Source organism: Streptomyces sp. NPDC040405, from assembly GCF_055595765.1.
On the sequence record NZ_JBVIVI010000003.1, the window covers coordinates 875,250 to 931,445 of the forward strand.

Annotated in this window: 50 protein-coding genes and 1 pseudogene (2 of these 51 running past the window's edge); 33 read left to right on the top strand and 18 right to left on the bottom strand. The window is 72.6% G+C overall.

Going from position 1 to position 56,196, the window contains the following annotated elements; translation table 11 throughout:
• Positions 1 to 710 carry the 3' portion of a LysR family transcriptional regulator gene (locus ACZ59A_RS17435; protein WP_470959511.1) on the top strand. Its footprint begins 226 nt before the window's first position, so only the last 710 of its 936 coding nucleotides appear in the window; its start codon lies beyond the left edge, outside the window; it ends in the stop codon at positions 708 to 710.
• Between the two features lie 37 nt (positions 711 to 747).
• Here the strand turns inward: ACZ59A_RS17435 and ACZ59A_RS17440 are convergent, their stop codons facing one another.
• Positions 748 to 3,444, bottom strand: a complete 2,697-nt coding sequence (locus ACZ59A_RS17440; RefSeq protein WP_470959513.1) for a carbohydrate-binding protein — start codon at positions 3,442 to 3,444, stop codon at positions 748 to 750.
• A 205-nt stretch (positions 3,445 to 3,649) separates the two neighbouring features.
• Positions 3,650 to 4,393 carry an IclR family transcriptional regulator gene (locus ACZ59A_RS17445; RefSeq protein ID WP_470959707.1) on the bottom strand — a complete coding sequence of 248 codons (744 nt, stop codon included), beginning with the start codon at positions 4,391 to 4,393 and terminating at the stop codon, positions 3,650 to 3,652.
• A 161-nt stretch (positions 4,394 to 4,554) separates the two neighbouring features.
• Between ACZ59A_RS17445 and solA the strand changes: the two genes are divergently transcribed.
• The 12 genes from solA (at position 4,555) to ACZ59A_RS17505 (ending at position 17,734) form a co-directional block, all read left to right on the top strand.
• Positions 4,555 to 5,688 carry an N-methyl-L-tryptophan oxidase gene (solA, locus tag ACZ59A_RS17450; RefSeq protein WP_468045748.1) on the top strand — a complete coding sequence of 378 codons (1,134 nt, stop codon included), beginning with the start codon at positions 4,555 to 4,557 and terminating at the stop codon, positions 5,686 to 5,688.
• Between the two features lie 20 nt (positions 5,689 to 5,708).
• Positions 5,709 to 6,734, top strand: a complete 1,026-nt coding sequence (locus ACZ59A_RS17455) for a succinylglutamate desuccinylase/aspartoacylase family protein (RefSeq protein ID WP_470959516.1) — start codon at positions 5,709 to 5,711, stop codon at positions 6,732 to 6,734.
• Positions 6,734 to 7,828 carry an ABC transporter substrate-binding protein gene (locus ACZ59A_RS17460; RefSeq protein ID WP_470959518.1) on the top strand — a complete coding sequence of 365 codons (1,095 nt, stop codon included), beginning with the start codon at positions 6,734 to 6,736 and terminating at the stop codon, positions 7,826 to 7,828. The genes ACZ59A_RS17455 and ACZ59A_RS17460 overlap by 1 nt, the downstream gene beginning before the upstream one ends.
• Positions 7,829 to 7,856: 28 nt before the next feature.
• Positions 7,857 to 8,957 carry an ABC transporter ATP-binding protein gene (locus ACZ59A_RS17465; protein ID WP_470959708.1) on the top strand — a complete coding sequence of 367 codons (1,101 nt, stop codon included), beginning with the start codon at positions 7,857 to 7,859 and terminating at the stop codon, positions 8,955 to 8,957.
• Between the two features lie 3 nt (positions 8,958 to 8,960).
• A complete protein-coding gene (locus ACZ59A_RS17470) occupies positions 8,961 to 9,899 on the top strand; it encodes an ABC transporter permease (RefSeq protein ID WP_470959520.1) in 939 nt (312 codons plus the stop codon).
• Positions 9,896 to 10,759, top strand: coding sequence for an ABC transporter permease (locus ACZ59A_RS17475; protein WP_470959522.1), 864 nt, complete (start codon positions 9,896 to 9,898; stop codon positions 10,757 to 10,759). The genes ACZ59A_RS17470 and ACZ59A_RS17475 overlap by 4 nt, the downstream gene beginning before the upstream one ends.
• On the top strand, positions 10,756 to 12,150 hold the full coding sequence (locus ACZ59A_RS17480; RefSeq protein WP_470959524.1) for an aminotransferase class III-fold pyridoxal phosphate-dependent enzyme: 1,395 nt from the start codon (positions 10,756 to 10,758) through the stop codon (positions 12,148 to 12,150). Before ACZ59A_RS17475 ends, ACZ59A_RS17480 begins: the two co-directional genes overlap by 4 nt.
• Before the next feature lie 31 nt (positions 12,151 to 12,181).
• Positions 12,182 to 13,156, top strand: coding sequence for a succinylglutamate desuccinylase/aspartoacylase family protein (locus ACZ59A_RS17485; RefSeq protein ID WP_470959526.1), 975 nt, complete (start codon positions 12,182 to 12,184; stop codon positions 13,154 to 13,156).
• Positions 13,153 to 14,622, top strand: coding sequence for an aldehyde dehydrogenase family protein (locus ACZ59A_RS17490; protein ID WP_470959528.1), 1,470 nt, complete (start codon positions 13,153 to 13,155; stop codon positions 14,620 to 14,622). The genes ACZ59A_RS17485 and ACZ59A_RS17490 overlap by 4 nt, the downstream gene beginning before the upstream one ends.
• Positions 14,622 to 15,557, top strand: a complete 936-nt coding sequence (locus ACZ59A_RS17495) for an aldo/keto reductase (protein WP_470959530.1) — start codon at positions 14,622 to 14,624, stop codon at positions 15,555 to 15,557. The genes ACZ59A_RS17490 and ACZ59A_RS17495 overlap by 1 nt, the downstream gene beginning before the upstream one ends.
• Positions 15,558 to 15,586: 29 nt before the next feature.
• Positions 15,587 to 16,252 carry a haloacid dehalogenase type II gene (locus ACZ59A_RS17500; protein WP_470959532.1) on the top strand — a complete coding sequence of 222 codons (666 nt, stop codon included), beginning with the start codon at positions 15,587 to 15,589 and terminating at the stop codon, positions 16,250 to 16,252.
• Positions 16,253 to 16,450: 198 nt separating this feature from the next.
• Positions 16,451 to 17,734, top strand: coding sequence for an NAD(P)/FAD-dependent oxidoreductase (locus ACZ59A_RS17505; protein ID WP_470959534.1), 1,284 nt, complete (start codon positions 16,451 to 16,453; stop codon positions 17,732 to 17,734).
• 56 nt (positions 17,735 to 17,790) lie between these two features.
• On the opposite strand, the gene ACZ59A_RS17510 is transcribed toward ACZ59A_RS17505, so the two are convergent.
• The gene (locus tag ACZ59A_RS17510; protein WP_470959536.1) at positions 17,791 to 18,600 is read right to left on the bottom strand and encodes a DeoR/GlpR family DNA-binding transcription regulator; all 810 of its coding nucleotides are present in this window, start codon (positions 18,598 to 18,600) and stop codon (positions 17,791 to 17,793) included.
• 212 nt (positions 18,601 to 18,812) lie between these two features.
• On the opposite strand from ACZ59A_RS17510, the gene ACZ59A_RS17515 reads away from it, so the two are divergent.
• The 9 genes from ACZ59A_RS17515 to ACZ59A_RS17555 all read left to right on the top strand — a co-directional run bounded on the left by ACZ59A_RS17515 (position 18,813) and on the right by ACZ59A_RS17555 (position 27,972).
• A complete protein-coding gene (locus tag ACZ59A_RS17515) occupies positions 18,813 to 20,150 on the top strand; it encodes an ABC transporter substrate-binding protein (protein WP_470959538.1) in 1,338 nt (445 codons plus the stop codon).
• Positions 20,150 to 21,169: a carbohydrate ABC transporter permease gene (locus ACZ59A_RS17520; RefSeq protein WP_470959541.1), complete on the top strand. Its 1,020-nt coding sequence runs from the start codon at positions 20,150 to 20,152 to the stop codon at positions 21,167 to 21,169. Before ACZ59A_RS17515 ends, ACZ59A_RS17520 begins: the two co-directional genes overlap by 1 nt.
• Positions 21,170 to 21,172: 3 nt before the next feature.
• Complete coding sequence (locus ACZ59A_RS17525; protein WP_470959543.1) at positions 21,173 to 22,054, top strand: carbohydrate ABC transporter permease; 882 nt, start codon at positions 21,173 to 21,175, stop codon at positions 22,052 to 22,054.
• A complete protein-coding gene (locus ACZ59A_RS17530) occupies positions 22,051 to 23,391 on the top strand; it encodes an ADP-dependent glucokinase/phosphofructokinase (protein ID WP_470959545.1) in 1,341 nt (446 codons plus the stop codon). Before ACZ59A_RS17525 ends, ACZ59A_RS17530 begins: the two co-directional genes overlap by 4 nt.
• Complete coding sequence (locus ACZ59A_RS17535) at positions 23,378 to 24,391, top strand: tagatose 1,6-diphosphate aldolase (RefSeq protein WP_470959547.1); 1,014 nt, start codon at positions 23,378 to 23,380, stop codon at positions 24,389 to 24,391. Before ACZ59A_RS17530 ends, ACZ59A_RS17535 begins: the two co-directional genes overlap by 14 nt.
• A 294-nt stretch (positions 24,392 to 24,685) precedes the next feature.
• On the top strand, positions 24,686 to 25,717 hold the full coding sequence (locus tag ACZ59A_RS17540) for a class I mannose-6-phosphate isomerase (RefSeq protein WP_470959549.1): 1,032 nt from the start codon (positions 24,686 to 24,688) through the stop codon (positions 25,715 to 25,717).
• A 111-nt stretch (positions 25,718 to 25,828) separates the two neighbouring features.
• The gene (locus tag ACZ59A_RS17545; RefSeq protein WP_470959551.1) at positions 25,829 to 26,479 is read left to right on the top strand and encodes a TetR/AcrR family transcriptional regulator; all 651 of its coding nucleotides are present in this window, start codon (positions 25,829 to 25,831) and stop codon (positions 26,477 to 26,479) included.
• A complete protein-coding gene (locus ACZ59A_RS17550) occupies positions 26,476 to 26,676 on the top strand; it encodes a ferredoxin (RefSeq protein WP_470959553.1) in 201 nt (66 codons plus the stop codon). The genes ACZ59A_RS17545 and ACZ59A_RS17550 overlap by 4 nt, the downstream gene beginning before the upstream one ends.
• A 60-nt stretch (positions 26,677 to 26,736) precedes the next feature.
• Positions 26,737 to 27,972 (top strand): cytochrome P450, encoded by a 1,236-nt coding sequence (locus tag ACZ59A_RS17555; RefSeq protein WP_470959555.1) that lies wholly within the window; start codon positions 26,737 to 26,739, stop codon positions 27,970 to 27,972.
• Between the two features lie 10 nt (positions 27,973 to 27,982).
• Here ACZ59A_RS17555 and ACZ59A_RS17560 read toward each other — a convergent pair whose 3' ends face one another.
• From ACZ59A_RS17560 to ACZ59A_RS17570, 3 genes are read right to left on the bottom strand one after another with little or no spacing between them, the layout of a single operon-like run.
• Positions 27,983 to 28,225 (bottom strand): non-oxidative hydroxyarylic acid decarboxylases subunit D, encoded by a 243-nt coding sequence (locus ACZ59A_RS17560; RefSeq protein WP_470959557.1) that lies wholly within the window; start codon positions 28,223 to 28,225, stop codon positions 27,983 to 27,985.
• A gap of 29 nt (positions 28,226 to 28,254) precedes the next feature.
• Positions 28,255 to 29,679: a non-oxidative hydroxyarylic acid decarboxylases subunit C gene (locus ACZ59A_RS17565; RefSeq protein ID WP_470959559.1), complete on the bottom strand. Its 1,425-nt coding sequence runs from the start codon at positions 29,677 to 29,679 to the stop codon at positions 28,255 to 28,257.
• Positions 29,680 to 29,691: 12 nt separating this feature from the next.
• Positions 29,692 to 30,273: a non-oxidative hydroxyarylic acid decarboxylases subunit B gene (locus ACZ59A_RS17570; protein WP_470959561.1), complete on the bottom strand. Its 582-nt coding sequence runs from the start codon at positions 30,271 to 30,273 to the stop codon at positions 29,692 to 29,694.
• A gap of 144 nt (positions 30,274 to 30,417) precedes the next feature.
• Here ACZ59A_RS17570 and ACZ59A_RS17575 point away from each other — a divergent pair, with 144 nt between their 5' ends.
• Complete coding sequence (locus ACZ59A_RS17575; RefSeq protein WP_470959563.1) at positions 30,418 to 31,332, top strand: helix-turn-helix transcriptional regulator; 915 nt, start codon at positions 30,418 to 30,420, stop codon at positions 31,330 to 31,332.
• Positions 31,333 to 31,351: 19 nt separating this feature from the next.
• On the opposite strand, the gene ACZ59A_RS17580 is transcribed toward ACZ59A_RS17575, so the two are convergent.
• Positions 31,352 to 33,403, bottom strand: a complete 2,052-nt coding sequence (locus ACZ59A_RS17580; protein ID WP_470959565.1) for a phosphocholine-specific phospholipase C — start codon at positions 33,401 to 33,403, stop codon at positions 31,352 to 31,354.
• A gap of 153 nt (positions 33,404 to 33,556) precedes the next feature.
• Between ACZ59A_RS17580 and ACZ59A_RS17585 the strand changes: the two genes are divergently transcribed.
• A complete protein-coding gene (locus ACZ59A_RS17585) occupies positions 33,557 to 34,675 on the top strand; it encodes a CapA family protein (protein WP_470959567.1) in 1,119 nt (372 codons plus the stop codon).
• 13 nt (positions 34,676 to 34,688) lie between these two features.
• Here the strand turns inward: ACZ59A_RS17585 and ACZ59A_RS17590 are convergent, their stop codons facing one another.
• From ACZ59A_RS17590 to ACZ59A_RS17605, 4 genes and pseudogenes are all read right to left on the bottom strand, one after another.
• On the bottom strand, positions 34,689 to 35,654 hold the full coding sequence (locus tag ACZ59A_RS17590; RefSeq protein WP_470959709.1) for a lysylphosphatidylglycerol synthase transmembrane domain-containing protein: 966 nt from the start codon (positions 35,652 to 35,654) through the stop codon (positions 34,689 to 34,691).
• A gap of 426 nt (positions 35,655 to 36,080) precedes the next feature.
• Positions 36,081 to 36,932, bottom strand: a pseudogene (locus tag ACZ59A_RS17595) (glycosyltransferase family 87 protein); the annotation flags it as partial.
• Complete coding sequence (gene mptB / locus ACZ59A_RS17600; RefSeq protein WP_470959569.1) at positions 36,929 to 38,395, bottom strand: polyprenol phosphomannose-dependent alpha 1,6 mannosyltransferase MptB; 1,467 nt, start codon at positions 38,393 to 38,395, stop codon at positions 36,929 to 36,931. The gene mptB and the pseudogene ACZ59A_RS17595, both read right to left, overlap by 4 nt.
• Before the next feature lie 79 nt (positions 38,396 to 38,474).
• A complete protein-coding gene (locus ACZ59A_RS17605) occupies positions 38,475 to 39,710 on the bottom strand; it encodes an NAD(P)/FAD-dependent oxidoreductase (RefSeq protein ID WP_470959571.1) in 1,236 nt (411 codons plus the stop codon).
• A 498-nt stretch (positions 39,711 to 40,208) separates the two neighbouring features.
• Here ACZ59A_RS17605 and ACZ59A_RS17610 point away from each other — a divergent pair, with 498 nt between their 5' ends.
• From ACZ59A_RS17610 to ACZ59A_RS17620, 3 genes are all read left to right on the top strand, one after another.
• Complete coding sequence (locus ACZ59A_RS17610; protein ID WP_470959573.1) at positions 40,209 to 42,143, top strand: FUSC family protein; 1,935 nt, start codon at positions 40,209 to 40,211, stop codon at positions 42,141 to 42,143.
• Between the two features lie 127 nt (positions 42,144 to 42,270).
• The gene (locus ACZ59A_RS17615) at positions 42,271 to 42,741 is read left to right on the top strand and encodes a hypothetical protein (RefSeq protein WP_470959575.1); all 471 of its coding nucleotides are present in this window, start codon (positions 42,271 to 42,273) and stop codon (positions 42,739 to 42,741) included.
• A 60-nt stretch (positions 42,742 to 42,801) separates the two neighbouring features.
• Complete coding sequence (locus ACZ59A_RS17620) at positions 42,802 to 43,191, top strand: tautomerase family protein (RefSeq protein ID WP_470959577.1); 390 nt, start codon at positions 42,802 to 42,804, stop codon at positions 43,189 to 43,191.
• Between the two features lie 3 nt (positions 43,192 to 43,194).
• Here the strand turns inward: ACZ59A_RS17620 and ACZ59A_RS17625 are convergent, their stop codons facing one another.
• Positions 43,195 to 44,685 carry an AlkA N-terminal domain-containing protein gene (locus ACZ59A_RS17625; RefSeq protein WP_470959579.1) on the bottom strand — a complete coding sequence of 497 codons (1,491 nt, stop codon included), beginning with the start codon at positions 44,683 to 44,685 and terminating at the stop codon, positions 43,195 to 43,197.
• 104 nt (positions 44,686 to 44,789) lie between these two features.
• Here ACZ59A_RS17625 and ACZ59A_RS17630 point away from each other — a divergent pair, with 104 nt between their 5' ends.
• Positions 44,790 to 46,007 carry a DUF4032 domain-containing protein gene (locus ACZ59A_RS17630; RefSeq protein WP_470959581.1) on the top strand — a complete coding sequence of 406 codons (1,218 nt, stop codon included), beginning with the start codon at positions 44,790 to 44,792 and terminating at the stop codon, positions 46,005 to 46,007.
• 40 nt (positions 46,008 to 46,047) lie between these two features.
• Here ACZ59A_RS17630 and ACZ59A_RS17635 read toward each other — a convergent pair whose 3' ends face one another.
• The 3 genes from ACZ59A_RS17635 to ACZ59A_RS17645 form a co-directional block, all read right to left on the bottom strand.
• Positions 46,048 to 46,806: a thioesterase II family protein gene (locus ACZ59A_RS17635; protein WP_470959583.1), complete on the bottom strand. Its 759-nt coding sequence runs from the start codon at positions 46,804 to 46,806 to the stop codon at positions 46,048 to 46,050.
• A gap of 138 nt (positions 46,807 to 46,944) precedes the next feature.
• Positions 46,945 to 47,769, bottom strand: a complete 825-nt coding sequence (locus tag ACZ59A_RS17640; protein ID WP_470959585.1) for an ATP-grasp domain-containing protein — start codon at positions 47,767 to 47,769, stop codon at positions 46,945 to 46,947.
• Positions 47,766 to 48,665, bottom strand: coding sequence for an ATP-grasp domain-containing protein (locus tag ACZ59A_RS17645; protein WP_470959587.1), 900 nt, complete (start codon positions 48,663 to 48,665; stop codon positions 47,766 to 47,768). Before ACZ59A_RS17645 ends, ACZ59A_RS17640 begins: the two co-directional genes overlap by 4 nt.
• Positions 48,666 to 48,825: 160 nt before the next feature.
• Between ACZ59A_RS17645 and ACZ59A_RS17650 the strand changes: the two genes are divergently transcribed.
• Positions 48,826 to 49,962: a PfkB family carbohydrate kinase gene (locus ACZ59A_RS17650; RefSeq protein WP_470959589.1), complete on the top strand. Its 1,137-nt coding sequence runs from the start codon at positions 48,826 to 48,828 to the stop codon at positions 49,960 to 49,962.
• Positions 49,959 to 50,888 carry a pseudouridine-5'-phosphate glycosidase gene (locus ACZ59A_RS17655; protein WP_470959591.1) on the top strand — a complete coding sequence of 310 codons (930 nt, stop codon included), beginning with the start codon at positions 49,959 to 49,961 and terminating at the stop codon, positions 50,886 to 50,888. The genes ACZ59A_RS17650 and ACZ59A_RS17655 overlap by 4 nt, the downstream gene beginning before the upstream one ends.
• On the opposite strand, the gene ACZ59A_RS17660 is transcribed toward ACZ59A_RS17655, so the two are convergent.
• The gene (locus ACZ59A_RS17660; RefSeq protein WP_470959592.1) at positions 50,860 to 51,690 is read right to left on the bottom strand and encodes a methyltransferase domain-containing protein; all 831 of its coding nucleotides are present in this window, start codon (positions 51,688 to 51,690) and stop codon (positions 50,860 to 50,862) included. The genes ACZ59A_RS17655 and ACZ59A_RS17660 overlap by 29 nt on opposite strands.
• 68 nt (positions 51,691 to 51,758) lie before the next feature.
• Between ACZ59A_RS17660 and pdxR the strand changes: the two genes are divergently transcribed.
• Positions 51,759 to 53,270, top strand: a complete 1,512-nt coding sequence (pdxR, locus tag ACZ59A_RS17665; RefSeq protein ID WP_470959593.1) for a MocR-like pyridoxine biosynthesis transcription factor PdxR — start codon at positions 51,759 to 51,761, stop codon at positions 53,268 to 53,270.
• Positions 53,271 to 53,377: 107 nt separating this feature from the next.
• Positions 53,378 to 54,871, top strand: a complete 1,494-nt coding sequence (locus tag ACZ59A_RS17670) for a glycosyltransferase family 39 protein (protein ID WP_470959595.1) — start codon at positions 53,378 to 53,380, stop codon at positions 54,869 to 54,871.
• A 12-nt stretch (positions 54,872 to 54,883) separates the two neighbouring features.
• Here ACZ59A_RS17670 and ACZ59A_RS17675 read toward each other — a convergent pair whose 3' ends face one another.
• Both ACZ59A_RS17675 and ACZ59A_RS17680 read right to left on the bottom strand, forming a co-directional pair.
• Positions 54,884 to 55,543 carry a PhzF family phenazine biosynthesis protein gene (locus tag ACZ59A_RS17675; protein WP_470959597.1) on the bottom strand — a complete coding sequence of 220 codons (660 nt, stop codon included), beginning with the start codon at positions 55,541 to 55,543 and terminating at the stop codon, positions 54,884 to 54,886.
• 10 nt (positions 55,544 to 55,553) lie between these two features.
• On the bottom strand, positions 55,554 to 55,919 hold the full coding sequence (locus ACZ59A_RS17680; protein WP_468045833.1) for a hypothetical protein: 366 nt from the start codon (positions 55,917 to 55,919) through the stop codon (positions 55,554 to 55,556).
• A gap of 163 nt (positions 55,920 to 56,082) precedes the next feature.
• Between ACZ59A_RS17680 and ACZ59A_RS17685 the strand changes: the two genes are divergently transcribed.
• Positions 56,083 to 56,196, top strand: the 5' end (the start) of a protein-coding gene (locus ACZ59A_RS17685; RefSeq protein ID WP_470959599.1) for a hypothetical protein. Its footprint extends 246 nt past the window's final position; only the first 114 of its 360 coding nucleotides appear in the window; it begins with the start codon at positions 56,083 to 56,085; its stop codon lies off the right edge, out of view.

Genomic DNA, 56,196 nt, shown 5'->3' on the forward strand with positions numbered 1-56,196 from the left:
CGGCCGCCGTGTCCGACGCGGGCCGGGCCGCCCGGGGCGAGACCGGCAGGCTGCGGCTCGGCTTCATCGGCTCGGCGCTGCTGGAACTGCTGCCGTCCCTCCTCGGCCGGTTCACCCGGGAGCGCCCCGAGGTGCGCTTGGGGCTGCACGAGATGTCGACCTGCCGGTCGGCGGCGGCCCTGCTCGACGGCGAGCTGGACATCAGCATCGGGCGTGGCGCGCCCCGGGGCGCCGGTGCCGAGGAGCTGGTGTCGGTCTCGGTCGGCCGGGACCAGCTGGTCGCGGTGGTCGGAGCCGCCCATCCGCTCGCCGGGCAGCCGAAGGTGGGTGTCGAACAGCTCAGAGGGCAGCATCTGATCGTGGCGCCCGAGGACGAGGAGCCGGTGGTCGCCCGCTGGCTCGACGCGCTGCTGGACGACGGATCCGGGGCGGCCGTCCCGCGTGGCGGCGTCACCGACGCCCGCGATGTGCACACCATCATCGGGCTGGCCGCGTGCGGGGTCGGGGTGGGGCTCGGCCCCGCGTGTCTGCGGGTGGCGGCGCGGCCGGGCACCTGGGTGTGCGAGGTGCGGCCGCGCGTGGAACTGCCGGATCTGGTGATGTCCTTCCGCGCCCGGGACCGCTCTCCCGCCCTGGCGGCCTTCCTGGACACCGCCCGGGAACTGTGTCCCGGGGTGGACGAGCGGCTGGAGCGCCTCGGCCGCCGGTGACGGTCGAGGCGCTCCAGGGGGTGACGGGGCTCCGGCCTCAGCGCATCGTCAGCCAGTCCACCGCGGCGACCTTCCGCGCTCCCGTCGCGACGAGGTACACGTCATGCGTGCCGGTGATCCCTCGCGCGAGCCGCACCGACCGCTCCCGCCACCGGTCCGCGCCGCCCGTGTCCCGCACCGGCAGCGTCGCCACCACCGGGCCCTTCGGCTCGTCCAGCCGCAGTCGCAGCGCACAGCCGCCGCCGCAGTCCGCCGACGCCATCCGCACCGTCAGCCGGTCGGGGGCGTCCGCGCCGAACGAGACCTGACGGAAGCCGACCAGGCCGCCGGAGCCCAGCACGCCGGTCGCCGCGTCGCCGCGCTCGCCACCGCGCACCACCTGGGCCCGCTCGGCCTGCAGCGTACCGGCCGCGTCCGGCCCGTCCGCGTACAGCCGGATCTCGTTCACGGCCCACGGGACGTCTCCGGCCGCGGTCAGCTCGATCCGCACGTACCGCGCCGTGCGCGGCGCGAAGACCGCGTCCTGGGTGAAGGAGCGGCCCGCGACGCGGGCGACGGGGGTGCCCCAGTCGTGGCCGTCGCGGCTGACGGACACCGCGAAGCCGTAGGGGTGGCCCGTGGCGTCCAGTCCGGCGTCGACCGCCAGCCGGGAGAAGGTCTTCGCCGCGCCCAGGTCCAGGGTCAGGGACTGCCCGGCGGCCTGGGCGGCGTCCGGCCTCCACTGGGTGGTCTGCACACCGTCGACGGCGGCCGACGCGTCACCGCCGCCGGAGAACGTGGCCTTCCACCCGTCGTTGCGCACCCGCGACTCGCATCCGGGCAGATCGCACCCGGCCGACCAGATCGGCGCCCCGTACTCGTACGCGCCCTGGTCGGGCCCGTCACCGCGTACCCCGCCGGTCACCCCGTCGACCGTCTCGCCCGCGTCGATGGCGGGGGACCCGGCGCGGGGCCACAGCTCACCATTGCGGGTGTCGGTGTAGCGGGGATCATCCGGTGGGGTCAAGTTGTTCCGTACGACAGGGGCCGGATCGCCCGGTCCGGAGATCTCCATCGGGGCGAGCGCCACGTCGTTGCTGACGAACGTACCGGTGGCGTCCGTGGCGCCGCTGAGCCGCACGGCGGTGGAGACCCCCGCCCCGTACGTCGAGTTGTGGTCCCGGTTGCCCAGGCTGACCCCGCTGTGGCCGTTGAAGAAGGTACCGCGGGTGCCGGTGTTGTACGCCACGTTGTGGTGCAGCAGGAACTGGCTGGAGGAGTTGTCGATGTAGTAGCCGACCTGGCCGTCCGCGTCGTGGACGGTGTTGTGGTCGACGCTCGTACCGGTCGCGTCCAGGTTGCAGCACACGTAGAAGGGGCTGCCGTCGCGGGAGGTGCGCATCGCCTCGGACAGGTCGTTGTAGGCGATGCGGTTGTTGTGGAACGGCACGCCGTTCAGCTGCCAGGAGGTGTCGATGCTCGCCCGGCCGGTGCGCCGGACGGTGTTGCGGGTGACGGTCTGGTCGTTGCCGTTGATCTCGATGCCGGGGGTGTAGCTGCCCATCCACCCGACGTCGTGGAGGTAGTTGTTGGTGACGGTGTTGCCACTGCCGCGCAGCAGCACACCGGTGCCCGCGGAGTAGCCGATGTCGCTGTCCCGCAGGGTGTTGCCGGTGCCGAGGATCTGGACGCCGGAGTCGAGCACCCGGGAGGCGACGATATGGCCCTCGCCCGGCGGGATGGCCAGCTCGTCGTCGCGTGGCATGGGCAGGGTGGAGAACTCGGAGATGTAGCGCGCCCGCAACCCCTCGACCAGCACACCGGTGCTCTTCGTCCCGGTGCGCAGTGAGGTGCCCCACAGACCGAGCCCGCGGACGGTGACATGGGAGCTGCCGGCAAGGTCCAGACCCCACTTCTCGTATTTCGCGGTGACCGTGTGGCCCGCCATTCCGCCCTTGGGCGGGACCAGGTAGAGGCGCTTTTCGCCCGTGTCGTAATACCACTCACCGGGCTGGTCGAGGGTGGCTTTCGCGCCCACCAGGTAATAGTTGCGGTAGGTCTGGTCACCCATGCACAGCGGCGTACAGCGGTAATTGCCGCCCTTGAAATCGAGGGCGCCGCCGGAGGCCGCGGTCACGGTGCCGGTCTGCTGGCTCCACGGGTTGGATCCGGCCCACAGATGGACGGTGGCGCCGGTGAAGTCACCGCCCGGCAGGTCGGGGTCGTCGATGTGCTGGTCGGTGGAGGTGCGCTCGGCGACCGCCCAGGACGGATTGAGCGGATCGGGGCCGGAGTTGGGCCAGCGGCCCTCCATGGCCCGGCCGCCGTCGAGGAACAGCGCGTTCTCGTCGCGGGCGAGCGGAAGGGAGACATCTGCGGCCACGAGACCGCCGCCCGCGTCCTTCCAGCCGGTCACGGTCCGCGTCCCGTCGACGGTGACCGGCCCGTCCCCGTACGCGGCGAGGGTGACCGGTGCGCCCGCGCGCCCCGAGGGCGGGGCGACCCGCTCGCGGTAGGTCCCGCGGTGGATCAGACAGGTGTCCCCGGGCCGGACCAGGCCGGTGCACCGGCCGATGGTGCGCAGGGGATGGCGCGCGCTGCCGCCGTCCCGGTCGGAGCCCCAGGTGGCGACGTGGTACGTACGCCCCTGCTGCCCCTGTCCTCCCTGCGCCGTCGCGGTGCCCGGCAGTGCCGCGGTGAGGACGGCCATGGCCGCGACGGCGGCCACGGATATGCGCCTGAGCGTGGATCTCATCTACCGCCTCCAGGGTTCAGGGTCGACCGAAACCTAGGAGAAACATCGGATGAGGTCAACGGAAGGAGGCGAATTAGAGGCGGGGAGAGCAAAAATACCCGCCACAGGTCGGATGTCTCTTCCAGTAAATCGACTTATTGACAAAGAGGTATTCGCTCGCTGAATATGGCCCGGATATCTACTGACATCACTGACATCAAAGGCATCACTCGAAGCGACGGGCGCTGATCTCCGCCGCGGTGTCGGCCACCAGCCGCCCCCACCGGTCCGCCTCCCGCGGGTCGTAGCGGGAGTCCGGCATGGAGATGGCGACGGTGGCCACCGGGACTCCGCCCTTCGCGACGATCGGCGCGGCGATGGCGCAGACGTCGGGCAGGTACTGGTTGCGATTGACGGCGTAGCCGTCCCGCCGGACCCGCTCCAGCTCCTCGCGCAGCTCCTGCGGGTCGGTGATGGTGGCATCGCCGTAGCGGTCCAGGCCGTCCGCGATGACCTCGGCGACCTCGTCGGCGGGGAGAAGGGCGAGGACCGCGTGGCCGGTGGCCGTGGCGTGCATCGGCGAGGTGTCGCCGACTTGATGGTAGGTGCGCACCGCCTGGGTGCAGTCGACCCGGTCGACCATGACCATGCAGCGCAGTCCGTCCGGGACGGACAGATGGATGGTCTCGTCGACCGCGTCGCGCAGTCGGCACATCGGCTCGCGCGCCGCCGCGAACAGGCTCGACCCCTGGTGCGCCGCCGGGCGGACCGCGAGCACCCGGGCGCCGACCTCCCACCGCGTGGTGTCGCCCCGGCTGGCGCGCAGCCAGCCCGCCTCGCTGAGCGTCACCAGGGTGCGCTGCACCGTCGACTTGGGAAGTCCGAAGATCTTCGTCAGCTCGCCGACGGTCACCGGCTGGTGCTGGGCGACCGCTTCGAGGATGCGAAGACTGCGGATCACGCTCTTCATTTCCATCTGGTTTCCGCCATTAACTTCTCGAGTTTTCGCTGCCGATCCCTTGACCGGTCCCTGGAGCGCTGCGACATTGATGCTGCAATCTAGCACGGCATGCCACATTGTGGAACGGGCGGCCGTCTGGGACACCTCGCCACCCACCCCAGGAGGCATCCGTGGCAACGAGGAAGCGGGTAGCGGTCATCGGCACCGGGACCATGGGCAGTCAGGCCATGTGGCGGCTGGCCTCCCGGGGCGCGGAGGTGACCGGCTACGACCGGTACGCCCCCGGCCACGACCGGAGTGCGGCGGGCGGCGAGACCAGGATCTTCCGCAGCGCCCACTTCGAGGACTCCCGCTACGTACCGCTGCTGCGCCACGCCGACGCGCTGTGGAAGGAACTCCAGCGGGAGACGGGACGCGAGCTGCGACGGCTCACCGGATGTCTGCTCATGGGCCCCACCGACCACCAGCAGATGAGCACGGTCCTTCAGTCCATCGCCGAACACGGCCTCGACCACGAGGTGCTGGACACGGACGCGCTGGCCAAGCGCTTCCCCCAGTTCCGCGTCGAGGACGGCGACGCCGCCGTACTGGACCGCAACGCGGGTTTTCTCCGCCCCGAGCTGAGCGTGCACACCGCGGCCGCCCGCGCCGAGCAGCTGGGCGCCCGGCTGCACCGCTACACCCCGGTGCGGGAGGTGGCGCCCGCGGGCGGCGGAGTGGCCGTGACCACCGACCAGGGCACCGAGACGTACGACTCCGTCGTGGTCACCGTCGGCCCCTGGGTCAACGAACTCCTGCCCGACCTGGAGTGGGAGGTGGACATCAGGCGGCTGATCAACGCCTGGTTCCTGCCCACCGCCCACGACTGGCACGGCGCCGAGTCGCCCGCCTTCATCCGCACCGCGCCCACCCACTGCTACGGGCTGCCCTCACCCGACGGCCTCTCGGTCAAGCTCGGCCTGTCCCGGGCCCTGCACCGCGCGGTGCCCGACCCGCAGCGGCTGGACCGCACCGTGGAACCGGAGGAGCTGGCGGTCTTCACCGAGCTGACCCGCCGCTTCATGCCCGATCTGCACCCCGACCCGGTGCGGCTCTCGGTCTTCATGGAGGGCTACACCGAGAGCAGCCGCCCGCTGGTCGGCCCGCTGCCCGCCTGCGAGGACATCGTGCTGCTGGCCGGATTCTCCGGGCACGGCTTCAAGCTCTCGCCCGCCATGGGCGACATCGCGGCCGACCTCGCGCTCGACGGCGACACGCTCCAGCCCATCGACTTCCTGTCCACGCGCGGCCGCACCGCGGCCTGACCCTTCACGGAAGGCAAGAGATGACACTGACCGTCGGTCCGCTGACCGCCGATACCGGCCGCAAGGTCCGGGGCACCGTCCCGGTGGACCTCGGCCCGGTCACGGTCGACCTCCCGGTCACGCTGGTGAGCGGGGCCCGACCCGGCCCCCGCGTCGTGCTCACCGGCGGGGTGCACGGCGGCGAGTTCGCGGGTGTGGACGCCGCCGCGCGGCTGGCCGAGCTGCTGACCCCCGAGGACGTGCGCGGAGAGGTCGTGCTCTGCCCCGTCGCCAACCCTCCGGCCGTCTACCAGGGCCGCCTGGGCACCTCCCCGCTGGACGGCGTCAACATCAACCGGGTCTTCCCCGGCGACCCGGACGGCGGGCCCACCGAGCGGCTGGCCGCCTGGCTCTTCGCCCATCTGCTGCCCGGCGCGGACGCCTACGCCGACCTGCACAGCGGCGGCATCGACGAGACCCTGACCGACTTCGTCGGCTACCGCCTCACCGGTGACGCCGCACTGGACGCCGCCACCCGCTCCATGGCCCACGCCGTCGGCTACCCGGACGTCATCTTCGGCACCGGCGCCACCGGCGGCAACAGCCACGCCGCCGCCGCCCGCCAGGGCGTGCCCGCCATCCTCGTCGAGACCGGCCAGCTCGGCGACCGTGACCCCGCCACGACGCGCACCCTGCTCGACGGCCTCTTCCGGCTGCTGCGCCACCTCGGCACCCTCGACCCGCGGCCGGACACCGAACCGCTCCCCGCCGTCCGCGAGTGGCTGTGGGCCGCGTCCGTGACCTCCCCGGCCACCGGGCTGTGGTACCCGGAGACGGGCCGCGGCGGGGAAGTGGCCGAAGGCCAGAGCCTCGGCCGCGTCGTCGACCCCGCCGACGGCCGGGAGCACAAGGTCACCGCGCCCGCCGCCGGCCGCCTCTTCTACGGGATGCAGGGCCTCACCGTCGCCACCGGCGCCGAACTCGCCGCCCTCGCCACCCCGTACACACCCGACCCCTCGACCACCCCGCTCGACCCGCCCGACCCGCACAACCCGGAGGTGCAGTGATGAGAGATCCCCTGATCGGACGCAGAGCCCTGCTGCGCGGGGCCGGTGGCCTCGCCGCCGTCACCGCCCTGCCGTCGCTGGCCGCCTGTGGCAGCGGCACCAGCCGCGCCGCCAGCGGCGGCGGGAAGAAGACCCTCACCGTCCGCAACAGCGGCGGCACCTACGGAGATGCCAACAAGCAGGCGCTGTACGACGCCTTCACCAAGGAGACCGGCATCTCCATCCAGGTCGTCAACATCCAGTACGCCCAGATGCTGGCCCAGATCAAGCAGGGCAGGCCGCAGTTCGACGTCATCGACGACTCGATGGCCGACTTCATGAAACTCGGTGCGAAGGGCGCCCTCCAGAAGCTCGACCACGACCGGCTGAAGAACTTCAAGAAGGCCCGGGTCGCGAGCAAGCTTGTCACCGACTACGCGATCGGCAAGAACTACTGGGCCAGCGTCATGGCCTATCGCACCGATGTCTTCGGCAGCCGCAAGCCCGAGTCCTGGGCGGACTTCTGGGACACGAAGAAGTTCCCCGGCAGCCGGTCCCTCCAGACCCAGGACGCCGACCTGCCCGAGCTGGAATTCGCCCTGCTCGCCGACGGTGTGCCCATGGACAAGCTCTACCCGCTCGACGTGGACCGCGCGTTCAAGTCCATGGACCGGATCAAGGGGTCGGTGAAGAAGTACTGGGACACCGGCGCGCTCCCCGGAGTGCTGCTCGGCCGCAAGGAAGTCGTGATGACGAGCGTGTGGCAGGGCCGCCTGGACGCGCTGATCAAGGGCGGCAGCCCGATGGCGTACCAGTGGAACGGCGCCCGCAGGCAGTCCAACGGCTGGGGCATCCCGAAGGGCACCGACAAGACCGACGCCGCCTACCAGCTCATCGACTTCTCGCTGCGGCCCGACGTCCAGGCCGCCTTCGCCAAGGTCTACCCGATGGGCCCGGTCGTGCCGTCCGCCTACGACCAGCTCTCCGACGACATCAAGGCCAACCTGCCCAGCTCGCCCGGCCACCTGGAATCCGGGTTCGACCTGGACGTCGCCTGGTGGATCGAACACGAAGACGCCATCAACAAGCGCTGGCTGGAGTGGTCCCGTGCCTGACCTCCACACCGCCGACCCCGCACCCGCCATGACGACCGCGTCCACGCAGACGTCGTCCACCGGCAAGGCCCTGTCCATCGTGGGGCTCCACAAGACCTACGGCGACGCCGTGGCCGTGGACTCCGCCTCGATGGAGATAGCCGCGGGGGAGTTCGTCACCTTCCTCGGCCCCTCCGGCTCCGGCAAGACCACCACCCTGATGATGGTCGCCGGATTCGTCGAACCCGACTCCGGCACCGTCACCGTCGGCGGACGCGACGTCACCCGGCTCGCCCCGCAGAAGCGCGGCTTCGGCTTCGTCTTCCAGCAGTACCTGCTGTTCCCGCACATGACCGTCGGCGAGAACCTCGCCTTCCCGCTGCAACTGCGCGGCGTAGCCAAGGCCGAGATCCGCACCCGGGTGCACGAGGCGCTGGACATGGCGGGCATGGCAGGCTTCGCCGGGCGCCGGCCGCGCGAGCTGTCCGGTGGCCAGCAGCAGCGCGTCGCCCTGTGCCGGGCGCTGATCTACCGCCCGCCGGTGATCCTCATGGACGAACCGCTCGGCGCGCTCGACAAGAAGCTCCGCGACCAGCTCCAGGTCGAGATCAAGGCCATTCAGCGCGAACTCGGCCTCACCGTCATCTATGTGACGCACGATCAAGAAGAGGCACTGGTCCTCTCCGACCGCATCGCGGTGATGCGGGACGGCGGCATCGACCAGTTCGACACCCCGCGCGAACTCTTCGAGCGGCCCAAGACCCCGTTCGTCGCCGACTTCCTCGGCGCCGCCAACTTCCTCCCCGGCCGGGTGATGAAGGGCGACGACAACGCCACCCTGGTCCGCCTCGACCACGGCGGACTGCTCACCGCCCGCCACCACCCCGTCCGCCCCGGCCAGCCGGTCCAGGCCGCCGTACAGCCCGGACGACTCCGTGTCTGCGCCCCCGACCAGGGATTCTGTACCGGCACCGTGGAAACCGTCACCTATGTGGGCACCCTGGTCCGCACCGGAGTACGGATCGCCGAGGACACCCCGCTGCTGCGCCTCGAAGTGCCCGCCGGGCGCGCCCCCGTCTCCGGCGAGCGGGTCGGCCTGACCGCCGACGCCGAGGACATCAACGTCTTCCCGGCAGACCGGGACGGGTGAGCCATGGCCGGATCCCTGGTACGCCCCGCCACGCCCGTACGCCCCCACAGCGCCCCCAAGCCAAGCCGCCCCCGCGGGCTGCGCCACCGGCTGGTGGGCACCCGAAGGGCCCGTATCGGCCTGCTCAACGCCTCGCCGATCGTCCTCTACCTGCTCGTCCTCTTCGTCTTCCCCATCCTGGGCACCCTGCTGCTCAGCCTGAAGAGCAACGACGGCGCGTTCACCCTGCACTGGTACGCGGAGGCGCTGAGCGGCGCCAACCTCTCCGTGCTCCTCACCACCCTGCGGATCTCAGCAGAAACGTCTCTGCTCAGCCTTGCCATCGGCTTCGTCCTCGCCAACGCGCTCTCCCGGCTGCGGCCGATCTGGGCCGGGCTCGTCATGCTGATCGTCGTCGTCCCGCACTTCATCAGCGCCCTGGTGCGCACCTACGGCTGGATCATCCTGCTCGGCGACCACGGCCTGGCCAACCAGTCCCTCACCGGCCTCAAGGTGCCCGGCGCCCCGTTCCGGATGCTCTACAACGAGACCGGCGTGGTCATCGGCACCACCGCCGTGATGCTCCCGTACACCGTCCTGCTGCTGTACGGCGTCATGCGGGGCGTCGACCGGCGGCTGCTCGCCGCCGCGGCCAGCATGGGCGCCGGACGGGTGCGCATCTTCGTCCGCATCTATCTGCCGCTCGTCGCCCCGGGCCTGGCCAGCGCCGGACTGCTCAGCTTCATCCTGTGCCTCGGCTACTACATCACCCCCGCGCTGATGGGCGGCACCAAGCAGACCATGGTGGCCTCCCTCATCAACGACCAGGTGATGAAGCAGGACCAGTGGAACGGGGCGGCCGCCCAGGGCGTCGTCCTGCTGCTCATCACCTTCGCCGGACTGCTGCTGCTCAAGACCGCCGGGTCCATCGGCGCGGGCGCGCGGAAGAGGAGTGCGTCATGATCGGACTGCGTGGCACCTGGACCGGACGGGTCGCACTCACCGCCGCCGCCACCCTCATCCTGCTCTTCCTGGCCCTGCCGATCATCGTCATCGTCGTCACCTCGTTCGGCGGCGACGCCTTCGGCTCGTTCCCGCCCACCACCTGGACCCTCGGCTGGTACCGGGCGCTGTTCGCCGACGGCAGCAAGTGGCCCGCCGCGCTGTCGCTCAGCGTGCTGGTGGCCTCCATCACCACCGTGTTCTCGGTGATCCTCGGCATCACCGCGGCCACCGCGCTGACCCGCAGCGAACTGCCGCTGCGCTCCGCGGTGTACGCCCTCGTCCTCGGCCCGCTGCTGATCCCGCAGGTCGTCACCGCGCTCGGGCTGTTCCTGCTCTTCGAACCCGCCGCCATGCTCGGCAGCCCCATCGCCATCGCGCTCGGCCACACCGTCCTGGCGTCGCCCATCGCGGTGATGATCCTGGTGGCCACCCTGCGCGGCATCGACGAACGGCTGGAGGACGCCGCCGCCAGCATGGGCGCGGGCCGCCTCACCGTGGCCCGCCGGATCACCTTCCCGCTCGCCGCGCCCGGCATCGTCGCGGCCGCCATCTTCTCCTTCATCACCAGCTTCGACGAGTTCTTCATCTCCCAGTTCCTGTCCTCCGCAAGCACCGTGACCCTGCCCGTGCAGGTGTTCAACGCCCTCTCCTACGACGTCGACCCGAGCGTGACCGCGGTCAGTGCCGTGCTCATCGCCTTCGCGGTGCTCGCGCTCGTCCTGGTGGGTCTGGTGCGCTGGATCGGCTCGGGGCGTCAGCATTCGCTGCTGTCGGTGGAGAACACCGCCGGACTCGCCCCCGGAGGCGACGCCGTATGACCAGTACCGAAGCCCTGCCCACCACCGGTCCCGCCACCGCGGAGCGGCATCTGCTGCTCAACATGACGGCCAACGGATCCATCGGCGCCCCGGGCCGCGATCTGTTCGTCGTCACCCGTGGCGAGGGTCCGTACGTCCACGACGCGTCGGGCCGCCGCTACATCGACGGGCTGTCCGGCCTGTACTGCGCCCAGCTCGGCTACGGCTACGCCGACGAGTTCGCCGAGGCGGCCCGCCACCAGCTCGGCGAGCTGTGCTACAGCCCGCTGTGGTCCAGCTCCGCGCACCCCACCGCGCTCGCCCTCGCCGACCGGCTCGCCGACCTCGCGCCCGAGGGCATCGAGTACACCTTCTTCAGCGGCGGCGGCGCCGAGGCCGTCGAAACGGCGTGGAAGATCGCCCGCAAGTACCACGCGCTGCGCGGCGAACCGGGCCGCACCAAGGCCATCGCCCGCCGCGGCGCCTACCACGGGCTGACGCTCGGCGCCCTGTCCTTCACCGACGACCCCGGCCTCACCCAGCCGTACGGCCCTCCGGCCGTCACCACCCGGTTCATCGCCGACACCAACCGCAACCGGCTGCCCGAACCGCTCGACGACGCCGCCTTCACCCAACTCCTCCTCGCCGAACTGGAAGCGGCGATCCTGGACGAGGGCCCGGAGACCGTCGCCATGCTCATCGCCGAACCCGTGCAGAACCGCGGCGGCTGCATCCCCCCGCCCGCCGGGTACTGGCAGGGGCTCAGACGCCTCGCCGACCGGTACGGCTTCCTGCTCGCCGCCGATGAGGTGATCACCGCGTTCGGGCGGCTCGGCGAATGGTTCGGCGGCGACCGCTACGGCGCCCGCCCCGACCTCATCACCCTCGCCAAGGGGCTGACCGCGGGCTACGCCCCGATGGGCGCCACCATGGTCAGCACCCGGGTCGCCGATGTCCTCAACCGCCCCGGCGAGGTGCTCAACCACGGCTACACCTTCGGCGGACACCCGCTGTGCGCGGCCATCGCCCTGCGCAGCATCGACATCATCGAACGCGACGGCATCCTGGCCGGGGTCCGCGCCGGTCAGGACCACCTCGCCAAGCGGCTGGCCGAGCTGAACGCCCTGCCGATCGTCGCCGACATCCGCGGCGAGGGCTTCTTCTACGCCATCGAACTCGCCGGGGACGGCGAGGGCGGCGCCTTCGGCGAACCCCTGCGCGCCGCGCTCGTACGCGACCTCATCCCACGTCGGCTGCGCGAGGCCGGACTGCTCGCCCGCGTCTACGACCGCGCCGCCCCGCTGGTGCAGATCGCGCCGCCGCTCATCAGCGACCGCGAACTGCTGGACCGGATCGTCGACATCATCGGCGCCACCCTCGACGAGGCCGCCACCCACCTTCCCACCGCCTGACCCGCACTCACGGATACGAGGTTCTCCTCCCATGACGACCACCGACGTCACCCCCTACACCATCGGCCCCGTCACCTGCGCCCCCGGTGAACGCGCCCAGGGCCTGATCCCGGTCGGCGCCCACTCCTACGGCGTCCAGATCGGCATCCCGCTGCTCGTCGTCAACGGCACCACCCCCGGCCCGGTGCTGTGCGTGGACGGCGGCATCCACGGCGACGAGTACGAGGGCATGGAGGCCGTCCGCCGCGTCATCGCCGGCACCGACCCCACGACGCTGCGCGGCACCCTCGTCGGCATTCCCTGCGTGAACACCCCCGCCTTCGAGGCCGGAGCCCGCACCAGCGGCCTCGACTACGCCAACCTCAACCGCATCTTCCCCGGTGACGCGGACGGCTCGTACTCGCTGCGGCTCGCCGCCACCTTCGTCGACCAGGTCATCCCCGCCATCGACGCCCTGGTGGACCTGCACACCGGCGGCACCTTCGGCGAGATCGCCCCGCTGACCATCGTCCAGGGCGGCTACGAGGAGCTGGCCACCCCCATCGGCCTCGCCGCCGGACACGACCTGATCTGGAAGGGCGGTTCCTGGGGCGGCACGGCCCGGCTGTCCACCCTCCAGGCGGGCAAGCCCGCCATCACCATCGAGGCGGGCGGCGGTACGTACCGTGAGGAGACAGTGGACCTCCACGTCGGCTCGGTCCGCAACATCATGCGCCAGCTGGGCATGGTCGAGGGCGAGGCGGAACTGCGCACCGACTACACGGCGGTGAGCGGCACGTTCGCGCGCTCGGCGGACGGCGGCTTCTTCGTCGGCCACGCGGGACCCGGCGAACAGTGCAAGGAGGGCGATCTGATCGCCACCATCAGCGACCACTACGGCACGGTACTGGAGGAGGTACGCGCCCCCTGGGACGGCATCGTGCTGTGGGTGCGCCGACTGCGTACTGTACGTCCCGGCGACGAGGTGGTCATCTTCGGCGGCGTCGAAGGGGAGATCCGGCCATGACGGCGGAGCCCGTCACCGAACTGCTCATCGACGGCAAGCCCGTCCTCGCCGCCGACGGTGCCACCTTCACCGTCCTCGACCCCGCCCACGGCACCCTGATCGCCCAGGTGGCCAAGGCGGGTCCGGCCGATGTGGACCGGGCGGTGGCCGCCGCCCGCGGCGCGCTGGAATCGGCCGACTGGGCGCGGCTGCGCCCCGCCGACCGGGGGCGGCTGCTGTACCGGATCGCCTCCGAGATCCGCGCCCGGGCCGCCGCCCTGGCCCGGCTGGAATCGCTGGACGTGGGCAAGCCGCTGAGCCAGGCGCGGGCCGACGTGGAGGCCGCCGCCCGCTACTTCGAGTTCTACGCGGGCATTGCCGACAAGCTGGGCGGTACGACCGTACCCCTGGGGCCGGGGCTCCTCGACTACACCGTGCGGGAGCCGATCGGGGTCTCCGGGCAGATCATCCCGTTCAACTACCCGCTTCAGAACACCGCCCGGGGCAGCGCCCCCGCCCTCGCGGCGGGCTGCACCGTGGTGCTCAAGCCGTCCCCGGAGGCGCCCCTGACGCCGCTGGAGATCGGCCGCATCGCGCTGGACTGCGGGGTGCCGCCCGGGGTGCTCAACGTGGTGCCGGGGGACGGCGAGGCCGGCGCGGCCCTCTCCGGACACCCCGGTATCGACCAGATCACCTTCACCGGCTCGGTGGCCACCGGCATCTCCGTCGCCCGGAGCGCGGCCGCCAACGTCGTCCCCTCGGTGGTCGAGCTGGGCGGCAAGTCCCCGAGCGTGGTGTTCGCCGACGCGGACGTGGACTTGGCGCTGGGCGCGGTGGCGGGCTCGGTGTTCGGCAACGCCGGACAGACCTGTTCGGCCGGTACCCGGCTGCTGCTCCAGCGCGGCGACGGATTCGCCGAGCAGTTCGTCGCCCGGCTCGTGGCCCACGCCGAATCGCTCCGGCTGGGGCCGGGCCCGGCCGATCCGGATCTGGGCCCGCTGGTCTCCGCCCGGCAGCGCGACCGGGTCGAGGGCTATCTGCGGCTGGCCCGCGAGGAGGGCGCCGTGGTCCGTACCGGCGGCGGCCGCCCGGACGATCCGGCGCTCGCCGACGGGTACTTCATCCGGCCGACCGTGCTCACCGGCCTGACCAACGACACCCGCACCGCCCAGGAGGAGATCTTCGGCCCGGTCATCACCGTCATCGAGTTCGATGACGCGGCCGACGCCCTGGCCCTCGCCAACGACACCCCGTACGGCCTGTCCTCCTACGTCTGGACCCGCGACATCACCACGGCGCTGCGCCTCGCCGACGGGATCCGGGCCGGGCAGGTCAACATCAACGCGGTGGGCGTGGGCACCGGAGTGGAGCTGCCCTTCGGCGGCTACAAGCACAGCGGCTGGGGACGCGAGAAGGGGCTGGCCGCGCTGGACAGCTACACCCAGCTGAAGAACGTGTGCATCGGCTTCGGCGCGGGGGAGGGCTGATGCGCTACCGGCAGCTCGGGGACACCGGGCCACGCGTCTCGGTGGTCGGCCTCGGCGGCAACAACTTCGGCTCACGGCTGGACGAGGACGCCACCCGGGACGTCGTCCACGCCGCGCTGGACGCGGGCATCACCCTCTTCGACACCGCCGACACCTACGGCGGATACGGCGGGTCCGGCCAGGCGGGCGACAGCGAACGGCTGCTCGGCGCGGCCCTCAAGGGCCGTCGCGACACCGTGGTGCTGGCCACCAAGTTCGGCATGGCCATGGGGCCGGACTACGACCGCTTCGGCCCGCGCGGCTCCCGGGCGTACCTCCGGCACGCCGTGGAGATGTCGCTGCGGCGGCTCGGCACCGACTACATCGACCTGTACCAGTACCACGAGCCGGACGGTGTCACCCCGGTCGCCGAGACCGTCGCCGCGCTGGAGGAACTGGTGGCCGAGGGCGTGGTGCGCCACTACGGCTGCTCCAACATGACGGGGCCGCAACTGGTGGCCGGGTTCGCCTCCACCCAGGTCCGCTACCACCTGCTGGACCGCACCGCCGAAACCACGCTGACCCCCGCCGCCACCCGGCTGGGCACCGCGCTGCTGCCGTACTATCCGCTGGCCAACGGCCTGCTCAGCGGGAAGTACCGGCGCGGCGAGCCCCCGCCGCCGGGCAGCAGGCTCTCCTGGCGGGAGGGCTGGCTGACCGACGCGGCCCTCGACCGGGTCGAGGCGCTGACGGCGTACGGCGCCGAGCGCGGCCTGCCGCTGCTGCGGGTGGCGGTCGGCGGGCTCGCCGCACTCCCCGGGGTGGGCTCCGTGATCTGCGGAGCGATGACCCCGCACCAGGCCACCGCCAACGCGGCGGCGGCCGAATGGATACCCGACGCGGCCGATCTGGCCGCCCTCGACGACATCGTGGCCCCCGGCGAACGGGTGGTCTGACACACATGACAACCAGTGAGGTGGAGAACATGCGCCAGGTAGTGACCTTCGACGCCTATGGCACCCTTGTCGATTTCGAACTCGTCCCAGCCACCCTGAAGGCGCTCGGCGACCGGCTCGATCTGGACGGGCTCGACGTGGACAAGTTCATCGACAACTTCCGGGTGATGCGCTTCCAGGCCGTGCTGGAGGCGTATCGCCCGTACGACGAGGTGCTGCACTCCAGCCTGGAGAAGGCGATGCGGCTGCACGGACTGGAGTTCCGCGCCTCCGACGGCGACGCCCTGGTGGCGGCCGTGTCCGGCTTCGGCCCCTTCCCCGAGGTGCCGGAGGCGCTGCGGGCGCTGAAGTCCCGCTACGAGATCGCCATCATCTCCAACACCAACGACGATCTGATCGCACAGAACATCGCGCGCATCGGCGTGGACTTCGACCATGTGATCACGGCCCAGCAGGCGGGGGCGTACAAGCCGTCCCGGGAGACCTTCGAGTACGCGTACAAGACCATCGGCGTCGACCCGTCCCAGGTCATCCACACCGCCCAGGGCTGGGAGTACGACCTCATCCCCACCCGTGACCTGGGCCTTGCCCGCCGGGTGTGGATCAACCGGTTCGGCCGCCAGGGCAGCACCGCCTACCAGCCCTACGACGAGCTGTCCGACCTCTCCGGCCTCCCCGCCCTGCTCGGCTGCTAAGGGGGTGTCGTGCCGGTCATGCCGGGCTCCCGACGCCTGGCACGGCACCTCGCGGCGCCGCGCTCGTCGCACGCAGCGCCGCTGCGCTCTCCTCACGCGGCTTGCGATGCTCCCCCAGCTACCGCTGGGAGGTGCCCCCTGCACCAGACGCCGCTCGCTGATCCGGCCTGACCGACACGACACCCCCTGGAGCACCACATGAAGCAGATCCCGTACTGGCTCGACACCGCCCCGCCGTTTCCGGACCGCTCCGGCAGGGAGCTGCCGGACGCGGTGGACGTGGCGGTGATCGGCGGCGGACTCACCGGTCTGTCGACCGCCCTCCACTCCGCCCACAAGGGCGCCGACGTCCTGCTCCTGGAGAAGGACAAGATCGGCTCCGGTGCCTCGGGGCGCAACGGCAGTATGTGCACCCAGGGCATCACCATCTCCACCGGCGAGGCGCGCAAGCGCTACGGGCAGCCGCGCGCCCGTGAGCTGTACGACGCCTTCCGCGAGGCGGTCGACGTCGTCGAGGAGCTGACGGAGAAGGAGGGCATCGACTGCGACTTCAACCGGTGCGGCCGGCTCGGCGTGGCGTACAAGCCGGAGCACTTCGAGCAGAAGAAGGCCCAGCAGCGCGATCTGGCCGACAACTTCGGCCATGAGACGGTGCTGCTGAGCCCGAGCGAGCTGCGTGCCGAGCTCGGCTCGGACTACTACCACGGCGCGCTGCTGGACCCGCTCAGCGCGGGACTGCACGTCGGCAAGTACGTACACGGCCTCGCGGAGGCCGCCGAACGGGCCGGGGCGCGCCTCCACGAGCGCAACGCCGCCACCGCCGTGACCCGCGACCGGGACGGCTCCTTCCTGGTGGAGACGTTGCACGGCACCGTCCGGGCGAAGCAGGTGATGGCCGCCACCGACGCGTACACCGACCGGTCGCTGCCGTGGTTCCGCAAGCGGCTGGTGTCCGTCGGCAGCTTCGTCATCGTCACCGAGCCGCTGGGCGAGGAGCTGGCCCGGGAGATCATCCCGAAGGCCCGGCTGGTGGTCGACTCCAAGAACATCGGCCACTACATCCGGCTCACCCCCGACAACCGCCTCGCCTTCGGCGGCCGGGCCCGCTTCGCCCCCTCCGACCCGGCGTCGGACCGCCGCAGCGGAGCGGTGCTGCAGCGCGAAATGGCGGAGATATTCCCGCAGTTGAGCCGGACGCGCATCGACTATGTGTGGGGTGGCAGCGTCGGGTTCTCCTACGACCGCATCCCGCACGCGGGCCAGGCCGGGGGCGTGTACTACTCCATGGGCTACTGCGGCCACGGTGTCCAGATGGCCACGTACATGGGCCGGGCCATGGCCGAGGTGATGGACGGCCACCCGGAGGCCAATCCGCTGCGCGGCATCGGCTTCCCGAAGATCCCGGTGCCGTTCTACAACGGGACGGCCTGGTTTCTGCCCTTCGCCGGGGCGTATTACAGGGCCAAGGACCGGCTCATGTGATCCCCCGGAAGCCCCCGCGACACCGGACCCCCGCCGTGCCACCGCGCCCGGCGGGGTCAGCCGTCCTCGGGGAGATACGGACCGGCGAGGGTGACCTCGGCCCGGTCCAGGGCGAGGGCCAGCTCGCCGCTCGGCGGCCGCTCGCTGACCAGCACGTCGATGCGGCTGAGCGGGCAGATCAGGGCCAGCGCCCGGCGCTCGAACTTGGCCGAGTCCGCCAGCACCACGATCCGGGACGCGGAGTCCATCATCTCCTGGATCATCTGGGCCTCCGGGATGTTGGACACCGAGAGCCCCGAGGCGCTGACTCCGCCCACCGCGATGAGCGCGGTGTCGGCGCTCACCCCGGCGGTGTCGGGGAAGCGGATCGGGCCGATGGTGACCAGCGCGGTGGTCCGGCAGCCGCCGCCGAGCACGAACAGATCGCGCAGGGCCTGAACCGGGACCATCCCCGGCACCCGCAGATTGTTGGTGACGATCGTCAGCCCCCGGTGGCCGCCGAGCGCGGCCACCGCCGAGAGCACCGTGGTGCCGCCGTTGACGAGCAGCGTCTCGTTGTCCCGCACCAGACGGGCGGCGGCCGCCCCGATCGCGTCCTTGGCCTCCCGGCGCTCGTTCATCCGGTCCGCCACCGGGCTGTCGGCCGTGGCCAGCTCGCCGCCCGGCACCGCCCCGCCATGGGTGCGCGCCACCAGGCCGCGCGCCGCGAGATGGTCCAGATCGCGCCGTACGGTGTCCACCGAGACGGCGAACTCCTTCGCCAGCTCCCCGATGGTGGCCTGGCCGCGCTGCTGGATGAAGGCGGTGAGGTCGGCCCGGCGGCGTGCGGGCAGATGCACCGCCCGGGTCCCCTCTGCTGACGTCATCGTGTGCTCCCCCTTCTCGACACTGCGCACTTCTCGACACTGTGCAACACCGCAGATTCTTGCACCTTACCGCAAGAAGCTGCAGCACGACCCTTGACCGAGGGATCCCGCCCGCCGTAGCTTGCAGCAAAGAGCCGCATAAACCAGCGCTACTTTGTACGTCTTTCTGCGTACCCCTTGAAGAGCTTTTGCGCCGCGTCACTGGAGTCGCCGTGGAGCCGCACCCACCCACCCATCCCGAGCCACCGTGGACCCGCCGCCGGGCGCTCTCCACCGGCGCCCTGGCCGCCGGCGCCGTCGCCGCCACGCCCCTGCTCAGCGCGTGCGGGGGTGACGAACCGGCCCGGCGGGTGAGTGGCGGTGGCGGTCGGCGGACCGAACTCACCTTCGCCTGCGCGGCGTTCACCGGTGGCGCGGCCGGTATGCAGTCGTTCGCTGACCGCTACAACGCCGCCCAGAGCCGCTACCGGGTGACCGTCCGCAATCTGCCGCCGCCCAGCTCCAGCACCGAATGCCATCAGCAGCTCACCCAGCTGCTGGCCCGCAAGGACGGCACGGTCGACGTGTTCGCCCAGGACGTGGTGTGGATCGCCGAGCTGGCCGCCGCGGGCTGGGTGCACCCCCTGGACCAGGACGTCTCCAACGCGCTCCGGCGCTCCTTCTTCCCCGGTGTGGTCGAGGCGTGCACGTACCAGGGCCGTCTCGTCGCCCTGCCCTGGTACGTGGACGCGGGCGGTCTCTACTACCGCACCGACCTGATGCGGGCACTGGGCCGCAAACCGCCGACCGGCTGGCACGAACTGGCCGACATCGCGGCCGAGATGCAGCACCGCCGGGTGCCCATGGGCTATCTGTGGCAGGCCAAGCAGGCCGAGATCCTGCTGTGCGACCTGGTCGAGTTCATCGCCTCCAACCGCGGCCACATCATCGACCCCTCGGGCGCGGTCGGCGTGGACAGCCCCGCGTGCGTCGAGGCCGTCCAGTTCATGCGCGACCTGGTGTACCGCTACAAGGTCAGCCCGTCCGAGGTGTTCTCGTGGGACGAGGAGCCCAGCCGCCGCCCGTTCACCGCGGGCCGGGTCGGGATGATGCGGCACTGGAGCTATGTCTACGGCGTCTCCCAGAACCCGGACCAGTCCAAGGTCGTCGGCAAGGTCGACGTCGCCCCGCTGCCCAGTTTCCCCGGCGGCACGTCCTCCTCCTGCCTCGGCGGCTACCAGCTCGGTGTCGCGGCGGGATCCCGCAACAAGGAAGGCGCCATGGACTTCCTGCACTGGCTCGCCGGTACCGAGGCACAGCTCGCCTTCGCGCTCGACTTCGGCAACGCCCCCTCCCGCGTCTCGGTCTACGACGAGAAGAAGCTGGCCAAGACCCAGCCCGCGATGGTCAAGCTGAAGGAGGCGTTCGGCAACGGCGTGCCCCGCCCGGTCACCCCGCACTACTCCCGGGTCAGCCTCGCCCTCCAGTCCGCGGTCTCCCGCGCCCTGGTCTACGGCGATGTGCGCGGCACCCTCCGCTCCGCCCGGCGCGACCTGGAGGCGATCGTCTGATGGGCCACCTCGCCTTCTTTCACAGAACGCCCGGAAACTCCCCGCTGCGCGGCAAGCACCGCGCCCCCTCCCTGGAACAGCCGCAGCTCACGCCCGATCCCGACGCCCCGCGCCGCCGCGTGCCCAGGCGCGAGTCCTCGTCCGCGGGCCCGCGCCTGACGGGCATCGTCCTGCTGGCGCCCGCGCTCGCCGCCGTCCTCGCCGTCTCCCTCTATCCGGTGCTGCGCACCCTGTGGCTGTCCCTGCACGACGCGGGATTCTCCACCGGATCGCACTTCACCGGCACCGCCAATCTGTCCCGGCTGCTCGGCGACGACCTGTTCTGGAACGCCTGGTGGCGCACGGTGGCCTTCGCCTTCGGCACCACCCTGGTGGAGACCGCGCTCGGCATCGGCTTCGCCCTCGTCCTGCACCAGTCCTTCCGCGGCCGCGGCTGGGCCCGCGCCGCCGTCCTCATCCCGTGGGCCATCCCCACCGTCGTCACCTCGCGGATGTTCGGCTGGATCTTCGACGGGCAGTCCGGTGTCGCCAACTATCTGCTGACCCGTCTCCATCTGACCGACGGATACGTCAACTTCCTCGGCAACCCGCACACCGCCCTGCCCACCATCGGGCTCGCCGACGTCTGGAAGACCACCCCGTTCATGGCGCTGCTGGTGCTCGCCGCGCTGCAGACCGTGCCGAAGGAACTGGGCGAGTCCGCGAAGATCGACGGTGCCTCGCCCTGGCGCACCTTCCGCTCCGTCACCCTGCCGGTGATCGCGCCCGCCCTGCTGATCGCCGCCCTCATCCGGGTCCTCGACGCCTTCCGGGTCTTCGACCTGCCGTACGTCCTCACCGGCGGCGGGCCCGCGGACTCCACCGAGACGCTGTCCACCTTCGGCTACAAGACCCTCTTCTCCGGCCTCGAACTGGGCTACGGCTCGATGATCGCCACCGCCGCATTCCTCACCGAAGTGCTCATCGCCGCGGGCTTCGCCTACTACCTGAGCCGGCGCTACCGCGCCCTGGAGGGCTGAGCCATGACCGCCATCCCCGCGCCCGTCCCCGCCGTGCCCGCCGCCATCCGGGCCCGCCGCCGGGCCCTGACCCGCCGGGTGCTGTTCCGGGCCGCCGTCGCCGTCGTCGTGCTCTGGTCCGTCGCACCGTTCCTGTGGCAGCTCAGCACCTCCTTCCAGCGGGACCGCGATCTGTCCTCGGTGACCCCGCACTGGCTGCCCGTCCCGGGCACGCTGGAGCACTACCGGGCCGTCTTCACCGACTACGAGTTCGGCAAGTACCTGGTCAACAGCGTCATCGTCACGGTCACCGCGACCGCGATCGGGCTGCTGCTGGCGGCCCTGGCCACGTACGCGCTGGCCCGGCTGCCGGTGCCCGGCAAGGGCGTGGTGCTCGCCGTCGTCCTCGGTCTGTCGATGTTCCCGCAGATCTCGATCGTCGTCCCGCTCTACCTGGTGCTCAACGCCCTCGGGCTGCTCGACACCTATACCGGACTGTCTGGTTCGTACGTGGGACTCGCGCTGCCGCTGATGATCTTCGTGCTGTACGCGCACTTCCGGTCCCTGCCCACCCAGCTGGACGAGGCCGCGGCCATCGACGGCGCGGGGCTGCTGCGCACCCTGCGCAGCGTGATCCTGCCGCTGGCGCTGCCCGGGATCGCGGCCGCCGGAATGCTCGGCTTCATCACCAACTGGAACGAGTTCATGCTCGCGCTGGCCTTCACCTCCTCGCCCGAGCACCAGACCGTGCCGGTCGGCATCGCGGGCTTCCAGTCCCAGTACTTCGTCCCCTGGGGTGACATGGCCGCCGCGTCCGTCGTGGTCACCCTGCCGCTGGTGCTGATCGTGATGCTCTTCCAGCGCCGCATCGTCGCCGGTATCACCTCCGGGGCGGTGAAGCAGTGACCGCCGGCATCTCCATCCCGCGCGTCGTCGCCCGCGACGAGCTGTGGGCCGAGCGGTACCGCGCGCTGGCCGACCGGGTCCGCGTCCGGGCCCGCGGGGCCGCACCCGTACTGGCCGGATTCAGCGCCTGCGTCGACCACGTCTACCGGATGGACCCCGACCGGATCGCCGCCCTCGCCGCCCGGGCCACCGCGCCCGGCCCCGCCGGTGAGATCGCCACCGAGGTCGTCGGCCGTATCCGCCACGGCCACGGCGGCGAAATCGCCATACCGTGGCCCGGCGGCACCGACTGGGTGGGCACGCTGCTCGGCGCGCCCGACCGGGTGCAGCTCGGCGGCACCGGACCGCAGGCGTCCTGGGCGCTCGCCGTGCTCGGCGCGCCCAGCGTCGTCCCGCTGGCCGACCGCAGCGCCGGGCAACTCGCCGTGCTGCACCCCGATGTGACGCTGTGCACGGCCGCGGGCACCGCCCCCGCCGGGCGGCTGACCGGCGGCGACGCGCCCACCGACCGGTCCGGGGGAGCCAAACAGCCGCACAGCGTCCTGGAGTTCGCCGCGGGCACTCCCGCGCCCGGCCTGCCCGACGGGCTGCCCCGCTCGTCCCGGATCATCCTGCGGTTCATGGACGACGGGATCGAGCGCGACGAGTGGTTCGCCGCCCGCTCCGGCGAACTGGCCCGCACCGCCGCGGCCGGGCTGCTGTCCGGCATGAACGGGCTGCCCGAGGACGGCACCGGGCCCGCCGACCGGGCCTGGCTCGCCGACGTCGTACACAGCTGGCGGGACGGCGGACTGCCGCTGCTCCACCTCGAACTCGCCGAGTTCGCCAGCGTCCGCGCCCTGCGCGCGGGATGCGAGCAGTACGCCCCGCTGGCCGACTCCGTCGGCATGAGCCTGTCCGAACTCGCCGTGCTCGCCGGTCCCACGGCCCGCACCTCGCCCGCCACCGCCGCGGCCCGGTTCGCCACCGCGTACCACCTGGAGAGGGTGTGCGTGCACGCGGACGGCTGGGTGCTCGCCGTCCACCGCGGCGATCCCACCGAACAGCGGACCGCGCTGATGACGGGCAGCCTGCTCGCCGCCGCGCGGGCCGCGCGCGGCGCCCCCGCCGCCGACCCGGAGCCGCCACCGGCGGCCGATTACACCGAGGACCGCCCGGCCGACGGGCCGCTGGGGGAGGGGCTGCGCGCGGACTGCGTCCCCGCGCCCCACCTCAGCCACCCCGCGGCCACCATCGGCCTCGGTGACACGTTCGTGGGCGGGCTGCTGCTCGCCCGCTCGCTCCACTCCGGCTGTGCCTCGACCCGTATCCGAAAGGACCCCGATGACCACGCCTGACCTGACCACCGACCCGGGCAAGCTGCGCGGACTGACCCGTGTGACCAGCGAGGACGGCTTCTTCCTGATCTGCGCCCTCGACCATCTCTCGGACTTCGCCGAACTCCTCGCCCCGGACCCCTCCACGGTGGGCTTCGCGGACGTGGTCCGGGCGAAGGACTCCGTCATCCGCGCCGTCGCGCCCAGCGTGACCGCCGTGCTCCTCGACGCCCACTACGGCGTCGGCCACCTCACCGCGAGCGGCGCACTGCCGCGCGACGTCGGCCTGATGGCCAGCATCGAGGACGAGGACTACAGCATCCCCGACGGGCCGCGCCGCACCCGCCACCGCGAGGGCTGGTCCACCCGGCAGATCAAGCTGGCCGGTACCGACGTGGCCAAGCTGCTGTGGTGGTACCGCCCGGACGGCGACCCGGCCACCGCCGAACACCAGCGCCAGGTGGTACGCGACCTGGTGGCCGAGTGCGCGGAGCTGAGCCTGCCGCTGGTCGTCGAGCCCATCTGGTACCCGCTGCCCGGCGAGGACCCGTCCTCGGCGGAGTGGAAGGAGCGCCGGGTCGCGGGCATCATCCGGTCGGCCGTGGACGCCGACCGGCTCGGGGTCGACATGCTCAAGGTCGAGTTCCCCGGTTACGTCGACACCGAGCAGGGCCGTGAGGCGGCCGCCGCGGCGTGCAAGGAGCTGGACTCCTCGGTGCGCGTCCCCTGGGTGATCCTGTCCGCGGGCGTCGGCTACGAGGACTTCCGTACCCAGGTGCGGATCTCCGCGCAGGCCGGGGCGTGCGGCTATCTGGCGGGCCGGTCCATCTGGCGCGACGCCGTCTCCACCCATGACCCGGCCGAGCGCGCCAGGGGCATCGAGCAGGCCCGGGGACGGCTGGACGAGCTGAACGCGGTCATCCGCGAACACGGCCGCCCGTACCTGCCGGGCCGCTCCCTCGACCAGGCGCTGGACCGCCTGCCCGAGGGCTGGTTCCACGACTGGCACCCCGCGGTCTGACAGCCGTCGTGGGCTTCAGGGGTCGCCTTCCGGACCGTGTCCGGGCCCGCTGCTCCGGCGGCCGCCGGAAGGTGCCCCCCGCTCGCCGGGCTGTCGGGCTCGTACGAGGAGGCCCGCCCCCGGACTCGGTCCGGGGACCGCCCCCGCTGACGCCACGGGCCGACCCGACGCGATGTGGACACCCCTGGCCGGGGAGCGGCGGGCGACCCCTGACCCGCCCGCCGCTCCCCTCCGGCCCGCCCCTTCCGGCCCCGCCCCTTCCGTATGGCCGTACCCGACCGGGAGAAGCCCCGCATGACCGCCGAACCCGCCGCGACACCCGTCCCGCTGGCGCCCAATCAGCCGCGCTCCTTCTACCGCGACTCCGGCGCCATCGCCCGCTTCCGGCGCACCGTGCCCGTCGGCGACGGCTACCGCCCCGAGGACTGGGTCGCCTCGACCACCTCCCGCTTCGCCCGGTCCCCGGCCGGGCTGACCACGCTGCCCGGCGGCGCCCGGCTGGCCGACGCCGTGGCCGCCGACCCGGCCGCCTGGCTGGGGCCGGAGCACACGGCCGCGTACGGGGCCGACACCGGGCTGCTGGTCAAGCTGCTGGACGCCGGTCAGCGGCTGCCCCTGCACACCCACCCCGACCGCGCGTTCGCCAGTGCCCACCTGGGCAGCGCGCACGGCAAGACCGAAGCCTGGTACGTGCTGGACGCCGCCCCCGGCGCCGAGATCCGGCTCGGCTTCGCCCGCGACGTCACCGCCGGCGAGCTGGCCGACTGGGTCGCGGCCGGTGACGCGGGCGCGATGCTGGACGCCGTCCACCGGGTGCCGGTCGCGCCCGGCGACGCCCTGCTGTGCCCGGCGGGAATGCCCCATGCGATCGGGGCGGGGGTGCTGCTGGTGGAACTCCAGGAGCCCACCGACTTCTCCGTGCTGCTGGAGTGGGAGGGCTTCGCGATCGACGGCGCTGCCGAAGGCCATCTCGGCCTCGGCTTCGACCTGGCCCTCGGCGGAGTGGACCGCCGGGGCCTGTCCGCCGCCGCGCTGGACCGGCTGCGCGGACCGGGTGCGGCGGTCGGCACCGGGAGCGTGCTCCCGGCGGCCGCCGACCCCTGGTTCCGCGCCGAGCTGTGCCGGGGCGAACCGGCGGCCGCGCTGGACGCGGGCTTCTCCGTGCTGGTCTGCCTCACCGGCTCCGGGACGCTGACCTGCGCCTCCGGCCCCTCGCTCGACGTGGCGGCGGGGCGGACCGTGCTCCTTCCGTACACGGCGGGCCCCGCCCGGCTGTCCGGTCCGGTGACCGCCCTGCGCTGCCGCCCGCCCGCGCCCGGCCACTGATCGCGCCGCGCGGCAACGGGGAAAATCCAACTCTTGAATCAGTTGCTTTAATTAATTCACGTGTTTTAACGTGGCTTCCACAGCTCAGCACGACCGAGTGAGGAGGCCACCATGTCCGCCGTCGAGACCCGCGAGGCCATCATGGCCGCGGCGGAGCGGCTCTACGCCGAACACGGGCTGGTCGCGGTGTCCAACCGGCAGATCAGCGAGGCGGCCGGGCAGGGCAACGTCGCCGCCGTCGGCTACCACTTCGGCACCCGGGCGGATCTGGTGCGCGCCATCATGGGCAAGCACTCCGCGGCCATCGACGCCATCCGGCAGCGCATGCTGGACGAGACCCGCGGCAGCCGGGAGGTCCGGGACTGGGTCGACTGCCTGGTGCGGCCCGCCCCCGAGCACCTGGCCACCCTGGGCGTCCCCTCCTGGCACGCCCGGTTCGCCGTACAGGTGATGACCGACCCCGTCCTGCGCGCGATCGTCACCGAAGAGGCCCTCACCCGGCAGCCCCTGCGGGAAATCCTCCAGGGGCTGGGCGGCTGCCTCGGCTTCCTGTCCGCCGAGACCCGGGCCCAGCGCGGCGACATGGCCCGCCAGTTGATCACCCATTCGTGCGCCGAACGCGAGCGCGCCCTCGCCGACGGGACCAGTGCGCGGCAGCCGTCCTGGGAGGACACAGCCGCCGCGCTGACCGACGCCCTCACCGGGCTTCTGCTCGCCCCCGTCACACCCCGCCGTTCCACCTCCGAGGAGAACCGCACATGAAGATCACAGTTGATGAGGCGAAGTGCTGCGCCGCCGGGCAGTGCGTGCTGCTCGCGCCCGAGGTGTTCGACCAGCGCGACGAGGACGGCATCGTGGTCCTGCTCGACGCCGAGCCCGCCGAGGAGCAGCACGCCGCGGTCCGGGAAGCCGCGAGCGTCTGCCCGACCCTGGCGATACAGCTGAGCGGCACCCCGTGAACCCGCCGTCGGCGATCGGCGCCTGACCGGCCACCCCTGAACGCCCACCGGAGGAAGACCATGACCACCGCACCCGTGGCCGACGACGCGTCGGCCGAGATCCCCCCGTTCCCCCAGCCGCGGGCCGCCGCCTGCCCCTTCGACCCGTCACCCGAGCTGCGCGGCCTGGCCCAGTGGGGCCCGCTGACCCGGGTCCGGTCCTGGGGCGACAGCACCCCGTGGGTGGTGACCAGCCACGCCGAGCAGAAGGCGCTGCTCTCCGACGCCCGGCTGAGCGCGGACTTCTCCCACCCCGGCTTCCCGAGCCCCGTCGCCCCCACGGGCGGCGAACACGCGGCCACCGACCTGAGCTTCGTCGGGATGGACGATCCGGAGCACGCCCGGCTGCGCCGCATGGTCAGCGGCGCCTTCACCATCAAGCGGGTCGAGGCGATGCGCCCGGTCGTGCAGGAGATGGTGGACGGCTTCATCACGGACATGCTGGCCGGACCGAAACCCGCCGATCTGGTCCAGGCCCTCGCGCTGCCGGTCCCGTCGCTGGTGATCTCCGAGCTGCTCGGCGTCCCCTACGAGGACCACGAGTTCTTCCAGACCAACAGCAAGGTCCTCGTCTCCGCCGTGGCCACACCCCAGGAGCGGCAGGCCGCGCACGGCAACCTGGGCGCGTACCTGGAACAGCTCGTGGACGCGAAACTCACCGAGCCCGGTGACGATCTGCTCTCCAGCCTCGGCAAGCAGATCAACGCCGGTGAGCTGACCCGCCGCCAAGCGGTCACGATGGGCGTGCTGCTGCTCCTCGGCGGGCACGAGACCACCGCGAACATGATCACCCTGGGCACGCTGCTGCTGCTCGAACACCCCGATCAGCTCGCCCGGGTCCGCGACACCGACGACCCCAAGGTGATCGCCTCAGCGGTGGAGGAACTGCTGCGCTACCTCAGCGTCGTCCACCTCGGACGCCGCCGGACCGCGCTGGAGGACATCGAGATCGCCGGGCGCACCATCCGGGCCGGTGAGGGCGTGATCCTGCTCGGCGAACTGGCCAACCGGGACCCGTCCGTCTTCCCCGACCCGGACCGGCTGGACATCGCCCGCGACGCCCGCGGCCACCAGGCGTTCGGCGTGGGCACCCATCACTGCCTCGGCCAGCCGCTGGCCCGGATGGAACTCCAGGTGGTCTACCCGGCGCTGCTGCGCCGCATCCCCACGCTGCGCCTGGCGACGGACCTGGGGAAGGTGCCGTTCAAGTACGATGCGGTGATCTACGGCGTCCACGAACTCCCGGTCACCTGGTAGCCGTTGGGCATCAGGGCGTGCGCAGCGGTGGCACGGCCGGTACCTCCGGCGCGGCGCCGATGTCCTCGGGCGTCAGCATGAACTCCTCGGGGTAGGCGTCGCGCCGGGTGCGGCGGGCGGGTTCGCTGGTGCGCCACATGTAGAGGCACCGCCCGCACTGCAGCACCTCCCAGACACCGGGGACGGGCGAGCGGAAGATGTGCTCGATCGTCTCGTGGGCGCAGCGCGGGCACAGGGGCGTGGTGTCGGACATCTCGGTCCTCTCCGTGTCGTCAAGGGTGTTCAGCGGGCGGCGGCGAGCTTCTGCAGCCGGGTCAGCCACTCGGCCGCCTCCGGCAGATCGCGCACCTGGGTGCCGTAGTTGCCGCGGTGGTCGGGGGAGACGGGAGTGGTGGCGTCGATGACGAGCTTGTCCGTGATGCCGGGCGTGCGGGCCTGCGGGGCCAGTTCGAGCACCGGGAGGCCGGGCACCTGGACCAGATCGCCGTCCGGGTTCATCTTGGTGGACAGCGCCCACATCACCTGCGGCAGGTTGAACGGGTCGACGTCCTCGTCGACCACGATCACGGTGGCGGCGTAGCCGAGCCCGTGCGGGGTGGTGAGCACCCGCATGCCGACGGCCTTGGCGAAACCGCCGTACCGCTTCCTGGTGGAGACGATGACGACCAGCCCGTGGGTGTACATCGCGTTGACCGCTTGGACCTCCGGGAAGTCCCGGGTGAGCTGCTTGTACAGCGGCACACAGGTGTTGGCGGCGATCAGGTAGTCCACCTCCGTCCACGGCATGCCGAGGTAGAGGTGTTCGAAGACCGGGTGTGTCCGGTACGAGATCCGGTCGATGCGGATGACCGGCATGTTCCGGCCGCCGGAGTAGTGTCCGGTGAATTCGCCGAACGGGCCCTCGATCTCGCGCTTCCGGCCCTCGATGACCCCTTCGACGACCACCTCGCTGCCCCACGGCACGGGCAGCCCGGTGAGCGGGGCCTTCGCGACCGGGGCGGGCGCGCCGCGCAGAGCACCGGCCAGCTCGTACTCGTTCTGGTCGTACTCCATCGGGGTGGAGGCGACGATGGAGATCACCGGTTCGTTGCCGAGCGCGATGGCCACCGGCAGGTCCTCGCCGCGCTCCTCGGCGGTGTGCAGATGCTGCGCGATGTCGTGCATCGGCACCGGCTGGATCGCGAGCCGCCGCTTTCCCATGACCTCGATGCGGTAGATGCCGACGTTCTGCTTGCCGCTGTGTTCGGGGTCGGCGGGGTCCTTGGAGACGACGGCGGCCTTGTCGAGGTAGAAGCCGCCGTCGCCGTCGTTGAGCCGGATCAGCGGCAGGACCTGGAAGATGTCGGCGTCCTCGCCCTCCAGGGTGTTCTCGGCCCACAGCGGGTTCTCGCGCCACTCCGGGGCGACCGGGAAGGTGTCCCAGCGGCGGATGAACTCCTCTACCTGCTCCTTGGTGCCGGTCTCCTTGGGCAGGCCGAGGGCGAGCGCGTGGTTGGCCCAGGAGCCGTGCACATTGAGCGCGACGCGGGCGTCGGTGAAGCCCGTGACGTTGTCGAAGTACAGCGCGGGGGCGTGGTCGCCCAGCCGTGGGGCGGCGTTGGCGGCGGCGGCGATGTCCGGCTCCGGCATCACCTCGTCCGGGACGCGCAGCAACTGGCCCTCCTTTTCGAGGGCGTCGAGGAAGCCGCGGAGGTCGTCATAGGCCATGGGAACTCCTTTTCACGAAGCGGTGCGCGTGGCGCGCATGCCTGCCCAGCGCCTGGCGGCGGGCGCGGGCAGGTCGAACTGGTCGAGCAGCCGGGCCGTGATGTGGTCGACGATGTCGTCCACCGACCGCGGGTGGTTGTAGAAGGCGGGCATGGGAGGCACCATCCGCACCCCCATCCGGGACAGCGCGAGCATGTTCTCCAGATGGATGTCGCCGAGCGGGGTCTCCCGCGGCAGCAGGACGAGCCTGCGCCGCTCCTTGAGGACCACGTCGGCGGCCCGGGCGATCAGCCCTTCGGCGTATCCGGCGCGGATTCCGGCGAGTGTCTTCATCGAGCACGGCGCGATGATCATGCCGTCGGTCCGGAACGAGCCGGAGGAGATCGTGGCGCCCTGGTTCTCCGGGGAGTGCGTCTCGTCGGCGAGCGCGGCCACCTCACGGGCGGACCGGCCGGTTTCCAGCTCGATCGTGGTCCGGGCCCAGCGGCTGAGCACCAGGTGGGTTTCCACGTCGGGCAGTTCGGCCAGCGCCTCCAGCAGCCGGATGCCGAACACGGCACCCGTGGCTCCTGTCATGCCCACGATCAATCGCACGGCGGCACGCTCCCTCGGCTCTCTCACTGGAATGGCGGACTCACTGGAGTGGCGGACGCCGACTCTTTCGGTCACCGCGTCCTCGGCTCGCACTCCACGCTAGATGCAGCCTGGCGGTCCGCAGCCGTACACTGAAGACGCGCTATGGACAGAAACGGACAAGCTGAGGTCACCGAGGTTCCGTTCCGGCCCTCCGTGGGAGGCCCGCCGGGAGCGGCGGTCCTCGACTTCGCCGGGCTGCTCGCCCGTGCCCACGGCCATGACCTCGACGCCTACGCCCCCATGCGGCTCAGCTTCCACCAGCTCATCACCGTGCGCTCCGGGGAACTGCGCTGTTCGGTGGACTTCACCGAGCACCAGCTGACCGAGGAGAGCTGGATGTGGGTGCGCCCCGGCCAGATCCATCAGTTCCGCTCCGACCTCGCCGCCGCCACGGGCACCGTTGTGCTCTTCCCGTCCGGCTATCTCGGCGCGGCCACCGCGGAGGCCGCCCGGCTGCACGGCTACGCGTGGCAGGCCCCCCTGGTCCCCGAGGGGGAGACCGGGGAGGCGGTACGGGCCGTACGGGACCTGCTGGAGCGCGAGTACCGGGCGATGGCCGGGCCGCTGGAGGCGCACATCGAGGTGATGCGCCATCTGGTGGCCGTTCTCGCGCTGCGGCTGGCGCATCTGCCGGGTGCGGAGGGCCGCGGCGACGCGGGCAGCGAGGCGTTCCGGCGGTTCCGGCGGGCGGTGGAGCGCGACTTCGCCCGTACGCACCGGGTGGAGGACTACGCCGCGGGGCTGGGCTACAGCGTCCGCACCCTGACCCGGGCCACCCGTGCCGCCGCCGGGTGCGGTGCCAAGCGGTTCATCGACGACCGGGTGCTGCTGGAGGCGAAGCGGCTGCTGGTGCACACCGACCTGTCCGCCACCGCCATCGGGGAGCGGCTGGGCTTCCCCGACGCCACCGTCTTCACCAAGTTCTTCCGCCGCCGGGCGGGCGAGACCCCGGCGGGCTTCCGGGCCCGCACCACGGGCGCCGGGGCCCTTGCCCGCACCCCGGGCCCACCGCCGTGAGCCCGGGGCGCAAGGTGGCTCAGCTGGGGCTGAGCCCGGGGTCGCTCAGCCCGGCGCGGCCCGTCTCGACATGGCCGGCGACACGGCGCACAAAGGTGCGGTCGTGGTCGGACACCACCGTCAGGTCGTACCACTGGTGGCTGCGGCGCAGATCCGCGGTGTGGGTCACCCGCGCGCCCGGGCGCAGCCGGTAGGTGTCCGACTGCCCGTCGCGGTGGCCGTCCTCGACGGTGAGCCGCACCGTGCCGCGGCCCGGGTTGGCGAGGGTCACCTTCAGCTGCCCGGTCCGGCTGTCGTGACGCGTGCTCACCTGCGGGTTCTCACCGGTGAGCGGACCGGCGAACCGCCGCTGGAAGCCGTCGGGACCGTGCACCTCGATGTCGTAGCCGCCCCCGCCCGGCGCCGCGCTCCACTCGCCGGACAGCCGCTTGCCCGCCTCCACGGTGTATCCCCACGGGCCGTCCGGATGGCTGCGGGAGGTGACGTGGAAGTGGGCGCCCGCCTTGCCGTGGCTGGCGAAGTCGATGCGCAGGGTGCCGCCGTCCGCGGTGGCGTCGGCGGACAGGTCGTACGGCAGCGGCCTGGTGGGGCGACGGCCGGACTCCTGCCGGGGCAGGGCGGGCTCGGCGGGGACCGCGGGCACGTAGTCGGGGTGCCGGTTGTGGTCCTTCGGGAGGTAGCCGCTGGTGTCCGGCATCGACGGCATGCTCGGGTCGGTGCGCCCGAAGTCGAACGCCGCGGTCAGATCGCCGCACACCGCGCGCCGCCACGGCGAGATGTGGGGCTCCGCGACGCCGAACCGCCGCTCGATGAACCGCAGGATCGAGGTGTGGTCGAGGGTCTGCGAGCACACGTACCCGCCCTTGCTCCACGGGGACACCACGAGCATCGGGACCCGCTGCCCCAGCCCGTACGCCCCGGCGGCCTGCGAGGAGGAGCCGGGGAACAGCTCGCCGGAGGTGGTCACGGTCGACGCGCCGCGCCCGGGGGAGGGGGCGTACGGGGGCACGAGGTGGTCGAAGAAGCCGTCGTTCTCGTCGTAGGTGATGAGCAGCGCGGTCCTGCTCCACACCTCGGGGTCGGAGGTCAGCGCGTCCAGCACCTGGGCCAGGTACCAGGCGCCGTAGTTCGCGGGCCAGTTGGGGTGCTCGGTGAACGCCTCGGGCGCCGCGATCCAGGACACCTGGGGCAGCGTCCCGGCCTTCACGTCCGCCTTCAGGCGGTCGAAGTAGCCCTCGCCCTTGCGGGCGTCGGTGCCGGTGCGGGCCTTGTCGTAGAGCGGGTCGCCGGGCGAGGCGTCGCGGTACTGGTTGAAGTACAGCAGCGAGTTGTCGCCGTAGTTGCCCCGGAAGGCGTCCTCGATCCAGCCCCAGCCGCCCTTGGCGTCCAGGCCGTCGCCGATGTCCTGGTAGATCTTCCAGGACACCCCGGCCTTCTCCAGCCGCTCCGGGTACGTCGTCCAGCCGTACCCGGCCTCCGCGTTGTCGAGCACCGGGCCGCCGCCCGCCCCGTCGTTGCCGGTGTAACCGGTCCACATGTAGTAGCGGTTGGGGTCGGTGGAGCCCATGAACGAGCAGTGGTAGGCGTCGCAGATGGTGAACGCGTCGGCCAGCGCGTAGTGGAACGGGATGTCCGCACGGGTGAGGTACGCCATCGTCGTGGCCGACTTGGCGGGCACCCACTTGTCGTACGCGCCGCCGTTGACCGCGGTGTGGGTGTCGCCCCAGCCGTGCGGGAGGTCCCGGAGGAACTGCAGGCCCAGGTCGTCGGCGTCGGGCCGGAACGGCAGGATGTCCTTCGTGCCGTCGGACTGGTACCACACCGGCTTGCCGCTGGGCAGGCTCACCGGCCGCGGATCGCCGAATCCCCGCACCCCGCGCAGCGTGCCGAAGTAGTGGTCGAAGGAGCGGTTCTCCTGCATGAGGACCACGATGTGCTCCACGTCCCGCAGGCTGCCGGTGCGGCGGTTCGCCGGTATCTCCGCGGCGCGGGCGATGCTCGTGGAAAGCAGGGACATGGCGGTGGTGGCACCGGCCAGTTGCATGAATCTTCGACGGTCCATGGATGTCATCCGGTCTCCTGTGGCGTCCGAAGTGGAGCGGGGAACCGGGGAAGTGTCTTCCGCCCGGACGACGGGCACAACGGCGCGTGGAAGAAACGGCGGAAAAGCCTAGTTGAACCTTGGACGCGGCATTCACGACGGACCACGCATTAACGTGGAAGTATGCGCGGTGACGCGGTGACGCTGTTCCTCTGCGGCGATGTGATGCTCGGCCGCGGCGTCGACCAGATCCTGCCGCACCCCGGCGATCCGGCGCTGCGGGAGCCGTACATCCGCGACTCCCGGGCCTATGTCGAACTGGTGGAGCAGGCGAGCGGTCCGATCCCGCGGCCGGTGGGCTTCGCCTGGCCGTGGGGAGAGGCGCTGCCGGTGCTGGACCGGGCGGCTCCGGACGTCCGGGTGGTGAATCTGGAGACGAGCATCACCCGGGGCGGCGCGTTCGCGCCCGGCAAGGAGATCCACTACCGGATGAGCCCCGCCAACCTCCCCGGCCTGGCCGTGGCCCGGCCCGACGTCTGCGTGCTGGCGAACAACCACGTACTGGACGGGGGACGGCCCGGCCTCGACGACACCCTCGACACGCTGGAGGCCGCCGGGATCCAGGTGGCGGGCGCGGGCCGGAACATGAGGGAGGCCCGCCGTCCCGCGGCCGTCCCGGCCGGTGACGACCGGCGCGTGCTGGTCTTCGCCTGCGGGACCGCCTCCAGCGGCATCCCGCCCGATTGGGCGGCGAGCGGCGACCGGTCCGGCGTCGACGTGGTGTCCGAGCACGCGGCCGGTGACGCCACCGCGCTCGCCCACCGGGTACGGCAGCTCAAGCGGCCCGGCGACCTCGCGGTGGTCTCGGTCCACTGGGGGAGCAACTGGGGATACGACGTCCCCGAGGACCAGATCCGTTTCGCCCGCACACTGATCGACGGCGGCGTGGACCTCGTCCACGGCCACTCCTCCCACCACCCCCGCCCGCTGGAGATCTACCGCGACAAGCTGATCCTCTACGGTTGCGGCGACCTCATCGACGACTACGAGGGCATCGGCGGCTACGAGCGGTACCGGGACGATCTGCGGCTGCTCTACTTCGCCACGCTGCGGCCGGACACCGGTGCGCTCCTGGGCTTGCGGATGGTGGTCCTCCAGTCCCGGCGGATGCGGCTGCGCCGCGCCCCGCACGAGGACGCCGCATGGGTCGCCCGCACCCTCGGCCGCACCGGCTCCGCCCTCGGCACGCGTATCGCCCTCGGCCGCGACGGCGTGCTCACCGCGCACGGCGCCGAGCCCTGAGCGGCCCGAGCGGTCAGAGGATCTTGGAGCGCACCAGGGCGCCCAGCACCAGCGCGCCCGGGACCAGCGGAAGCCACAGCGTGATGAAGCGGTAGGCGAGCACCGTGGAGGTGGCGGCCTCGACCGGGGCCCCCGCCGCGACCAGCGCGATCACCAGCGCCGCGTCGACCGAGCCGATGCCACCGGGGGAGGGGACCACGGCGGCCACCGCCGAGGCGGCCAGATAGGCGAGCATCACATGCGGCGGCCAGACGTCCAGCTCCAGCGCGAGGGCCACCGCCACCAGACCGGCCGCCTGCAGCAGCGGGAACGCCAGCGATCCGCCCCACAGGGCCAGCGCCCGGGACGGCCGCAGATGCAGGGAGCGGGCGTCGGCCAGCGCGGTGCGCAGGAAGTCACGGATCACCCGGCGCACCCGGCGGATCAGCAGCAGCCCCACCACCAGGGCGACCGCTCCCGCCACCGCCGCCCACACCACCAGTCCCGCGGTGCGCTCCGGCAGCAGCGGGCCGACGCGCAGCGCCTCCGGAAAGACCATGAGCAGCACGAGGAGCAGCACGATCCGGGTGACGGCCTCCGCCAGGAAGTACAGGGCGAGCGCGGCCGAGGAGCGGGCGGGCGGCAGCCCGCACCCCGTCATGAAGCGGATGTTGACAGCGCTCGCCCCGATTCCCGACGGCAGCAGATGGTTGGCGGCGCCCGCGGCGAACTGGGTGGCGAACAGCCGCCTGGCGGGGAGCCGTTCCAGCACCGTGCCCTGCCGGGCGAACGACACGGCGACCCAGCCGAGACCCGTCGTCGCGACCGCCGTCAGCAGCCACCACGGGTCGGCGGTGAGCATCTGACGGGCACCGGAGCCGATCAGCGACCGGTGCTGGACCACCCAGACGGCGACCGCGACCAGCGGCACCAGGCACAGCATTTGGCGCAGCGGAAGCCGCCGGTACAGGGGGCGGGGCGCCGATGGCTCCAAGGACATCGCCGCCTCCACGAGCGCTGTTTGCCGCATGGTCATCCCTACCCCGTCGCCGGACGCCCGGTCGGGGCCGATCGCGGTGCCGGGGGGGGGCGCCGGGGCCGTACCGGGGGCCGCCGCCCGCAGGGGCAGCGCCAGCAGCAGCCCGACGCAGATCCACACGTACGCGTTGCTGCCGAGGAAGCCGGTCACGCCGGTCGCGTCGAACCGCCACAGCCACACCAGACTGCTGCACAGGATCACGTAGATCACCGCGGCGATCCGGAGCAGCGTCCGCCGCCGCCGCGGTGGCACCTCCGGCCGCAGCGCCGACTCGGCGAGCACGATGAGCGCCGGGATCAGCCACACCAGGTGGTGCACCCAGGTGATCGGGCTGACCAGGCAGGCGGCGATCCCGGTGAGCGCGTAGCCCGCCGGTTCGTCGCCCACGGCGGCCGCCTGCCGCACCCGGTACGCCCACACCGCCAGCAGGGCCAGCACCCCGGCCGCCCAGACGGCCCCGCTCGGCTCCACCGGGGCCACCAGCCGCGCGAGCACGCCCTCCCACGACTGGTTCGAGACGTACGACAGCACTCCGATGCGGTCCGTGTCCCACAGCGCCTCGGTCCAGTAGACCCGGGAGGCGGTGGGCGCCGCGCACACGGCCAGCAGCGTGGCGCCCAGCGCGGTGGCCGTGGCGATGGCGGCGGCCCGCCACCGCCGGGTGACGACGAGATAGACGATGAAGATCGCCGGGGTGAGCTTGATGGCGGCGGCCAGCCCGGTTCCGTACCCGGCGAAGCGTCCGTGCCCCGTGGCCAGCAGCCGGGAGTCCAGCAGCACCAGGACCAGCAGCAGCAGATTGACCTGCCCGAAGCTGAAGGTGTCCCGGACCGGCTCCAGGAGCGAGAACAGACAGGCCGCCACGGTGAAGGCGAACCACATGTTCCAGCCCTGACGGCGCACGACCGGCCCGATCAGCCAGGTCAGGACGACCGCCGAGGCGGCCACGTTGAGCAGCATGCTGACGCCGACCGCCACCGGCCAGCTCAGCAGCGTCATCGGCAGCATGCACAGGGCCGCGAACGGCGGATAGGTGAAGCCGTAGTCGGCCCCGTCCGCACCCGGTGTGGTGAAGTCGTAGATGTGGCCGTCGCGCAGCCACTGACCGACGGCCCCGTAGTAGACGCCCAGATCGAACCAGTCCCGGTGCAGCGGGACGAAGGCCAGGAAGAGCGCCGCGGCCGTGGCGAGCCCGCCCGCCAGCAGCAGCCGTCCGCGGGTCGTGGTGGGCCCCGTCATGCCGAACGCTCCGGCCAGTGCGCGCACTTCGCCGGGGACAGCCCCTGCCCGGCGGCGATCCCCGGCGCCCAGCGGGCACACCACAGCACGCACAGCGCCAGCGCGCCACCGCACACCGCGAAGGTGAGCTGCCGGGAGTCGGGGGCGAAGCCGCTGGGCAGCACGGCCAGCGCGAGCACCCCGCTCACCCCGGCCACCGCACGGCGCACCGCGCCGCTCGGCGCGGCCGCGGCGATCAGGAACAGCCCCCACAACACGTACCAGGGCCGGATCGCCGGGCCGAGCACGGCCACCGCCGTCAGGCTCAGCCCCAGTGCGTACAGCGGGCCGCGGCGTGGTGGCCGCAGCCAGACGACCACCACCGCCACCGCGGTCGCGAGCAGTCCCAGCGCCTGCCACGCCGGGGTGGCCAGCGGCGCCAGCCCGCTGCCGAGCGCGTGCAGCAGGGCGCCGGTGGCCCGGCCGAGGGCGCTGGTCAGCGCCCAGTTGTCGGCGGACGCGGGGGTGGACAGCGCCCCGATCCAGCCGTAGCCGGTGCCGGTGACGGCCGTGGCCACACCCGTGGTGACGAGCGCCAGCGCGCCCGTGGCGAGGAAGACGCCGACGCGTCGTCTCCGGTCCGGCACCCGGCGCGCCCACAACGAGGCCACCGCCAGGAGCCCCAGCGCGGCGGGCGCCTTGACCAGGGCGGCGAGCGTGACCAGGACGGCGCCGCAGGCGGGCCACCGGCCGGTCGCGGCCACCAGCCCGGCGCCGAGCAGCCCCAGCATCACCGCGTCGTTGTGCGCCCCGCCCACCAGATGCAGCAGCAACAGCGGGTTGAGCCCGCCCAGCCACAGCGCGGCGCCCGGGTCGGTGCCGCAGCGGCGGGCCAGCACGGGCAGGGCGATCACCATCAGCGCCACCCCGAGCAGCGCCATCAGCCGCAACCCGAAGACGCCCAGGGGCAGTTCGGCGCGCGACGCGTGGGCGATGGCACTCTCGAAGGCCAGCGAGACCGGTCCGTACGGGGTGGGCGTGTGCTGCCACACCGGCGCCACCTCGGCCGCGATCGGCCCGCCGAGCCGCACCGGGCCATGGGTGTAGACGTCGATGTCCGCGTGCACCATCGCGCCCTGGGCGAGATAGCTGTAGACGTCCCGGCTGAACAGCGGGGGAGTGGGCAGCAGCGGGGCCGCCCAGGTGGCGAGCGTCACCAGCAGGTCGCGGACGCGCGGCGGGCGCGGACCGCGCACCTCGCGCCCCAGCCACCACCAGGCCGCCACCAGCAACACCAGTCCGAAGTAGGTGCTGACCAGGCCGAGCGCGGCTCTTCCGGAGTCCGGGGTGAGGGCATCCCCCACGGGCAGCGCTCCGGCCGTCGCGCCACCCGCGGCGAGGGCGACCGAGCCCGCGAACCCGAGAAGCCGACAGTGGTGCGGAGCGAGGGCGATACCTTGGACGAGAACACGACGGACCAGCACCCGCCCCACACTTGCCGCGACGTATGGCCGAAACGTGACGCCGCGGTCACCGGTGGCTGACCGGGAGGTGTCGGCCGGATCACCCGCCCGGGCCGGAGACTCCGGCGAGCGCTCCCACCAGGGGCGCGCTGCGCTCGATCGACGACCAGGGCGCCTTGTCGGCCACCAGCTGGCGGAGCTCGAGCGCCTCGCGCGGGCTGTTCCAGCCCAGCACCCCCACCACCCGGCCCCGGTGGCCGTAGGCGACCACGAAGTGGCGGTCGTCCAGCTCGCCGTGGAGCACGGCGAGTTCGGCGTCGGCCGGAAAGATGCCGTACGCCTGGATGTGGGCGTCGTACTGGTCGGTCCAGAAGTGCGGTACGGGGGCGAACGGCAGGTCGTCGCCGAGCAGATTGCGGGCGACGGCCTGGGCCTGCTCGGTCGCGTTCAGCCGGTGCTCCAGACGCATGCGGGCGCCGAAGTGTTCGTTGTACCAGGAGGCGACGTCACCGGCCGCGTAGATGCCCGGCGCCGCCCGGCAGGCGGCGTCGCACTCCACGCCGTTGCTCAGGCCCAGCCCGGAGCCGTTCAGCCAGCCGGTCGACGGGATCGCGCCGATGGCGACCACGACGAGATCGGCGCGGAGCACCGCCCCGTCGGTCAGTTCGAGCCCGGTGACATGGCCACCGGCCGAGAGGAACCGGGTCACCCCGGTGCCGCAGCGCATGGACACGCCGTGGTCCCGGTGCAGCTGCCCGACGAGCCCCGCGATCCGGTCGCCGAACTGGCGGCGCATGGGCACCGGCCGTGGATCGATCATGGTGACGTCCAGCCCCATCCGGCGGGCCGCCGCGGCGGCCTCGGCGCCCAGGAACCCCGCACCGACCACGGCCACCGTGGGCCTGCGCTGGAGATCGGCGCGCAGGGCGAGCGCGTCGTCGAGGGTGCGCAGCAGATGCACCCCGGCCAGGTGGTGGGCGTCGGGCAGGCTGCGCGGGGTGACACCGGTGGCGATGACCAGGGTGTCGTACGGGACGCTGTCGCCGCCGTCCAGCAGCACCCGCTCGCCGACGGTGTCGAGGCCGGTGGCGGACCTGCCGAAGAGCAGCTCCGCGTCGAGCGCGTCCAGCTCCTCGTCCGTACGGAGCTTGATCCGGTCGTGCTCCCAGGTGCCCGCCAGGATCTGCTTGGACAGCGGCGGCCGGTTGTAGGGGGTGTGCGGCTCGTCGCCGATCAGGGTGAGCCGCCCGCCGTAGCCCAGCGAGCGCAGGGTGACGGCGGTGGTGAGCCCCGCCACCGAGGCGCCCACGACGACCACGTTCCCCGGGCTGCTCACGACTCGGCCAATTGGCCCGAGGCCGCGCATCTGTCCTGATCTAACGTCACGTGCACGGGGTACTCCACGCTTGGGGTGTCGGCTCGGGCGATGCGGGGCTGCCGGAGCAGCAGGAGGGAACCGGCTCACCAGGTGAGCCGGTTGGTAAACGATCGTTCTGCAAGCGGCGACACGGAGGCTAGTTGGCCTTGCGTGCACAGCACAACACGCTGAGTTCAAAGATGGCCAATGAGGGTCACATATGAGCCTGGCATGTGCACGAGCGGGTGGGCGTCATGAATAAACCCGGTCAAAATTCAAAAGCGGCCGGTCATCGGCGAGCATCGGCGCCGTGCCCCCGGCCTCCGCCGCCCGGCCTGCGGTCACATGCCCCGGGATCGGTGGTTGTCAACCGCCGACGGCTCACATGGCGGAAACGTGCACGTTACGAAAGCTCCGCCCGGCTCACGTACCGTCGGGGACCGTACCCCTCACACCCACCCGGATCACGGAGGATCCTTGCGCGCGCTTCCCGCCCTGCCCGACTGGCTGACACACCCCCTGCGCGGGGTGCGGGCCCTGCGCGGCCCCGTGCCCTGGCCCGCGGTGCTGCGCGGAGCGCTCGGCGTGGGCCCGGTGGTGGCGGCGGGAGTGGCCACCGGAAACACCCCCGCCGGGGTGACCGCGGGCCTCGGCGCGATGTTCGCGCACATCAACGACCGCCCGGCCACCCGCCGCACCCGCACCGTACGCATCGGGCTCCCGGCCCTCGCGGGAGCCGTCGGCCTCTTCGCCGGAGCCTCGTTCGCCGCGCTCGGGCTCGGCCCGTGGATCGCCCTCGCACTGGCCACCGTCGGGCTCGTCTCCGGCGCCCTCAGCGCCGTCGGGCCGGTCTGCTCGGCGGCCGGAGTGCAGTTGATGGTGCTCTCCGTGGTCGGGGCCGGTATGCCGCTGCCCGAACCCCCGCCGGTACGCGCGGGGATGCTGCTCGTCGGCGCCACCTGGGTCATCGTGATGGCCTCACTGCTGCCCCTGGTCGGCCGGTTCCGCCCGGCCTCCGCCCCCGGGCCCGACGAACGCGGTGCGGTCGCCGCCGTGTACGACGCGCTCGGCGACCTGATGACGGTCGTCGGCACCGAGGGCGCCCAGGCCGCGCGGCGGCGGCTGACCTCCGCGTACGACACCGCGTACGAGGCCCTCTACGCCCACCGGATCCCCTGGCAGCGCCCCGACGAGGAGGAACGGCGGCTGCGGGACCGGCTCGCGGTGGCCGGAGGGCTGAGCGAAGCGGTGCTGACCCTGCTGTGGGAGAACGAAACCCTGCCCGCCCGGGTCACCCGCACCCCCGCCCAGCTCGCCCGCTCGGTACGCACCGGACTGCCCCCGGGGCGCCTGCCCGCCCCCGTCCCCAGCACCGCGGGCAGCATCGCCGTCCACCGGGCGGTCCTGCTCGCCGCGCGCGTCTTCGACGGCGAACCCGCGCCCCCGGTCGGCAACGTCGGACCCGGCCACCGGCAGCGGCTGCGCCGGATGCTCGGCCCGGCCGGACGGGAGTACGCGGCCCGGGTCGCCCTGTGCGTCGGCGTGTCCACCGTGCTCGCGCGCTCGCTGCAGGGCGACCACTGGTACTGGCTCCCGGCCACCGCCACCTTCCTGGTCAAGCCCGACATGGGCCCGCTCGTCTCGCGCGCCCTCTCCCGGGCCTTCGGCACCGCGGTGGGCGTGGCCGTCTTCGGCGTGCTCGTCACGCTGCTCGGCCGGCTGACCGGAGTTCCCGGGCTGTGGCCGGTGGCGGTGGCGGCGGTGTGCGCGGCGCTCATCCCCGTCTCCGTACGCCACTTCGCTCTCCAGACGGCCGTGCTCACCCCGCTGCTGCTGTCCCTGGTCTACCTCGGCGGCGACACCGACCCCGGCTACACCCGGCTCATGGACACCCTGCTCGCCTGCGCGGTCGTGCTCGCCGCAGGCGCCCTGCCCGGACTCGGCGGCCCGCGCGCCCAGGTGTCCGTCCGCCTCTCCCTCGCCGTCCGCGCCACCCGCGACCACCTGGACCGGGTGCTGACCGCCGAAGCGCCCTACGCCGAGCGGCTGCGGCTGCGCCGCGAGGCGTACCGCACGCTGGCCGACGCGCGCCGCACGGTGGAGGTGGCGAGCGCCGAACACCCCCCGTTCGGCCGGGACTTGGCGGCCTGGGCGCCGGTGGTCTCGGCGCTGGAGGAGATCGTGGACGCCGCCACCGCGTGCGGCGTCCGCCTCGACCAGGGCGCACCGTACCCCGACGCGGAACTGACGGCCCGGCTCCGTGCCGGTCTGTCCGACCTGGCCGACGCCGTCGCCACCCGCCGCCCCCCGACGGACCTGGTGCTGCCCGCCGGGGCGGCGGTGACGGACTGCGCGACCCTCGCGGACGTCACCGCCGGGCTGCGCCGGGCCCGCCGACTGGCCTCGAACTGAGCCTTCGTGGGCCCTGTGACACCGCTGTTACCGGAGGCGTGGCCTCCACCACAGCCCGGCGGGCCCGGACCTGGTGGGGTTGCCGGATGGATACCTCCCCACTCCACGGACGGCAGGTGGCGCAGGCGTGATCGTGGGTCTCGGCATCTCCGCAACCTGCGCCCTCGGGGCGCTGATCGCTCTGCTCGGCGTCCTCGCGATGGCGTTTCCGGGCCGGCCCGAGCCCTGGCCGGTGCACCTGATGCAGCGCGCCGCGGGGCTGACCGCCTTCGCGGCGGCATCCATCTACTCCCTCGGGCTCTTCGGCGTTCTGTCGTCCGAGCAGGAGACCGACAACGGCGCGGACTCGAGTCCCGCCCCGGCATGCCGTGACGGCTTCGCGGCCGACACGGTCCGGCACCTGACCCACCACCGGTCGTCTTACCTGCCGCTGCGCTTCGACTGCGTCCTCGACGACGGCTCCACCTACCCCAGCGACCCCGACTACGCGTGGATGAACTGGGCGACGCTCTTCCTCCTGCTGTCCGGGGCAGTACTGATCGTCGGCGCGGGCTACGTTTCCGAGTTCCGCGCCCGGAAGGACCTCGGGCGCCGCTGACTGTACCTACTAGTATGTACAGTCGCATGCTCCAGCCTCGACCGAAGGAGTACCGCCGCCATGCCATTCGTCCGTATCGACGCGCTGAGGGCCGACGGCGAGAGGCTCGACGCGCTCGGCCGTGCCGTGCACGACGCCCTGACCGAGACGATCGGCTTCCCGCCCGACGACCGCTTCCAGGTCCTGACCAGCCACGACGGCATCAGCAGCACCCTGGCTTACGACGACTACCTCGGCGTGCCCCGCGACGACGGCATCGTGTACATCGCGATCACCATGCGCTCCGGGCGCACCCCCGCCCAGAAGCAGGCCCTGTACCGGCGGATCGCCGAACTCGCCCAGGAGTACGCGGGGACCGAGCCGCGCAACGTGTTCATCACCCTGACGGAGAACACGTCCATCGACTGGTCCTTCGGCTACGGAACGGCCCAGTACGCGGTCTCGGACTGAGGCTCACGCCAGGGCGGGGCGGGCGGTCTTCGGGGCGTTCCAGAAGTGGTGCATGGCGTACGAACGCCACGGCCGCCAGCCCTCGGAGTCCTCCAGGAACGCCCCGGCCCGGCGCGCCCCCGCCCGCACCGCGACGTCCCCTTCCAGCAGGACATCCGGGTCGCCCAGCGCCCGCATCCGGATGTAACCGGCCGTCCACGGGCCGACGCCGCGCAGCGCCAGCAGCTCCTTCTCGGTCCGGTCGCGGTCGGCGCCGGTGTCGAGACGCACCGCCCCGGTGGCGAGCGCGGCGGCCAGCGTGCGCAGGGTCGCGCGCCTGCTCTCCGGCATGCCGAGATGCGTGAGCGGGCTGTCGGCGAGGTCGTCGGCGCCCGGGAAGAGATGGGTGAGCCCGCCGCTGGGCTCCGTGAGGGGCGTACCGTACGCGGCGACCAGGGCGTTGCCCAGCCGCTGCCCCGCGGCGACCGACACCTGCTGGCCTAGCACGGCGCGCACGGCCAGCTCATGTGCGTCGGACGAGCCCGGCGAGCGCAGTCCGGGCCGCGCCGCCACCAGGGGCGCCAGCGCGGCGTCGGCGCCCAGCCGTTCGGCGACCGCGTACGGATCGGCGTCGAGGTCGAACAGGCGGCGGATCCGCTGGGTGGCGGTGGTCAGGTCGCGCAGCTCGGTCAGGTGCAGCCGGCACTCCAGCCAGCCGTCCCCGGGGCGCTCGTCTATCTCCACGACACCGCAGCCGTGCGGCAGCCGCAGGGTACGGCGATACGTGCGGTCACCCGGGTCGCCCACGACCTCCTCCACTCCCGTGAGGGCGCGGCGGGCGAGATAGCCGAACACCTCCGCGGTGGCGTACGGACCGCGGTAGGCGAGCCGCAGCGGCACCCCGGCCGACGCGGCCCCCGCCGCCTGGCGCCCCACCGGCCCGAACCGCGAGTCCCGGCCCGAGCGGGCCGCGCGCAGCTCGGTCGGGGTGGCGGCGTAGATCTCCCGGATGGTGTCGTTGAACTGCCGCACACTGGCGAACCCCGCCGCGAACGCGATCTCGGCGGCCTGCAGGGCGGTCGTCTGCAGCAGTATCCGCGCGGTGTGGGCGCGCTGCGCGCGGGCCAGCGCGACGGGCCCGGCCCCCAGCTCCGCCCCCAGCTGCCGCTGCACCTGGCGGGCGCTGTACCCCAGCCGCGCCGCCAGCCCGGCCACCCCCTCCCGGTCGACCACCCCATCCCCGATCATCCGCATGGCGCGCCCGACGGCGTCCGCCCGGGCGTTCCACTCGGCGGAGCCGGGCACCGCGTCGGGACGGCAGCGCCGACAGGCCCGGAAGCCCCCGCCCTGCGCCGCGGCCGCGGTCGGGAAGAAGCGCACGTTCTTGCGGTGAGGCGTGGTCGCCGGACAGCTCGGGCGGCAGTAGATCCCGGTGGTGGCGACGGCGAAGAAGAACTCGCCGTCGAAGCGCGCGTCACGGCTGCACACCGCTTCGTACATGCTGTCTTCGCTCATCACACCCCTACTGTGCGCCATCCCGGCGCGGTGCGCTGGCGGAAATCGGACACGACGCTCCCTCGCTCCGGAGTTCGCACACCCGTGCCGCACACTGTTGTCCCATGGAGCTCCAGATCACCGCCACCTCGCCCGAGCAGCCCGCGTCCCTGCTCGATCTGCCGTGGCACATACCGCTGGAGGAGTGGCCGGAAGAGCATCTGGTCGCCCTGCCGCGCGGCATCTCCCGCCACGTCGTGCGGTTCGCGCAGGCGGGTGGCGAGGTGGTCGCCGTCAAGGAGGTCGGGGAGTGGGCGGCGGTGCGCGAGTACGGGCTGCTGCGCGACCTGGACCGGCTCGCCATTCCCGCCGTGGACGCGCTCGCTGTGGTCACGGGGCGGTCCGGCCGGGACGGTGAGCCGCTGGAGCCGGTGCTGGTCACCCGCCATCTGGTGGGGTCGCTGCCGTACCGCTCGATGTTCGAGACGACCATGCGGCCCAGCACCATCAAGCGGCTGCTCGACGCGCTCGCCGTGCTGCTGGTGCGGCTGCATCTGGCCGGTTTCGCGTGGGGGGACTGCTCGCTGTCGAACACCCTCTTCCGCCGCGACGCGGGCGCGTACGCCGCGTATCTGGTGGACGCCGAGACCGGGCAGATCCAGCCGAAGCTCACCGACGGGCAGCGGTCGTACGACGTGGAGGTGGCCCGGGTGAACATCGCCGGGGAGCTGATGGACCTGGAGGCGAGCGGATCCCTGCACCCCTCGGTCGATCCGGTGCTGTTCGGCCAGGACATCGAGGAGCGGTACACCGCGCTGTGGCACGAGCTGACCCGGCAGTCCGTCTATCCGGTGGCCAAGCGCCGCTACATCGACCGGCGGGTGCGGCGCCTGAACGACCTGGGCTTCGACGTGGCCGAGATGCAGATCGAGCGCTCACCGGACGGGGAGTCGGTCACCTTCCTGCCGAAGGTGGTCGACGCGGGCCACCACCAGCGCCAGCTGCTGCGGCTGACCGGTCTCGACGCGGAGGAGAACCAGGCCCGCAGCCTGCTCAACGACCTGGAGGCGTGGATGGCCACCCAGGAGGACTACGCCCCCGGCGACCCCCTCGGCGCCCGCCCGGAGGTGCTGGCCCACCGCTGGGTGCGCGACAAGTTCCGGCCGACGGTGCGGACCGTCCCCCTGGAGCTGCGCGGCTCCGCCGACATCGCGCAGATCTACTACGAGGTGCTGGAACACCGCTGGCTGCTGGCCGAACGGTGCCAGGGCGACGTGGGCCTGCAAGCCGCCGCCGAGGACTACACCCGCAACGTCCTGGGCGGTGTCCGCCCGCCGGGGTGACCGACGGGCGGGCGGCGAAGGCCGGGTGGCGCGGCGCGGGTCAGGGGCGCAGCGTCGACAGCGTCTGCGAGATGGACGCGATGACGGCCGGTGCCTCGTCGTTGAGGTAGAAGTGGCCACCGCTGTACGTGTGCAGCTCGAAGCCGCCGGTGGTGTGCTCGCCCCACTTGCGGGCCTCGTCGACCGTCGCCTTGGGGTCGCTGTCGCCCACGTGGACGTGGATGGGGGTGGTGAGCGGGGGACCCGGCGTGTAGCGGTAGGTCTCCGCGGCCTTGTAGTCGCTGCGGATCGCGGGCAGCACCATCCGCAGCAGCTCCTCGTCCCCGAGAACCTGCGAATCGGTGCCGCTGAGCGCCTGCATCTCGGCGATGAGACCGTCGTCGTCGCGCAGATGGACCGACTCGTCGCGACGCGTGGACGGCGCGCGCCGCCCCGACGCGAACAGCACCACCGGCACCACGCCCTTCTGCTCCAGGCGCAGCGCCACCTCGAAGCCGAGCGTCGCGCCCATGCTGTGCCCGAACAGCGCGAGCGGCTTGTCCGTGTACGGCAGCAGCTCGGGCACCAGCGCGTCGGCCAGCTCGCCGATGGTGCTGACGCACTCCTCGTTACGGCGGTCCTGGCGGCCCGGGTACTGGATGGCGAACACGTCCACCGCCGGGGCGAGCGCCTTCGACACGGGGAAGTAGTAGGAGGCCGATCCGCCGGCGTGCGGCAGGCAGACGAGCCGCGTCGTCGCGTCCGGCGCGGGATGAAACTGCCTGATCCACAGACTGGTGCCGGTGGGGTTTGCGGTCACCTGACGTCCTTTCGTGCCACTGGTCCGACGGCGCGCGCTCGCGCGCACGGATACAAGCCTGCCGGGTCGGCCCGAACGGCTACAACCCCTATTTTTCGGACGCGTTGCAGCTAGGGGGTGCCTTGGCTGATCCGCCGATCAGGCCCGGACGGCGGGGCGGGTGGCGGCGGCCCGCACCGTCAGCGCCGCCAGCGCCTCCGGCGCTCCCGCCTGCCCCCGGATCCCCGGGAACGCGTTGATGTCCACGATCACCGGCCCGTCCGGCCCGCGCAGCACATCCACCCCGTACACCTCCAGCGCGAACACCGACCCGACCCGACGCACCAGATCCAGCCATCCGGGCGGCAGATCGTCCAGGGGGAGCGGCAGCGTCAGACGGCCCTCCCTGCCCACGGCCAGCTCGGAGGTCCGCAGCGCGGCGAACACCGTGTCCGCGACTACCCACAGCTTGTGGTCCCAGCCGTCGTTGGGGGTGAAGTCCTGGACCACCACGGGCTCGTCGGGCCATGCGGCGGCAAGCTCCGCGAGGCGCAGGGGGCCGTCCACCCGGGCCACCAGATCGCGGCGGCGGCTGTACCGGCTCTTGACGACCACGGGGTACGCGAGCCGCGCCGCGTCGAGCTGTCCGAGCGCGGACACCGTACGGGTTTCCGCGAACGGCAGACCCGCCCGCCGGGCCAGCGCCGCCATCGCCGTCCGGTCCTGGCAGAGTTCCGTGGCCGCGGCGGAGTTGACCACCGCCGCGCCGCGCTCCTCCAGGGACCGGGCCAGCGCCAGCGCCCTCGGCGTACGCGCCTTCAGCAGATAGACGTCGGCGAGCCCGCCGGGCACGGCCGTGGGCCCGCCGGGCGCGGCCGCGGCCTCCGGGTCGATCGCGACCAGCTCATGGCTCGGCGTCAGCAGGGCTTTCGTGTCGGCGAGGAGCTGATGGCCCGGGTCGGCGGTGATGAGACCGACCCTCATCCGGCACCCCCCACCGTCGCGGGCAGCGGCACCGGCACCCGCACGGGTGCGGGCAGGGCGCCGAGCACCGCGCCGGGCCCGGTCGCGCCCCGCCGGGCCAGCTCCAGCACCGCGCGCCCCACCCGCGCCGCCGCGTCCGGTACCTCCTTGAAGCTGGGGAAGTCGTTCACGTCGACGACCACCGGGCCGTCCGGTCCCAGCAGGATGTCCACCCCGTACAGGTCGAGCCCGTACACGGTCCCGACCTCGGCGGCGATCGCGGCCACTTCGGGGGTCAGCGCGGCCCGGCGCCCCCGTACGCCCCGGTCCGGGCCGAGCGGCGAGCCGCGCTCGGTCGCGTACAACTCGCCGCCGACGCAGTACACCTTGAGGTCGATGCCCGAGTTCGGCACATAGGGCTGGGCGATCAGCATGCCCTCCTGGGCCAGTTCGGGGCCGAGCGCCGCCAGCCGGTCCGGCGACGGCACCAGCCGCACCGCCCGTCCCGAGCTGCCGTCCGCGGGCTTGACCACCAGCGGGAACTCCGACTCCGGTATCTCCGCCAGCGCTTCGGGGCGGGCCGCCGCGTAGGTGGTCGGCACCGGCAGGCCACGGCTGCGGCCGATCGCCGCCGCCAGCGCCTTGTCCCGCACCCCGCGGATGGACCGCGCGTCGTTGACGGTGGTGAGCCCGACCGCGGCGGCGGCCTCCAGCAGCGTCAGACCGGGCCCGCCGGACACGGTCTTGAGCACCCAGGCGTCATGGCTTCCGGCCTCCATGGCGTCGGATATCCGCAGCAGGGAGCTGCCGGGCCGCAGGATGTCCACCTGATGGCCCCAGGCGGTGAGCTGACGGATCACCTCTTGCGGCATTCCGTCATGGCGATAGCGCTCCTCCACCAGAAAGCAGAGTCTCATCGGCCTTCTTCCTCATCACCGGACACGTCCCCCGGGCTGTTGCCGAGCGGGTCCGGCAAGCCTTGTGCCCCTCAGGATGTCATCACGTGTTCTCCCGTCATTTCCTGCCCCACCCGGGGCGCTCTGTTTATCGGGCTAAATTTCCTTTACTGTCCTGAACATGATGCTGACCCGACGGGAGCGGGAGGTTCTCGCGCAGCTGCGCCGGGACCCGCTGGCCGGAGCCCAGGCGATCGCCGACGCCCTCGGCACCACCCGGGCGGCGGTCAACGTCCATCTGTCCAACCTGGGCAAGAAGGGCGCCGTCCTGGGGCGCGGCTACATCCTCCGCCAGGAGCACGCGGTGGTGGTCATCGGCGGCGCCAACGTGGACGTCAAGGTGCGCAGCCTGGCGCCGCTCGCGTACCGCACCAGCAACCCGGGGCACGCCCACACCAGCCCCGGCGGGGTGGCCCGCAACGTGGCGGAGAACCTGGCCCGGCTGGGCACCCCGACCCATCTCATCGCCGCCGTCGGCCGGGACCCGGCGGGGGAGCGGCTGCTGAGCGAGACCCAGGCCACCGGGGTGCGGATCGACCACGTCCACCGCGGTACGCACCCCACCGGCACCTATACGGCGGTGCTGGACGAGAACGGCGAACTGGCCGTGGCCATCGCCGACATGGCGGCCACGGACGGGCTCGGCCCCGAGCAGCTGCAGCCCGCGCGCGAACTCATCGGCAACGCGAGCATGCTGGTGCTCGACGGCAACCTCTCCTCCCCGGTGCTGGCCTACGCGCTGGACATCGCGGGCGCCGCCGGGGTCCAGACGGTGATCGACCCGGTGAGCGTGCCCAAGGCGGCGCTGCTCGCGCCGCTGCTCGCCGCCGGGCGCCCGGTCTTCGCCGTCACCCCCAATGTGGCCGAGCTGGGCGCCCTCACCGGCCGCGACACCGGCCGGGGCACCGGCGACGACGACCGGGAACTGAGGGACGCCGTGGCCGCGCTGCACGAGCGCGGCGTCCAGTACGTATGGGTGCGGCTCGGCGAGCGCGGCTCCCTGCTGAGCGGCGTCGGGGAGGGCCTCACCTTCCTCGACGCACCCCCGGCCGAGGTCCAGGACGTGACCGGCGCCGGAGACGCGATGCTCGGCGCGTTCGTCCACGCCCTGCTCACCGGCGAGAACCCGGTGGCCGCCGCCCGCTACGGCCACGCCGCCGCCGCGCTGACGGTGGCGACCACCGCCACCGTACGGCCTGATCTGACCTCGCGCCTCGTCGAGGACGCGCGACACGCCCCACCGCGGAGGACGACATGACCACCCCCCACCCCCGGCTGGCCCTGACCGAGGAGGTCCGGGAGGCCCTGCGCGACGGACGGCCCGTGGTCGCGCTGGAGTCCACGATCATCAGCCACGGCATGCCGTATCCGCAGAACGTCGAGATGGCCACCGAGGTCGAGGCCATCATCCGCGCCGAGGGCGCGGTCCCGGCCACCATCGCCGTCCTCCACGGCACCCCGCGCATCGGACTGGGCCGCGCCGATCTGGAACTGCTGGCCACCGACGGGGGCGTCGGCAAGGTCAGCGTGCGCGACCTGGCGCATGTCATGGCGCGCGGCGGCCACGGCGCGACCACCGTGGCGAGCACGATGCGGCTCGCCGCGCTCGCCGGGATCAGGGTCTTCGTCACGGGCGGCATCGGCGGGGTGCACCGCGGGGCGCAGCAGTCCTTCGACATCAGCGCGGACCTCACCGAGCTGTCCACCACCGCGGTGGCGGTCATCAGCGCCGGGGTGAAGAGCATCCTCGACATCGGTCTCACCCTGGAGACCCTGGAAACCCTGGGCGTGCCGGTGCTCACCTACGGCACCGACGACTTCCCCGCGTTCTACTCCCGGGTGAGCGGTTTCGCCTCCCCGCTGCGAGCCGACTCCCCGGAGGAGATCGCCGCCGTGATGCGCGCCCAGTGGGATCTGGGCCTCCCGGCCGGGCTGAGCATCGCCAACCCGGTCCCGGAGGCGGACCAGATCCCCGCCGAGCGGATCGACGGCATCATCGAACAGGCCCTGGCCGAAATGGCGGAGGCGGGCATCAGCGGCAAGGACGCCACGCCCTATCTGCTGGGCCGCATCGTGGAGCTGACGAAGGGCGAGAGCCTGCGCACCAATATCGCGCTGGTCAAGAACAACGCCCGGCTCGGCGCCCGGATCGCCATCAACTACGCGGCGGATACCGCGGATTGAGCGCGACCGCCTTGAAGAACGTGTAGTGGAAAGTGCCGTCAGCGTCTGCGGTCCGGTGCAGATCGGCGATGCCCCGGTCCCAGTCGGCGGCCGTGGACACCCCCGCGGCCAGCGCGTCCTCCCGGACGGATGCCACCATGGCGATGAAGGTGTCGCGGGTGAATCGCTCGACCAGGTCGGGCCGGGTCCGGTCGGCGTAGACGGTCCGCGGCCGGACCGTGACGCCGTGGAATCCGGCATGGGTCAGCAGCGGCTGCAACTCCCGCCCGATCAAGGCGTTTCCGCCCGCCTCGGACTGCAGCCGGTTCAGGCCGCCGATCGCCGCGTGGGCGTAGGCGCTGCGCGGGTGGAAGAGCGCCGAGCCATGGTCCCCCTCGATGACCGTGACGGTGCCTCCCGGCCGCAGCACCCGCCGCAGCGCGGTCAGCGCCTTCCCCGGGTCCGGCAGATGCTCCAGCACGAAGCACACGAACAGATGGTCGAAGGCGGCATCGGGGAATGGCAGATCGAACAGATCGGCCCGCTGCCACGCGACGTCGGCCCCGGGCACCTGGGCCGCCACCCGCGCACGGGCCTGCGCGAGCGACGTCTCGGAGACATCGACCGCCACCAGCCGCGCCCCCGGGCTGTTCGCGGCCAGATGCACCGTCTGGGCGCCGACTCCGCACCCCACCTCCAGCACCCGGCTCCCCGGCGGATACGCCGTGCCGGTGTGCAGCAGCTCCGCCAGGACGTCGGCCTGATCGCCCAGCCGCCGGGCCTCGTGCTGCGAATAGCCATGGACATAGCCGATCGCCGTCATCCCGCGCCCCTCACTCGGTTTTCCCCGCCAGCACCTTCACGCGTCGATCCTGGCGTCACAATGGTCCGATGGACAGGTCCAATGAAGGCACTCTCCACGGGTCCATAGCGCCCGGCGCCGACTTCCTGCAGCTGGACCTCGGCGACGCGCCGCCCGGCGGGCTCTCCGACTGGCTGGCCCGGCGGCTCCGGCGCGCGATAGCCGACGGACGGCTGCCGGTCGGGTGCAGGCTTCCGGCCACCCGGGTGCTCGCCGCCGAACTGCGCGTCTCCCGGGGCGTGGTGACCGAGGCGTACCGGAGGCTCACCGAGGACGGGCATGTCGCCGGGCGCGGGCGCGGCGGGACCGTCGTCGTCGCCGCTCCCGTGACGGCACGGGAGCCCGTGCTGACGCCGCCGCCCGGCCCCGGGACGCCGGGCGGTCCGTTCGCCACCGAGCCCGGCGCGGACGTGTTCGACGTGCTGCGCGCGGCCCCGGCCCGGATCGATCTGTCCCCCGGCGTTCCCGACCTCACCGCGTTCCCCCGCGCCGCGTGGCTGCGTGCCGAACGCACCGTCCTCGCCGCCCTCACCCCGGCCGACTTCGGATACGGCGACCCGCGGGGCACTCCGGAGCTACGGCTCGCCATCGCCCACTGGCTGGCCCGCAACCGCGGGATCAGGGCCGATCCCGACGAGATCGTGGTCGTCGCGGGCACCACACAGGCCCTCGGGCTGCTCGGACGGGTGCTCGGCGACGACGGCATCCGCGAGGTCGCCGTGGAGGACCCCGGATCGCTCGGGGTCCGGCAGCACCTGCGCCACGCGCGGCTGTACACCCCGCCGGTCCCGGTCGACGCCGAGGGGATCCGGGTCGACGCGCTGCGCGCCCAGGGCGCACCCGCCGTCCTGGTCACCCCGGCCCATCAGTTCCCCACCGGGGTGGTGCTCGGCGGCCACCGGCGCCGTGAGCTGACGCGGTGGGCCGACGCGGGCGGGCTCATCGTCGAGGACGACTACGACGCCGAGCACCGCTACGACCGGCCCCCGGTCCCGGCCCTGCACTCGATGCTGCCGGAACGGGTCGCGTACGTCGGAAGCGTGTCCAAGCTGTTGGCCCCCGCCCTGCGCATCGGCTGGATGATCCCCCCGCCCCCGTACCGCGACGCCGTCGTCGAGGCCAAGCGCTACGCCGACCTCGGCAACGCCGCGCTGCCCCAGCTGGTGCTGGCGCACCTGATGGAGTCGGGGGTGATGGAGCGTCAGCTGCGGCTGCTGCGCACCCGCCACCGCCGCCGCCGGGACGCGATGATCGACGCGATCGCCGCCCGGCTGCCCGGCGCGGTGGTGCACGGCGCCGCGGCGGGACTGCATCTGACGGTCACCTTCGACGCCGGGTCCGCCTCCGACACCGAGGCGTTCGCCGACACCGACCTGGCCGCCGCCGCGCTCGCCCGCGGGGTGAAGGCCCAGCCGCTGTCCTGGCACGGTCAGCGCCGCCCGCACCGGCCCGGACTGGTGCTGGGCTACGCCGCGCGCACGGCCACCGAGATCGCCGAAGGCGTGGCCATCCTCGGCGACGCGCTGCGCGCCCTGCGCTGAAGCGGGCCACTGGACGCGGTCGTTCCGGGTGCGGCGGGTGGCGGCACGCCGCTACGCTGCGGTCGGGCCAACGGCGCAGGGGGCGCCGTACGCCGGGGGAGTGTGCCATGGGCGCGACGAACCACCGGGCGGCACCAGTGCCGTTCGCCACCGTCCCGGTACTCGGCGTCGCCGCCGCCGTCGCCACGGTGCTCACCGCGCTCTCCGGACGCTACGGATACCACCGCGACGAGCTGTACTTCCTGGCCGCCGGAGACCATTCGGCCTGGGGGTACGTGGACCAGCCCCCGCTGACCCCGCTGCTCGCCAGGGCGGCCACCGCCGTCTTCGGGAACAGCCCGGCCGGGCTGCGGGTGCCTGCCACCCTCGCGTGCGCCGCCGTCGTCGTCCTGGTCGCCGCCCTGGCCCGGGAGCTGGGCGGGGGCCGCGTGGCGCAGCTGCTGGCGGCGTGCTGCGCGGCCGTCTCGGGCATCGTCCTGGGCACCGGGCACATGGTCTCCACGACCACCTTCGACCTGCTCGCCTGGCTGCTGATCTGTCTGCTGGTGCTACGGGCGCTGCGCACCGGGGACGGCCGCTGGTGGCTCGCGGCCGGGGCCGCCGCCGGGATCGGTCTGCTGAACAAATACCTGGTGGTGCTGCTGCTCGCCGTCCTGCTCGCGGCCGTGCTCGCGCTCGGGCCGCGGCGGACGCTGCGCGGCGGATGGTGGGTGGCCGGAGCCGCCGTGGCGGCGGCCTTCGCCCTGCCGAACGTGTGGTGGCAGGCGGCGCACGGCTGGCCGCAGCTGACGGTGGCCGACGGGATCAGCTCCGACGACGGCGCAGAGAACCGGCTGATGTTCGTCCCGCAGCAGATCGTCTATCTGTCCCCGCTGTTCGTCCCCGTCTGGATCGCGGGCTGGCGGCGGCTGTGGCGCGACCCCGCGCTGCGCTGGGCCCGCGCCGTGGCCCTCGCGTATCCGCTGCTGTGCGCGCTGGTGCTGCTGACCGGGGGCAAACCGTATTACGCGCTTCCGCTGCTCCTCGTCCTCCTGGCGGCGGGCTGCGAGCCAGTGGCCCGATGGATGACCCGTACCGCCCGTACCGCCCTCGTGGCGGTGGCCGTCGTCGTCTCGGCCGTGATGAGCGCCGTGGTGACCCTTCCGGTGCTGCCGCCCGGTGCGCTGTCCGTGGTGAACGCGGTCAACCCGGAGCAGGGCGAACAGATCGGCTGGCCCGCCCTGGTGGACGCCGCCGCGACCGGCTGGTCCCGGATCCCCGCCGACCGGCGCGCCCGCGCCGTGATCTTCGCCGAGAACTACGGCGAGGCGGGCGCCCTCGCCCGCTACGGCCCGTCCCGCGGGCTGCCCCGCCCGTACTCCGGCCATATGAGCTACGCCGACTGGGGCCCGCCGCCCGCCTCCGCCGACGGCCCGGTGCTGCTGATCCACCAGGACGGAAGCGACCGCGTCACCCGCCACTTCACCGGCTGCCGCCGGGTGGCCCGGGTCGACAACCGCCACGGTGTGGACAACGAGGAACAGGGCGCCGCGGTCGTGCTGTGCACGGGAACGGACCGCCCCTGGCCGGAGCTGTGGCCCGCGCTGCGCCACCTCTACTGACGCGGGGCCAGGTCAGAGCGAGCGGACCTCGGCGAGGGCGACCCGGCCGCCGATCTCGATGGAGCCGTCCGGCTGGGGGCTGGTGAGGATCTGGGAGCCCCTGCCCTGCGTGATGTTGAGGGCGCGGCCCAGCTCACCGGAGAGCACCAGGGCGGCGGCGCCGGTGGCCTCGTCCTCCACGATGCCGTCGCCGCGGCGCGGGAAGGCGCGGGCGCGCACCCGCCCCGCCGGTTCGTCCTGCCATGCCCATGCGTACAGCCAGCCCTCTCCCTCCGGAGGCGAGGGGAGGGCGTCGACCTCGGCGGCGGAGGCGTGCTGCCGGGTGCGCCGCCCGGACGCCCATGCGGGGTGGCCGCCGATCCAGGTGAACTCGCCGTCCTGGCGGGCCGGGACCTCGCCGACGGGCGGCAGCAGCTCGGGGAGGTCCAGCAGCCAGGCGACGCCCACCAGCGGATGGCCCGCGAAGAGCAGCCGGACGCTGGGGGTGTAGATGTCGACGACGCCGCGCTCCGGATCGTCGACGAAGACGGTCTCGCTGAAGCCCAGCCGGGCGGCCAGCTCCTGCCGTGCCCGCTCACCGGTCACGGCGCTGCCGTCGCGCACCACGCCCAGCTCGTTGCCGCCGTGGCCGCGGGGACCGCAGAACACCCTGAGTACGTCGAGATCCGTCATGGCTTAAGGGTCAGACGTTCAGCTCGTTGTCGATGCGCTTCAGCCCGTGCCGGGCGAGCGCCAGGTTGGCCCGCGCCCGGTCCAGGGCCAGGTAGAGGAAGAGCGACCCGCCGCTGCCGGCGATCAGCCGGATGAGGTGGTACTGCGTGCCCAGCGTGATCAGGATGTCCTCGATGGCGTCCGTGATGCCAAGCGTGGCGAGCGTGCGGACCTTGGCCCGGACGACCTCGGTGTTGCCCGCAGCGGCGATTTCGAGGTCGAGTTCCTGCCCCCCGCCGATGGACCCGAGCGACATGCCGCTTTCGTAGTCCACGAGCGCGGCCCCGAGTGCCCCGTCGATGGCCATCGCTTCTTTGAGGGCGCTCTCGATGTTCATGTGCTTCCTTCGCAAGGCCGATAGCCGGAGCCCATTGTTCCGTTGGTACCAAAGCTGTCGGCAGACGATAGCTCGGGAACCATAACTAGTAGCCGAGTGGTCCAAGTTGTGCAAGATGATGCTTAAACTATCGTGCCTGATGCTACGCAGTGAAAGGTCACAGGTGAACGCAGCCGAAGCGGCGCTCTCCGGAGCGCTCGCGTCTCCGGGAGTTTTGGGCGTCCGTCTGGTGGACGCGGTCACCGGTCTCCCCTACGCAGCGGTGGGGGACGCCGAC

Coding starts and splice junctions, on each gene's coding strand:
- ACZ59A_RS17440 (WP_470959513.1), bottom strand. CDS start 3,444: ATGAGATCCACGCTCAGGCGCATATCCGTGGCCGCCGTCGCGGCCATG.
- ACZ59A_RS17445 (WP_470959707.1), bottom strand. CDS start 4,393: ATGAAGAGCGTGATCCGCAGTCTTCGCATCCTCGAAGCGGTCGCCCAG.
- ACZ59A_RS17455 (WP_470959516.1), top strand. CDS start 5,709: ATGACACTGACCGTCGGTCCGCTGACCGCCGATACCGGCCGCAAGGTC.
- ACZ59A_RS17460 (WP_470959518.1), top strand. CDS start 6,734: ATGAGAGATCCCCTGATCGGACGCAGAGCCCTGCTGCGCGGGGCCGGT.
- ACZ59A_RS17465 (WP_470959708.1), top strand. CDS start 7,857: ATGACGACCGCGTCCACGCAGACGTCGTCCACCGGCAAGGCCCTGTCC.
- ACZ59A_RS17470 (WP_470959520.1), top strand. CDS start 8,961: ATGGCCGGATCCCTGGTACGCCCCGCCACGCCCGTACGCCCCCACAGC.
- ACZ59A_RS17475 (WP_470959522.1), top strand. CDS start 9,896: ATGATCGGACTGCGTGGCACCTGGACCGGACGGGTCGCACTCACCGCC.
- ACZ59A_RS17480 (WP_470959524.1), top strand. CDS start 10,756: ATGACCAGTACCGAAGCCCTGCCCACCACCGGTCCCGCCACCGCGGAG.
- ACZ59A_RS17485 (WP_470959526.1), top strand. CDS start 12,182: ATGACGACCACCGACGTCACCCCCTACACCATCGGCCCCGTCACCTGC.
- ACZ59A_RS17490 (WP_470959528.1), top strand. CDS start 13,153: ATGACGGCGGAGCCCGTCACCGAACTGCTCATCGACGGCAAGCCCGTC.
- ACZ59A_RS17495 (WP_470959530.1), top strand. CDS start 14,622: ATGCGCTACCGGCAGCTCGGGGACACCGGGCCACGCGTCTCGGTGGTC.
- ACZ59A_RS17500 (WP_470959532.1), top strand. CDS start 15,587: ATGCGCCAGGTAGTGACCTTCGACGCCTATGGCACCCTTGTCGATTTC.
- ACZ59A_RS17505 (WP_470959534.1), top strand. CDS start 16,451: ATGAAGCAGATCCCGTACTGGCTCGACACCGCCCCGCCGTTTCCGGAC.
- ACZ59A_RS17510 (WP_470959536.1), bottom strand. CDS start 18,600: ATGACGTCAGCAGAGGGGACCCGGGCGGTGCATCTGCCCGCACGCCGC.
- ACZ59A_RS17520 (WP_470959541.1), top strand. CDS start 20,150: ATGGGCCACCTCGCCTTCTTTCACAGAACGCCCGGAAACTCCCCGCTG.
- ACZ59A_RS17525 (WP_470959543.1), top strand. CDS start 21,173: ATGACCGCCATCCCCGCGCCCGTCCCCGCCGTGCCCGCCGCCATCCGG.
- ACZ59A_RS17535 (WP_470959547.1), top strand. CDS start 23,378: ATGACCACGCCTGACCTGACCACCGACCCGGGCAAGCTGCGCGGACTG.
- ACZ59A_RS17540 (WP_470959549.1), top strand. CDS start 24,686: ATGACCGCCGAACCCGCCGCGACACCCGTCCCGCTGGCGCCCAATCAG.
- ACZ59A_RS17545 (WP_470959551.1), top strand. CDS start 25,829: ATGTCCGCCGTCGAGACCCGCGAGGCCATCATGGCCGCGGCGGAGCGG.
- ACZ59A_RS17550 (WP_470959553.1), top strand. CDS start 26,476: ATGAAGATCACAGTTGATGAGGCGAAGTGCTGCGCCGCCGGGCAGTGC.
- ACZ59A_RS17555 (WP_470959555.1), top strand. CDS start 26,737: ATGACCACCGCACCCGTGGCCGACGACGCGTCGGCCGAGATCCCCCCG.
- ACZ59A_RS17560 (WP_470959557.1), bottom strand. CDS start 28,225: ATGTCCGACACCACGCCCCTGTGCCCGCGCTGCGCCCACGAGACGATC.
- ACZ59A_RS17565 (WP_470959559.1), bottom strand. CDS start 29,679: ATGGCCTATGACGACCTCCGCGGCTTCCTCGACGCCCTCGAAAAGGAG.
- ACZ59A_RS17575 (WP_470959563.1), top strand. CDS start 30,418: ATGGACAGAAACGGACAAGCTGAGGTCACCGAGGTTCCGTTCCGGCCC.
- ACZ59A_RS17580 (WP_470959565.1), bottom strand. CDS start 33,403: ATGACATCCATGGACCGTCGAAGATTCATGCAACTGGCCGGTGCCACC.
- ACZ59A_RS17585 (WP_470959567.1), top strand. CDS start 33,557: ATGCGCGGTGACGCGGTGACGCTGTTCCTCTGCGGCGATGTGATGCTC.
- ACZ59A_RS17590 (WP_470959709.1), bottom strand. CDS start 35,654: ATGTCCTTGGAGCCATCGGCGCCCCGCCCCCTGTACCGGCGGCTTCCG.
- ACZ59A_RS17620 (WP_470959577.1), top strand. CDS start 42,802: ATGCCATTCGTCCGTATCGACGCGCTGAGGGCCGACGGCGAGAGGCTC.
- ACZ59A_RS17625 (WP_470959579.1), bottom strand. CDS start 44,685: ATGAGCGAAGACAGCATGTACGAAGCGGTGTGCAGCCGTGACGCGCGC.
- ACZ59A_RS17630 (WP_470959581.1), top strand. CDS start 44,790: ATGGAGCTCCAGATCACCGCCACCTCGCCCGAGCAGCCCGCGTCCCTG.
- ACZ59A_RS17640 (WP_470959585.1), bottom strand. CDS start 47,769: ATGAGGGTCGGTCTCATCACCGCCGACCCGGGCCATCAGCTCCTCGCC.
- ACZ59A_RS17645 (WP_470959587.1), bottom strand. CDS start 48,665: ATGAGACTCTGCTTTCTGGTGGAGGAGCGCTATCGCCATGACGGAATG.
- ACZ59A_RS17650 (WP_470959589.1), top strand. CDS start 48,826: ATGATGCTGACCCGACGGGAGCGGGAGGTTCTCGCGCAGCTGCGCCGG.
- ACZ59A_RS17655 (WP_470959591.1), top strand. CDS start 49,959: ATGACCACCCCCCACCCCCGGCTGGCCCTGACCGAGGAGGTCCGGGAG.
- ACZ59A_RS17660 (WP_470959592.1), bottom strand. CDS start 51,690: ATGACGGCGATCGGCTATGTCCATGGCTATTCGCAGCACGAGGCCCGG.
- pdxR (WP_470959593.1), top strand. CDS start 51,759: ATGGACAGGTCCAATGAAGGCACTCTCCACGGGTCCATAGCGCCCGGC.
- ACZ59A_RS17670 (WP_470959595.1), top strand. CDS start 53,378: ATGGGCGCGACGAACCACCGGGCGGCACCAGTGCCGTTCGCCACCGTC.
- ACZ59A_RS17675 (WP_470959597.1), bottom strand. CDS start 55,543: ATGACGGATCTCGACGTACTCAGGGTGTTCTGCGGTCCCCGCGGCCAC.
- ACZ59A_RS17680 (WP_468045833.1), bottom strand. CDS start 55,919: ATGAACATCGAGAGCGCCCTCAAAGAAGCGATGGCCATCGACGGGGCA.